Origin of the sequence: Streptomyces sp. NPDC007088, assembly GCF_042869355.1 — a bacterium.
Taxonomy (GTDB): Bacteria; Actinomycetota; Actinomycetes; order Streptomycetales; family Streptomycetaceae; genus Streptomyces.
Genome location: NZ_JBIAFO010000002.1, coordinates 1 through 57,352 on the forward strand (window position 1 = coordinate 1; position 57,352 = coordinate 57,352).

Genomic DNA, 57,352 nt, shown 5'->3' on the forward strand with positions numbered 1-57,352 from the left:
ACCCAGGAGTCGCCCTCGCGTACCGCCCTGGTCCTCATGCCCGCCGCGTCCGAGCCCGCGTCGGGCTCGGACAGGGCGTAGGAGAACATCGCGTCGCCCCGGGCCAGCGGCCGAAGGTACTTCGCCTTCAGCTCCTGGGACCCGGAGAGGATCACGGGCAGGGAGCCGAGTTTGTTGACGGCCGGGATCAGGGAGGAGGAGGCGCACACGCGCGCCACCTCCTCGATCACGATGACGGTGGCCAGGGCGTCGGCGCCCGCGCCGCCGTAGGTCTCGGGCACGTGCACGGCGTGCAGGTCGGCGGCGGTCAGCGCGTCCCGCGCCTCCTGCGGGAAGCGGCCCTGCTCGTCCACCTCGGCCGCGAACGGCGCGATCTTCGCCTCGGCCAGCGCGCGGACCGTCTCCCGGAGCATGTCGTGCTCCTCCGCCGGACGGTACAGATCGAAGTCGGAATCAGACATCAGCATCTCATCAAGGTCGGTGCGAAAAGGTATCGAGTTCCCTTCATGATGGCACCAAGTGCCACAGGGGGAAAGGCCGGTATGTTCGTGGCATGAGTGAGCAGCGCGACAGGCCCGCCGGGGACGCGGCGAAGGCGTCCGGGGAGGGGCCCGCGAAGCCCGGGGACGGGCCGGCGGCGGGGGAGCGGCAGGAGAAGGCGCCGATCCGGGAGCTGCTGGTCGCGGCGGCCTTCGACCTGTTCGCCGAGCACGGTTACGACGGGGCCACCGTGGACGACATCGTGCGCCGCGCCGGGGTCGGCCGGCGCTCCTTCTTCCGGTACTTCCCGACGAAGGAGGAGGTGGTCTTCCCCGACCACGAGCGCGTGCTCGCCGACATGAACGCCTACCTGGAGGAGGGGTTCGCGGCCCCCGACCCGGTCGGCCTGGTCTGCGGGGCGGCGCGACTGGTGACCCGCATGTACGCCCGGGACGCCGAGTTCTCCGTCCGGCGCTACGCCCTCACCCGCAAGGTGCCCGCGCTCAAGTCGTACGAGCTGTCCATGGTGTGGCGCTACGAGCGGGCCATCGCCCGTTACCTGGAGAGCCGGTTCGCGGGCGTGTCCGACGGCGGGGTGCGCGCCCACGTGATCGCCGCGAGTGTCGTCGCCGCGCACAACCACGGTCTGCGGGCCTGGCTGCGCTCGGGCGGCCGGGGGGACGCCGTCACCGGGGTCGACCAGGCCCTCGACCTCGTCCGCCGTACCTGGAGCGGCAGCGAGGAGAGCGTGGTCCTCGTCGCCCGCCGCGACGCCCCGATGTGGCAGGTCGTCCAGCGCCTGGAGCAGGCGTGGCGGGAGACCGGCCCGGGAGAGTGAGGCGGGCGCGCGAGGGGGAACCCGGTACCCCTGGGCGCGGGGGCAAGGGGTACCGGGTTCCCCGCCCGGCGGTACGGCCGGGCGGGCCGGGCCGGCCGGGATGCGGCTCAGCCGCGCACGCCGTCCGTGGCGGGGCCGCTCACTCCGTGCGCAGACCGTCCGCGCGCATCATCCGCCACAGCACCGGCAGGCTCAGCAGCGTCATGAGCAGGATCAGCGCCGCGCCCACGCCCACCATCGGCAGGAAGACGAACCAGCCGGTCACCTCCTTGCCGACCAGCCGGACCAGCACCGCGCCCAGCCCCAGGCCGCCGGCCGTGGCGAGCGCGAGCCCCAGCGTCATCGGGATCGCCGTCTGCCACAGCAGCGACCAGGCCAGCGAGGAGCGCCTGGTGCCGAAGGCCGTCAGGGCCGCCAGCAGCCGCCTGCGCTCCCGCAGTTGCTCGATCATCGTCACCAGCAGGGAGGCCGCGATCATGAGCATCGTGAGCACGGCGCCCACCTGGAGACCGTGCCGGACGCTCGTGTAGACGGAGTCCCGCTCGGTCGTGCCGTACGTCCAGATCCGCATCGTGGGATCGATCCGCAGGGCCGCGTTGCGCGCGAGATCCGCCGCGTCGGGCACCGAGTCGTCGAGCTTGACCGTGGTGGTCGTACCGGAGCCCGCGTCCAGCACCTTGGTGGCGATCGCCGAGGGCGTCAGGTACAGGCCGCCCGTCAGGTCGCCGCCCGGGTCCTCGCGGGCCACCACGTCGCGCAGGTGCCCCGGCACGGTCCACAGCCGCGGGTGGTCGCCGCTGGGGTCGAGGTCGATCCGCCGCCCGGGGCGCGCCAGGGCCCGGGTGTCCTTGTCGTACTCCTTGTCGTCCGGCATGAACACGCGGAAGGCGTCGCCCTCCGCGCAGTGCCCGATCCGTGCCATCTCCTGGAGCGTCGCGCAGTCGCCGATGGTCAGGAACACGGTCCGGACCCGGTCCGCGTTCATGTCGGCGCCCGGTTCGTGGGCGTAGCCGGTCACCGCGCTCATGACCTTCTCCACGGAGGGGACCCGGGACAGGTCCGCGCTGAGCCTGCGGGAGAGGTCCACGTCGGGGACCGGGGAGTACACCCCCATACCGGCCCGGTCCACGTCCTCGCCGGTCACCTTCCGGAAGTCCGCGCTCGTCGCGAGCAGCATCATCTGGAGCGCCACCGCCCCCGCCACCGCGACGGTGATCCCGCTCACCGCGCGGGCCGCCGTGCCGCTGCTCAACTGGAGCCTGCGGACAGCGAGCTGCCACGGCACCGGACCCCCGCGCGCCTCGCGCACCACGTACTCGACGAGCCACGGCAGCAGCAGGGTCAGCCCGAGCAGGGTGAGCGTCGCGCCGCCGCCCAGCCGGTACGGGTCGATCGCCTGCCCGGCCCGCTCGCCGGGCGTGGACCGCAGCCGCTGGTCGGACAGCAGGACGGCGATCCCGGCCAGGGCGACCACCAGCCGCCACCACAGCCGGCGCCCGCGCGGGGCCGCGTCCCGCACCACGCCCAGCGGCTCGATCGCCACCGCGCGCAGCGAGAACAGCGTCACGACGACCGCCGACACCGGCACCGCGAGGCACACCAGGACGGCGATCCAGGCCACCGGCGTCAGGTCCTCCGGATAGGCGCTCGCCCCGCTGACGGAGAAGTGCGGGGCCAGCCGGCGCGCCACCAGGAACAGCCCGCCGCCCAGGGCCAGGCCCAGCAGCGAACCGAACAGGGCCTCCCCGGCGGCCGTCCGCCGGGTCGTCGCGACGTCCGCGCCGATCAGCCGCAGCGCGGCGAGCCTGCGGTCGCGCCGCTCCCCGCCGAAGCGCACCGCCGTACCGATGAAGATCAGGACGGGCGTCAGCAGCACCACGCAGACCACGACGATCAGGGCCAGTAGCACCGGGTCGAGCCGGTCCGGCTCCTGGCCCTTGTTCTTCGCCCAGTCGTGCGCGTAAGCGAGCTCGGCGCGGTGCCGGGTGTCCACCCGCCCTCCGGGATCGAGGTACACGAACAGCTCACCCGGCTGCTCCAGCCCCGAACGGCCGATCGTCCCGGCCTCCTTGTACGGCGCGAACCGCTCCCGCAGCGTCCGGTTCGCGCCGTCCGCGAGCAGATCGTGCAGGGCCGGGGAGACGAACATCTCGCCGGGCGCGGGGAAGCGGTCCGTGCCCCGGGGCGCGGGCGCGTTGCGGCCCGTCTTCCGGACGACGTAGCCGCCGATCGTGCGGTCCCGGTACTCGCTGCTCGCGTCCCCGACCCGGAAGGCGCGGGGGTCGTGCGCGGCGGCGGCCGCCTCCGTGTACTGAGGGGTGCGGCTCTGCCAGCGCTCGCTCTGGCGCGCGTTCAGCGTCGGTACGCAGGACGCGGTGAGCAGCAGCAGGACACCGAGGCCCACGCCGAACGCCGTCAGCGCCGCCCTGATCCAGCCCTCTCGGCCACCCGCCACGGCCAGCCGTACGCCCCTCGCCAGGTCCCTGGCCCACGCGGCCGCCCCCCGCGCCGGGCGGCCCGGCGGCGGGGACGCGGGGGCGGTCGCCGGCCGCTCGTCGAGCGCGCTCATACGTACTGCTCCATGTCGCGGGACTTCCCGTCGCGTACGACGACCTCGCGGTCGGAGTACGCCGCGACCCGCGCCTCGTGGGTCACCAGGACCACGGCCGCCCCGGTCGAGCGCGCGGCCTCCGTCAGCAGCTCCATGACGCGCTCCCCGTTCAGGGAGTCGAGGGCGCCGGTCGGCTCGTCGGCGAACAGCACCCGGGGGCTGGTGACGAGGGCCCTGGCCACCGCGACCCGCTGTCCCTGACCGCCCGAGACCTCCCCGGGACGGCTGCCGCGCAGGTCCGCCACCTCCAGGCGCTCCATCCAGCCCAGCGCGTGCCGCTCGGCCTCCTTGCGCCGTACGCCGTTGAGCCGCAGCGGCAGCGCGACGTTCTCCACGCAGGTCAGCTCGGGCACCAGCCGGCCGAACTGGAAGACGAAGCCGAAGTCGCTGCGGCGCAGCGCGCTGCGCCGGCTCTCCGGCATCGCGCTCAGCTCGGCGCCGTCGTACACGATCAGGCCCTCGTCGGGCTCCACGATCCCGGCGAGGCAGTGCAGCAGCGTGGACTTGCCGGAGCCCGAGGGGCCCATCACGGCGACGACCTCGCCGGGGTGGATCGAGAAGTCCGCGCCGTCCAGCGCCGGGGTGCGGCCAAAGGTCTTGCGAAGGCCCTGCGCGCGGAGCAGCGAGCCGGCGGGGATCATCCGATCACGTCCCGGGTGAGTCTGCCCAGACGGGCGGTGGCCAGCTCCAGCCAGCGCAGATCCGCTTCGAGGTGGAACAGCGCGTGGTCGCAGATCAGCTGGTCCGCGAGATCGCCGGAGCGCTTGCGCTCGGTCAGCGAACGCATCAGCCGCAGATGCTCGGCGCGCTGGACGTCCATGACGTCGCGCGCGTCGCGGCCGGTCAGCAGGGCGAGGACGACCTTGGTGTACAGGGTCGACTGGAGATACGGCTCCGGCTTCTCCGGAGTGGCCAGCCACTGCCGGACATCGGTGACCCCGGCGTCGGTGATCGCGTACCGCTTGCGTTCGGGGCCCTCCCCCGGCTCGATGCCGTCGACCTCGACGAGGCCGTTCCGCAGCAGGCGGGACATCGTCGAATAGACCTGGCCGTAGTGCAGCGGCTTGTCGTGCCCGAATTTTTCGTCGAAGGCGCGCTTCAGGTCGTAACCGTGGCGGGGCCCCGACTCCAGGAGACCGAGAAGTGTGTGACCGATGGACATGGCGAGCACTCTACACACGAGGTATACGCCGTGTGTATACCCCCCGTGTACAGCTGGATGAAGCGACGGCCGGTGACCCGCGTCGCAGCAGGTCACCGGCCGTCGGGTGCGGGGCCGGACGGTCGCCGGCCCGGTCCGTGACCGGGCCTCTGGCCGGCCCGCCCCTCGTCGCCCACCCCTCGCTCAGGGGGCGCCGTCCTCGCCGTCCTCGCCGTCGGCCGCCGCCGGGCGCTCCGGCTCGCCGCCGGCCGCCGCCGAGGGCTCCCGCCGGGGGCGGCCCCGGCGGGCGATCGGGGCCGCGGAACCGGGCAGCCGGCCCGCCTCGGCGAGCGCGCGGCGCAGCAGGAACTCGATCTGCGCGTTGGTGCTGCGCAGTTCACCGGCGGCCCAGCGGGCGAGCGCGTCGTGGACGAGCGGGTCGAGGCGCAGCAGCACCTGCTTGCGCTCCGGCCGGGCCCGCCGGGAGGGCCGCGCCTGTGCGGCCTCCGGCGCGCCCCGCGGCTCCCGCTCCGGCGGGTCCGGCTGTCCGCTCACGGGTCCGGTCACTGGTAGAGCGTGCCCGTGTTCACGACGGGCTGGGCCGCGCGGTCCCCGCACAGCACCACCAGGAGGTTGCTGACCATGGCCGCCTTGCGCTCCTCGTCCAGCTCCACGATGTCCTGCGCGGTGATCCGGGCCAGCGCCTGCTCGACCATGCCGACCGCGCCCTCCACGATGAGCCGGCGGGCCGCGACGACCGCCCCGGCCTGCTGGCGCTGGAGCATCGCGGAGGCGATCTCCGGGGCGTACGCGAGGTGGGTGAAGCGGGACTCGATGATCTCGACGCCCGCCGCCTCGACCCGCGCGTGCAGCTCCACCGCGAGCTTCTCGGTGATCTCCTCGGCGTTCCCGCGCAGCGAGAGCCCGCCCTCCTCGTGCGCGTCGTACGGGTACTCGATCGCGATGTGCCGTACGGCGGCCTCGGTCTGGGTGGAGACGAACTCCAGGAAGTCGTCCACCTCGAAGCTCGCCTGAGCGGTGTCCTGGACCCGCCACACCACGACGGCGGCCAGCTCGATCGGGTTGCCGTACGCGTCGTTGACCTTCAGGACGGCCGTCTCGTGGTTGCGCACCCGGGTCGAGATCTTCTCCCGCGAGGTCAGCGGGTTGACCCAGCGCAGCCCGTCCACCCGGATCGTGCCCCGGTAGCGGCCGAAGAGCTGGACCACCCGGGCCTCGCCGGGGGCGACCATGTTGAGCCCGGACATCGCGAAGCACGAGCCGATCGCGAGCAGGACGCCGACCACGATGAGGACGGCCTTGACCGCTGTCGCGTCGAAGGCGGTGGCGGAGACCGCCAGGCCGAGGCCCACGACGAGGCCGATCAGCCCCAGCAGCAGGGCGAGCCCGCCGCCGATGCTCTGCGCGGTGAACTCGCGCACCCGCGGCTTCGGCATCTCGGGCAGGTCCCCCGGGACGGCGTCCCGCGCGGCGGGGGAGGGGTGAGGGGCGGGCGTGGTGGGCGGAGTCTCGTGCGGCTCGGTCATGGCGTCCCCGTTCTGTGTGTGGCGCGGTGTGCCGGTGTGCGCCGGTATGTGCCTGTGTGTGCCGGGCTCCCGGCGCACGGAGCGGGCCGGGAGCCGCGGCGTCGCGACGGCACCCGGCCGTCCGGAGGACCGGCTCCCGGCTATCTAAGTGATATCACTTTACCCTTCCCGGCAACCGTTCACGCCCTGAGGGAGTCGGAATCAGTGGGAGGTGAGATTGCGGGGCGGACCGGTGAACCGGCGTGACGCGAGGGGCGGGTGCTCATTGTCACGTCCGGAAAAGACCGGATCGACGGGCGTTTGTCCCAGGGTGCGGTGTTAGTTTTCAGAGCTGACTTTTCAGCGCTGACCGAGAGCTGACCAGAGGCAACGGCCGCCACGGCGGCCATGAGGAGCGGGGCCGTCGAGCATGGGGCGAGCAGAGGAGAGGCGAGCGCGACAGCGCTCCGGCCGGGGGGCCGGTGGCGCCCGGCGCGGCGGCATACGCCGCCTGTTCACCTGGAAGAAGATCCTCGGCACCCTCTTCGGGCTGTGCCTGCTCGGGATAGCCGGGCTGGTCGGCGTCTACTTCTACGTGGACGTCCCCGAGGGCAACGCGGACGCCAGCATCCAGAGCAACGTCTACAAGTACAGCGACGGCACGGTCATGGCCAGGACCGGTGAGCGCAACCGGGAGATCGTCGGGCTGGACCGGGTCCCCAAGAAGGTGCAGCACACCTTCGTCGCCGCCGAGAACAAGTCCTTCTACACGGACAAGGGCGTCGACCTGAAGGGCACCGCGCGCGGCGTGCTCAACACCCTCGCCGGCAAGGGCAAGCAGGGCGGGTCGACGATCACCCAGCAGTACGTGAAGAACTACTACCTCACGCAGGACCAGACGGTCAGCCGCAAGCTCAAGGAACTGGTCATCTCCCTGAAGGTGGACCAGCGGTACTCGAAGGACGACATCCTCGCCGGGTACATCAACACGAGCTACTACGGCCGCGGCGCCTACGGCATCCAGGCCGCCGCCCAGGCGTACTACGGGGTCGACGCGGAGGACCTCAAGGTCGGGCAGGGCGCCTACCTCGCGGCGCTGCTCCAGGCCCCGAGTCAGTACGACTGGTCCTCGGCCACCCCGCTGGGCAAGGAACTCGTCACCAAGCGCTGGAACTACGTCCTCGACAACATGGTCGAAAAGCACTGGCTGGACGCGGGCGAGCGCTCCTCGCTGAAGTTCCCGGTGCCGCGCGGCCCGAAGCCCGACCCGGGGCTCAAGGGCCAGGCCGGCTACCTCAAGGAAGCCGCGCAGAACGAGCTGATCCGCCGGCTGGAGACCCAGGGACTCTCCTACGAAGAGGCCAAGGCCAAGGTCGACGCGGGCGGTTACACGATCACGCTCAACATCGACCGCGGGAAGCAGCGGCAGCTGGAGAGATCCGTCAAGCGGCAGCTGACCTCCAAGCTCGACCCGAAGACCCGGAAGGTGGACGCCGACGTGCAGGCGGGCGCCGTCTCGGTGAACCCGAAGAACGGCAAGGTGCTCGCCCTGTACGGAGGCGCGGGCTACCCCGAGCACTACACCTCCAACGCGACCCGCGCCGACTACCAGGCCGCCTCGACCTTCAAGCCCCTCATCCTCGCGGCCGCCCTCCAGAACCAGGCGACCACCCAGGACGGCAAGCCGATCACCGCGTCCACGATCTACGACGGCACGAGCAGGCGGCCGGTCAAGGGCAGCGGCATAGGGTTCGCCCCGCCCAACGAGGACGACGTCGACTACGGTCCCGTCACCGTCCAGAAGGCCATGAACAAGTCCATCAACTCGGTGTTCGCGCAGATGGGCGTGGACGTCGGCATGGACAAGGTGCTCCAGACCGCCGACGCCCTCGGCATGGACGCCAAGGACCTCCAGGCGGTGCCCGCGCAGACCCTCGGCTCGATGGGCGCCAGCCCCCTGCAGATGGCCGGCGTGTACGCGACGCTCGACAACCACGGCCGCAAGGTCAGCCCGCAGATCCTGAAGTCCGTGCAGCACGAGGGCGCCGAGATGGACCTGCCCAGCGCCCTGGGCGAGCAGGTGATAAGCCGCGAGGCCGCCGACTCGGTGACCTCGGTGCTCACCGGGGTGGTGGACGACGGCACGGGCGCCGCCGTGCGCAACTCCCGCCAGGCCGTCGCGGGCAAGACCGGCACCTCCGACGACAACAAGTCGGCCTGGTTCACCGGCTACACCCCCGGCCTCGTGACCTCCGTCGGCATCTTCGGGGAGGCCGACGGGCCCCGCGAGGTCAAGGGCAGGACGCTCAAGAAGGGCAGCCAGGTCTCGGTGAGCGGCGCCGGTGGTGGCGGCCGGGTCAACGGTGGCGGGTTCCCCGCGCAGATCTGGGCCGACTACACCTTCGACGTCCTGGGCGCGCCCAGCAAATTCGACCTCGACACCGACATGGGCGCGGCCGTGGCCCCGCCGCCGGAGCCGAGCCCCTCGGACTCGCCCTCGCCCTCGGACTCGCCCACGCCGAGCCCGACGCCCTCGCCCACGCGGTCCTCGCCCTCCCCGACGCCCTCCTCCCAGACGCCCGAGCCGCCCTCGCCGTCCGTCCCGGACCCGTCCTCGCCGGCTCCGCCCTCGCAGCCGGAGCCGCCCGGCGGCCAGGAGAGCCCCGGCGGGCCCTCGCTGCCGCCCGAGCCCGACTCGCCCGGCCTGTTCGGCGGTGGCGAGGACCAGTAGCGCGACCCGCCTCGGGACGGGGCACGGACGAGGACACGTGAAGGGGCCCCGGCCCGCGCGCCAGGCGCGTGGACCGGGGCCCCTTCCCCACGGCCGGGTACCCGTCAGGGCTGTCCGACCTTCGCGGCGATGCGGTCGCCGATGTTCTTGTCGACGTTGCGCCAGTACTGCACGGCGCGCGCGAGCACCGGCGGGGTCACGCCTTGCAGCAGGTGCCCCGACACGTTGTCCACGAAGCGGTCGCGGGCCGCGTCGTCGAAGACCTTGCGGACCATCGTGCCCGCCTGCCCCCAGTCGTCGTCCTCCCGGCGCAGCGTGTACGCCTCCCGGACCATCTCCCCGGCCGCGTGCCAGCCCGCCGGGTCCCCGAACCGCTCCACGTCGGCCGCCGGGCCGCCGTACGAGTTCGGGGCGTACGGCATCGCCGTGTTCGACGGGACGTACCGCATCGGCCCGTCCTTCGCGTACGAGTTGACGGGGGAGTGCGGACGGTTCGGCGGGAGCTGCGCGTAGTTCGGGCCGATCCGGTACCGGTGCGTGTCCGGGTAGGAGAACAGCCGGCCCAGCAGCATCTTGTCGGGGGACGGGCCGATGCCGGGCACCATGCTGGAGGGCTCGAACGCGGCCTGCTCGATGTGGACGTGGAAGTCCTCGGGGTTGCGGTCGAGCACCATCCGGCCCACGTCGATGAGCGGGTAGTCGGAGTGCGGCCACACCTTCGTCAGGTCGAAGGGGTTGAAGCGGTAGTCCGCCGCGTCCTCGAACGGCATGACCTGGACCTTCAGCGACCAGCTCGGCGCGTTGCCCGACTCGATCGACTCGAACAGGTCCCTGCGGTGCTTGTCCGCGTCGTGGCCGGCCAGCTCGTCCGCCTCGGCCTGGGTCAGGAAGTCCAGGCCCTGGTCGGTGTGGAAGTGGTACTTGACCCAGAACCGCTCCCCGCCGCCGTTCACCCACATGAAGGTGTGCGAGCCGTAGCCGTTCATGTGGCGGTAGGTCTTCGGCACGCCCCGGTCACCCATCAGGTACGTCACCTGATGCGCCGACTCCGGGGACAGGGTCCAGAAGTCCCACTGCATGTCGTTGGAGCGCAGACCGGTGCGCGGGTGCCGCTTCTGCGAGCGGATGAAGTCCTGGAACTTGATCGTGTCCCGGACGAAGAAGACCGGGGTGTTGTTGCCGACCAGATCGTAATTGCCGTGCTCGGTGTAGAACTTCAGCGCGAAACCGCGCGGGTCACGCCACGTGTCGGGCGAGCCCTGCTCCCCGGCGACGGTCGAGAAACGCGCCAGCATCTCGGTGCGTTTGCCCGGCTGGAAGAGGTCGGCCTTCGTGTACTGGCTGACGTCGTTGGTCACCTCGAAGAACCCGTAGGCGCCCGAGCCCTTGGCGTGCACGACGCGCTCGGGGACCCGCTCCCGGTTGAACTGGGCCATCTTCTCGATGGCGTAGTGGTCCTGGAGCAGGATCGGTCCGTCCGGCCCGATGGTCAGCGAGTTCTCGTCGCTCTCCACGGGGATACCGGCGTTGTTCGTGGTGTACGGCGCCTTCGGGTTGCGCACATCCTCGGTCACGAGCGTCCTCCCGGTCAGTGGGGGTGGGGTCGGGTCGCTTCGTCCACCAGGCCAGTCAACTGGGCGGGTGGCCTGTCGGCAACACGGAGTGCCTGTTGGCTACGCGGGGTGGTGGGCGCGTGTACCGTGCCGGGTGCCCTCTGGGGGCGGGGGTAATCGGCCCTTCGGGCCTCGTCCTCAAGCGCCGGACGGGCTGGGTGGGGGCGGGGTGTGGCTGTGCGGCCCTCCGGCCTCGTCCTCAGGCGCCGGACGGGCCGGGTGGGGGCGGGGCGAGGTGCGGGGGCGCTCGTCGGTGGCGGGGTCAGAGGTTCAGTTCGAACCAGACGATCTTTCCGTTGCTCAGGCGGGTGGCGTCCCAGCGGCGGGCCAGGCGGTTGACCAGATAGAGGCCGCGGCCGCCCTCGTCCGTGGAGCGGGCGTTGCGCAGCCTCGGGAGCTGGGGGACGTCGTCGCCCACCTCCACGCGCAGCACGTCCGTACGCAGCAGGCGCAGGGTCACCGGCCGCGAGGCGTACCGCACCGCGTTGGTCACCACCTCACTGACCAGCAGCTCCACCGTGTCGATCTGCTCGGTGAGGTCCCAGCGCTCCAGGGCCTCCCGGGCCAGCCGGCGGGCCCGGCCGACCGCCGCCGGCTCGGCCTCCAGGAACCAGAACGCGACGTCGCTCGGCGCGATCCCGTCGAAGCGGGCGGCGAGCAGCGCGATGTCGTCGTCCCGGTCGCCCGGCCCCAGCATGTCGAGGACCTCGTCGCACAGGGCCTCCAGCGGCGGCGCGTGGTCCACGCCCGTCAGCTGGGCCGTGACCACCAGCTTCTCGCGCAACTGCTCGATCCCGGTCCACACGTCCCGCAGCCGCGACTCGACCAGGCCGTCCGTGTACAGCAGCAGCGTCGCGCCCGCCGGGGCGTCCAGCTCGACCGCCTCGAAGTCGACGCCGCCGACCCCGATCGGCGCGCCCGAGGGCACGTCCAGGACCTCCGCGTGGCCGCCCAGGTGCAGCAGCACGGGCGGCGGATGCCCCGCGTTCGCGATGGTGATGCGGTGCGCGACCGGGTCGTACACGGCGTACACGCAGGTCGCCATGCGGTCCGTGCCCAGCCGCTGCGCCTGCTCGTCCAGATGGTGCAGGACCTCCTGCGGGGGCAGGTCCAGGCCCGCGAGGGTCTGCGCCGTCGTACGCAACTGGCCCATGATCGCCGCCGAGGTCATCGAGTGGCCCATGACGTCGCCCACGACGAGCGCCACCCGGGAGCCGGGCAACGGGATCGCGTCGTACCAGTCGCCGCCCACCCGCGCCGTCTCCGCCGCCGGCAGATAGCGGCTCGCGAGGCGTACGCCGGTCGGGTTGGGCAGTGTTTCCGGCAGCATCATCCGCTGCAACTCGTCCGCGATGTACGCCTCGCGGCCGTACAGCACCGCCTTGTCGATGCCGAGCGCGCTGTGCGTGGCCAGCTGCGCCGTCACCAGCAGGTCGTCCGGCGCGAACGGCACCCGGTCCGGGCCGCGCAGGAACACGGCCGCGCCGATCACCCGGCGCCGGCCGCGCAACGGGGCGAGGATCGCCCGCTGCCCGTCCTCACCGAGCAGCGGCGGCACCGCGTCCTCGCCCAGCAGCTCCGGCAGCGCGGCGAGCGCCGCGGGCGAGCCGCCGAAGACCGGGCGCACCCCGCGCAGCACCTCGGCCAGCGCCCCGCCGCCCCGCACCCGGCACAGCTCCGCGCCGCGCACCCCGCCCTCGGCGGTCGGCGCCGCCGGGAGCAGCGAACCGGACACCGCGCCGGTCTCGCTGTCGGTCTGCCCCTCCGGGATGCGGTCGGTACGCCGCAGCCGCAGCACGAGCGGGCCGCTCGGCCGCTCCTCGCCCACCGGCAGCGGATCGCGCAGGTACACGAGGATCGCGTCGGCGAAGGTCGGCACCGTGGCCCGGCACAGGCCCATCACGATCTCGTCGAGGTCGATGCCGCGGGCGATCCGCCGGGTCGCCGAGCCCACGAAACGCAGCCGCTCGCCCTCGCGGCGCTCCCGCGCCTGCGGGGAGGACAGCGCTTTCTCGTCCTCCGTGAACGCCCGCATGCCCGTCGAGGCGACCCCGAGGCCCAGCCCGGGGACGAGACCCGGGTCGCTCCCCCGCGGCTGCTCCCCGCGTGGGCGCGCTCCCTCCACGGCGGCCACGCCGGGCTCCCCGTCCCTCGTGTGGCCCAGCGGTTCGCCCGGCCCGGTGTCACGCTCCCCGCCCGCGCCGGAGGCGGGGCCGTTGTCCTGGCCGGGCAGCGCGACCGGTCCGGCGGCCTCGGGGGCCTCGGCGCGCAGCAGCGCCCCGCGCGGGTCGGCGGGGGCTTCGGGGCGGCGGCCACTGTGCTGCCGGCCCTCGGGGGAGGTGGGATGCTCGGTCACGCGTTTCGAATCCGTCCGTCCGGGCTGCGCGCCCCGCGCTCAGGCGCGTCGGCAGTTCAGGAAGAGCTGGTACTCGGGTGGGGCGTCGGTGGTGGCGGGGGCGTAGGCGTACGAGTCCTCGCCGAGGATCTCGAAACCGGCCCCGCCCACGACTTCGCGCAGCTCCTCGCGCAGATATCCGGATACCCGGATCTCGTGCCCGAGGAACGGGATGCCCGCGTCGTCCAGGTCGGCCTCGACCATGGACAGCGCCAGCAGCCCGCCGGGCCGCAGCAAGGACCGCAGGGAGGACAGAGCGTAGGGGATCTCGGTACGCGGAAGCATCAGCAGGGTGAAGAAACACGTGATGCCGTCGAAGTGGCCGAGCCCCTCGGGGCCGTCCGCGCGCAGCGCCGCCACGTCCCGCCGCAGGAAGGTCGCGCCCGGCACGTTGGCGCGGGCCAGCTCCACCATCCCCGGCGACAGGTCGACCCCGGTCACCTCGTGCCCGGCCGCCACCAGGGCGCCCGCGGTGGGCAGCCCCGTACCGCAGCCGACGTCGAGTATCCGGGAGCCGGCCGGCAGTTCGCCGGACAGCCAGGCACCCGCCGCGAGCTGCCCCTCCTTGTGCGGGAAGGCCTCGTCGTAGTGCCGTCCGATGGCGTCGAACGCCTCGGCCTGGCCCGTACGGTCCGGTGCCCCGGCCCCGTATCCCTCGTACCCCACGCTCACGTACCGTCCGCCCCTCATTGACATTCTGTCAACCACCGTGCACGTACCGGGTGTTGCCCCAGACCGCGACCGCCGAACCGGGCGGCCTCGCAAGGGACGATCCTACGTTTCGACCTCCGGGGCGGGGCAAGGGTCTCATGCCCTCAGTCGTTCGGGCAGGCGGTCCCAGTCGGCCGGAAGAGCGGGAACCGGCCAGCGCGGATCGGGCCGCCAGTCCTGCCAGGCGTCCTTGAACGGGGAGCCCCACTCCTCGATCACGGCAACCGCCGCCCGCCCCGCCTCCCGCACCCGGGCGGCCTGCCCGGCGTCCATCAGCCCGTCCTCCAGGGCCTGCGCGAACTCGTCCTCGTCGCGCCAGCGCCACGTACGGTCCCGGTAGACATCGATGTCCAGGAAGTGATCCCGCGAATCCACCCCGCCCGACCAGCGCACCCGCGGTTCCTCCAGGTTCACGTACCAGTGCGCGAAGCGCCAGTCCTCCTCCCACCACAGCCACACCGACCAGGGTTGACCCCAACGGGCCACCTTCAGCACACCCATTCCGTACCACTCGTCGCGCGCCAGCGCGCGTGGCCTCGTGTACCGGGTGGCGAGCGGCTCGTGGTGGACGGGGGTGCCGTCCGCCAGCACCGGCTTGACGCACCGCGTGCCGGGCGCGAGCCAGGCCGCGAGCAACTCCTCGGTGTCCTGAACCACCGTCATGGGGCGGCAGATGTGGAAGCGCTCGCCGCCGTTCTCGCGGTAGCGCCACAGGATCTGGGTGCCGGGCGGCCAGGGGCCGGTGGCGTGTGGGCTCATGCGCGGATTTTACGCGGGCACGGGGCCGGCCCGGTCGCGAGGCGGGCCCCGGGCGGGCGGCCCCTCACGGGGCCCCGCCCGGGGGACGGCCGGCTCACGGGTGCGTCATGCCCAGGACGTCCAGGGCCTCGTCCAGCTGCTCGACGGTGAGGTCGCCGCGCTCCACGTAGCCCGAGTCCAGGACGACCTCGCGGATCGTCCGGCGTTCGGCCAGGGACCTCTTCGCGACCTTCGCCGCCTCCTCGTAGCCGATGTACTTGTTGAGCGGGGTCACCACGGAGGGGGAGGACTCGGCGTACTCGCGGGCCCGCTCCACGTTCGCGGTGATGCCGTCGACCGTGCGGTCGGCCAGCAGCCGCGACACGTTCGCGAGCAGCCGCACCGACTCCAGGACGTTCTTCGCGATGACCGGCAGCATCACGTTCAGCTCGAAGTTGCCGGCCGCGCCCGCCGCCCCGACCGTCGCGTCGTTGCCCACGACCTGCACCGCGACCTGGAGCACCGCCTCGGGGATCACCGGGTTGACCTTGCCCGGCATGATCGAGGAGCCCGGCTGGAGGTCCGGCAGCGTGATCTCGGCCAGCCCCGTGCGCGGGCCGGAGGCCATCCAGCGCAGATCGTTGGCGATCTTCGTGAGCCCCCCGGCGATGGTCCGCAACTGCCCGCTGGTCTCGACGATCCCGTCCCGCGCGCCCTGCGCCTCGAAGTGGTCGCGGGCCTCCGTCAGCGGCAGGCCCGTGACCCGCGCGACCTCCGCGATCACCGCGGGCGAGAACCCGGCCGGCGTGTTGATCCCGGTGCCCACCGCCGTACCGCCCAGCGGCAGTTCGGCCAGCCGGGGCAGCGAGGAGCGCAGCCGCTCCACGCCGTGGCGCACCTGCGCCGCGTACCCGCCGAACTCCTGGCCGAGGGTCACCGGCGTCGCGTCCATGAGGTGGGTGCGGCCCGACTTCACGACCTGGGCGAACTCCTCGCGCTTGCGCTCCAGCGCCGCCGCGAGGTGCTCCAGCGCCGGGATCAGGTCCTCGGTCACGGCCGCCGTCGCCGCGATGTGGATCGAGGAGGGGAAGACGTCGTTGGAGGACTGCGAGGCGTTGACGTGGTCGTTGGGGTGGACCGGGGAGCCCAGCCGCTCCGTCGCCAGGGTCGCCAGTACCTCGTTCGTGTTCATGTTGGACGAGGTTCCCGAGCCGGTCTGGAAGACGTCCACCGGGAAGTGCTCGTCCCAGCGGCCCTCCGCGACCTCCTCGGCCGCCTCCTGGACGGCCCGCGCGATGCCGGGGTCCAGTACGCCCAGCTCCGCGTTGACCTTGGCGGCGGCGCCCTTCACCAGGGCCAGCGCCCGGATGTGGGCCCGCTCCAGGTGCTGGCCGGAGACCGGGAAGTTCTCCACCGCCCGCTGCGTCTGCGCCCGCCACTTCGCGTGCGCGGGCACCCGCACCTCTCCCATGGAGTCGTGCTCGACGCGGTACTCGCCCGCCGGTGTGCTCGTCATCTCGTCTGCCTCCTGAAGGCCGTCCCGCCGCTGTCCGTATCGATCAAGGTGTACCCCGTCTGTCACCAGGGTCCCTCTGGACGCAGCGAACCGCCCCGGGACGCTATTCCTCGGCGTCCCGGGGCGGCCGGGGACCACGGGCGGCAAGACGCGCCCGCGGCCCCGGGATCACAGGCCGCGAGGCGGGCGCTCGGCGGTCAGACGAGGCCGGGGCCGCGTACCGGGATGGACGTGAAGGTGGGCGCCGGGGCCGGCTCGGTGAAGAAGTCGTTGCCCTTGTCGTCGACCACGATGAAGGCCGGGAAGTCCTCGACCTCGATCTTCCACACCGCCTCCATGCCCAGCTCCTCGTACTCGACGACCTCGACCTTCTTGATGCAGTCCTGCGCCAGGCGCGCCGCCGGGCCGCCGATCGAGCCGAGGTAGAAACCGCCGTGCGTCGCGCACGCGTCCGTGACCTGCTTCGAGCGGTTGCCCTTGGCGAGCATGACCTTGGAGCCGCCCGCCGCCTGGAACTGCTCGACGTAGGAGTCCATGCGGCCGGCCGTCGTCGGCCCGAAGGAACCGGAGGCGTATCCCTCGGGGGTCTTCGCGGGGCCCGCGTAGTACACCGGGTGGTCCTTCAGGTACTGCGGGATCTCCTCGCCCGCGTCGAGGCGCTCCTTGAGCTTCGCGTGCGCGATGTCGCGGGCCACGACGAGCGGGCCGTTGAGCGAGAGACGCGTCTTGACCGGGTGCTTCGACAGCTCGGCGAGGATGTCGTCCATCGGCTGGTTCAGGTCGATCCGCACGACCTCGCCGTCCTCGGCCAGGTGCTCCTCGGTCGTCTCCGGCAGGAAGCGCGCCGGGTCCGTCTCCAGCTGCTCCAGGAACACGCCCTCGGCGGTGATCTTCGCTACGGCCTGCCGGTCGGCGGAGCAGGACACCGCGATCGCGACCGGGCAGGAGGCGCCGTGCCGGGGCAGCCGCACGACGCGCACGTCGTGGCAGAAGTACTTGCCGCCGAACTGGGCGCCGATCCCGATCTTCTGGGTCAGCTCGAAGACCTTGTCCTCCAGCTCCTTGTCCCGGAAGCCGTGTCCCAGCGGGGAGCCCTCCCCGGGCAGCTCGTCCAGGTAGTGCGCCGAGGCGTACTTCGCGGTCTTCAGCGCGAACTCGGCGCTCGTGCCGCCCACCACGATCGCCAGGTGGTAGGGCGGGCAGGCCGCCGTACCCAGCGAACGGATCTTCTCCTCCAGGAACTTCATCATCGAGCCCTCGTTGAGGACCGCCTTCGTCTCCTGGTAGAGGAAGGACTTGTTGGCCGAGCCGCCGCCCTTGGCCATGAACAGGAACTTGTAGGCCCCGCCGTCCGTCGCGTACAGCTCGATCTGCGCCGGGAGGTTGGAGCCGGTGTTCTTCTCCTCCCACATGGTCAGCGGCGCCATCTGCGAGTAGCGCAGGTTCAGCTTCGTGTAGGCGTCGTAGATGCCGTGCGCGAGGGCCTTCTCGTCCTCGCCGCCGGTCAGCACGTTCTGGCCGCGCTTGCCCATGACGATCGCCGTACCGGTGTCCTGGCACATCGGGAGCACCCCGGCCGCCGCGATGTTGGCGTTCTTCAGCAGGTCGAGCGCCACGAACTTGTCGTTCGAGGAGGCCTCGGGGTCGTCGATGATGCGGCGCAGCTGCGCGAGGTGCGCGGGACGCAGATAGTGCTGGATGTCGTGGACGGCCTCGGCCGCCAGCGTCCGCAGCGCCTCCGGAGCCACCTTGAGGAAGGTCCGCCCGTCCGCCTCGAAGGTCGTCACGCCCTCGGAGGTCACCAGCCGGTACGGCGTCGTGTCCTCTCCCGTGGGCAGCAGATCGGTGTACGCGAACTCCGGCATCGTGGCCATTCCTCGTGTGGTCTGCGGGCCACTCCTCCGGCCCGGCGTGCCTGCCTTGGCAGCGCCTTTCAGCGTAGAACGTACGGCGCGGGGCGCCGCTGTGAGGTAAGGCTCAGTGCGCGGGCCGGCGAGAGGGCGGGGGCCCCTCGTCCGCGAAGAGCCCGGCCACCGCCTCTGGTCGCGATCTATCGCGTTTGGGTACGCTGGGCCGGTGGACCTCGAAAAGCGCCCTCAGCCGCCCGCCACCGCCGCGCCTCCCGCCCAGGCGCCGCCCGCCCTGCGGGCCTCGGACGCCGACCGGGACCGGTTCTCCGACATCCTGCGCGAGGCGCTCGCCGAGGGCCGCCTCACCGCCGAGGAACACGGCGAGCGCGTCGACGCGGTCTACCGCGCCAAGACCCTCGCCGAGCTGGAGCCGCTCGTCCACGACCTCCCGCGCGCCGGGCACCCCGCGGCGGGCCCCGGGGCCGGGCCGGCCCCTGCCGGGTACCCGGGGACCGAGGAGAAGCTCGTCGCCGTCCTCTCCAGCTCCACCCGCAAGGGCCGCTGGCGGGTGCCGGCCCGCGTCAGCGCGTACTCCGTGTTCGGCAACATCGAGATCGACCTGAGCGAGGCCCTGTTCGAGCACCAGCAGGTCGTCGTGTACGCCGTCTCGGTCTTCGGCAACGTCGAGGTCCGCGTCCCGGAGAACGTGACCCTGCGCGGCAGCGGCAGCGGCGTCCTCGGCAACTTCGAGGTGGACACGCTGGAGTCCCGCGACCAGGGAGCGCCCGTCGTCCACGTCCAGGGCTTCGCCGTCCTCGGCAACATCGAGGCGAAGCCGAAGCGCGGCCGCATCGTCCGCGACCTCAGCCGGCAGCTGCGCAAGCACCTGGGGCATTAGGCGAGGGCCGGGGGCGGCGGCCTCCGTACGGGCGGGCCGCGCGGCGGCCGGGACGGGTGCCGCGCGGCGGGGAGCGGGTGCACTCAGTGCATAGGCGTGCGTACAGCGGGTAGAGCTTGCTGCATCGTCTCTCGCTCGCGAAGCCGTCGTCAGGAGTAGACCGTGCTGGATTCGCCGCGTCAGTCCCTGCAGGTAGCCGCAGTTCCCGCACAGCGGGTACCGGTGCCGGAGCGAGATCAGGACTCGCCCTGGCATACGGAGGCCGTCTGCCGGCGCGACGAGGCAGGGCTCTTCTTCGCCCCCTCCAAGGAGCCCACGGCCGCCCGCCTGTCCCGGGAGGACGCCGCGAAGCGGGTCTGCGCGGGCTGTCCGGTCCGCGTCGAGTGCCGCGAACACGCGCTGCTCCAGCCCGAACCGTACGGCGTGTGGGGCGGGCTGACCGCGGCCGAGCGCCGCGTCCTGCTGGCCCGCCGCAGGCGCCGGGACCTGGAGATCGGCAAATCCCCGCGGCATGTCGCGGCGGCGGGCTGAGCCCTGCCCGCTCCCCGCGCGGACGGAGGGGCGTCCCTCCCGGCGCCCCCGCACGAGGTCCGAGGGCGCCGGAGGGGGCCGGTTCAGCTGGCCCGGTCGAAGTCCACGGAGCTGTAGGCGCGCAGCTTGGACAGGCGGTGGGTCGAGTCGATCTGGCGGATCGTGCCCGACTTCGAGCGCATCACCAGGGACTGCGTCGTGGCCGTCTCCGAGCGGTAGCGCACGCCGCGCAGGAGTTCGCCGTCGGTGATGCCCGTCGCCACGAAGAACACGTTGTCGCCGGAGACCAGATCGTCGGTGGACAGGACCCGGTCCAGGTCGTGACCCGCGTCCAGCGCCCGCGCGCGCTCCGCGTCGTCCTTGGGCCAGAGCTTGCCCTGGATGACCCCGCCCAGGCACTTGATCGCGCACGCGCTGATGATGCCCTCGGGGGTGCCGCCGATCCCCATGAGCAGGTCGACGCCGGTGCCCTCGCGCACCGCCATCACCGAGCCGGCCACGTCACCGTCCGAGATGAACCTGATCCTCGCCCCGGTCTCCCTGATCTCCTTGACGATGCCGGCGTGCCGGGGGCGGTCCAGGACCATCACGGTCACGTCGTCGGGCGCGGAGTGCTTCGCCTTCGCCACGCGGCGGATGTTGACCGCGACGGGCGCGTTGATGTCCACGTAGTCGGCGGCCTCGGGACCCGTGACGAGCTTGTCCATGTAGAAGACGGCCGAGGGGTCGAACATCGTCCCCCGGTCGGCCGCGGCCAGGACGGCGATCGCGTTCGGCATGCCCTTCGCGCACAGCGTCGTCCCGTCGATCGGGTCCACCGCGATATCGCACTCGGGGCCGCCGCCGTCGCCGACGTTCTCGCCGTTGAAGAGCATCGGCGCCTCGTCCTTCTCGCCCTCCCCGATGACGACGACGCCGTTCATCGTGACGGTGGAGGTCAGGGCGCGCATCGCCTTGACGGCCGCCCCGTCCGCGCCGTTCTTCTCCCCGCGCCCCACCCAGCGGCCGGCCGCCATCGCGGCGGCCTCCGTGACCCGGACGAGTTCGAGGGCGAGGTTGCGGTCCGGGGCCTCCGGCGAGACCTCCAGCGGGGCCGGGAGATGGTGATCGTGCTGGTGATCGGACATCGGGACGCACCTTCCTGATGCGGGGCGGCCGCGGCCGCCACGTCCTGCCGGGACGGAGCACCCGCCGGAGGCGTTGAACGTGGACGGACGGCCGGACGAGGGTTGCCTCCGACTTTATCCGTAGTACGACAATATGAGCACGGGGGCCCACGGATGAGCGCGGCCTCCGCCTGAGACCATGGGACCGTGGCAGGGAAAAAGGGCAGACAGACGGTACGGGACATGATCCTGTCGCTGGGCGTGATCGTCGCCATCGCGGCCGGTATCTACATCTTCGTCCCCCATGACGAGCACCACGACCCGGTCAAGCGGGTGGACTACCGGGTCGAGCTGCTGACGGCGCAGCGGGCCGCGGCCTACCCGGTGGCGGCGCCCCGGGGCCTCTCGAAGGACTGGAAGCCGACCTCGGTGCGCTACCGGGGAGCGGACGGCGACGCCTGGCACCTCGGCTACCTCGACCCCGAGGGCAAGTACGTGGCCGTCGAGCAGTCGACGCGGGACCCGGCGAAGTTCGTCGACGACGTCACCCAGGGCGCGCGCGAGGCCCCGGGCGCCGCCGAGGTCGGCGGGAAGTCCTGGGCCCGGTACGAGGGCGACACGTACGACGCCCTCGTGCTGCGCGAGGGCGGGTCCACCACGGTCGTCACCGGGTCGGCCTCCTTCCCGCAACTGGAGGAGTTCGCCGCCGCGCTGAGCACGGACAAGGCCCCGGAGCCGAAGGCGGCGTGACGCGGGGAGCCGTGGCGCCCTGACGCCGGGGTGCGCGGCCGGGGACGGCACGGGCCGCGCGCCCCGGCACCCGCGCGGTCACCCCGTCTCCCCCAGGCGGGGGTAGTCGGTGTAGCCGCGGTGGTCGCCGCCGTAGTAGCTGCGCCGGTCGGGCGTGTTGAAGGGGCCGCCGGCCGCGAGGCGCTCGGGCAGGTCGGGGTTGGCCAGGAACAGGGCGCCGAACGCGAGGACGTCCGCGAGGCCCTCCTCGACCAGGGCCAGCGCCTCCGGGCCGGTGTGCGCGGGATGGGTGAACGGGTTGAGGACCAGGACGCCCGGCCAGTCCTTGCGCAGCCGGTGGGTCAGCTCGCGGTCGGCGCTCTCCACCAGATGCAGGTAGGCCAGGTCCAGCCGGGCCAGACCGGCGACCAGGGCCGCGTACGTCGCGTCGAGGTCCGCCGGGTCGGTCTCGGCCACGTCGTTGTACGGGTTGCCGGGCGAGACGCGGAAGCCCGTACGGTCCGCGCCGATCACCGCCGCGACGCGTTCGGCGACCGCGACGCCGAAGCGGGCGCGGGCGGCGGGCGAACCGCCCCACTCGTCGGTGCGCAGGTTCGCGTTGGGCGCGAGGAACTGGTGGACGAGGTAACCGTTGCCCCCGTGGATCTCCACCCCGTCGAAGCCCGCGTCGATCGCGTTGCGGGCCGCCCCGGCGAAGTCCTCGATCGTCGCCTCGACGCCCGGACCGTCGAGTTCCCGGGGCGGGCCGAACTCCTGCGGCCCGTCCTGCGTGTAGACGCTGCCCTTCGCGGCGACCGCCGAGGGGCCCACGGGGACCAGTCCGTCCGGCAGCAGGCTGGGGTGGCCGATCCGGCCGGCGTGCATGAGCTGGGCGTAGATCCGCCCGCCCGCCGCGTGGACCGCCTCGGTGACCTGCCGCCACGCCGCGACCTGGGCCGGCGAGTGCAGGCCCGGGGTGTCCGGGTAGCCCTGGCCGACCGCCGAGGGCTGGATTCCCTCGGTGACGATGAGTCCGGCGCCGGCCCGCTGCGCGTAGTACGTGGCCGTCAGCCCGGTCACCGTGCCCCCCGGCCCGTACGCCCGGCTGCGGGTCATCGGGGCCATGGCGAGGCGGTTGGCCAGCCGGACGCCGCCCAGCTCGATCGGGTCGAAAGCAGTGCTCATGATCAGCTCCCTGGCACGTGGTGCTCCTGGCGCCAGTGTTCCGCCGGGGGGCCCGGCCCGGAAGGGCGTGTCCGTATACAGGGACGGGGTTCGTCGTGCGGGGGGGCGGGGCCCGTCCCGGACGCCGCGGGGGCTGAGGCGCGGGCCGCGGCGTCCGGGTACGACGAGTGGCCCCCGGGGGTCCCGGGGGCCACTCGTGGGGCGTGGTGCCGCGGATCACCCCCCGGCCGGGGGGCGCGGGCGACCGGCTCAGACGGTCTTGACGACGTCCTCGTACGTCAGACGCGGCAGGCGCGGGAACGGCGCGGCGTCCTCGGCGGGCTTGCCGATGTTGATGATCATCAGCGGGGAGTGGTCCTCGTCGAGGAACTCCTTCTGGACGCCCGGGAAGTCGAAGCCCGTCATCGGGCCGGCGGCGAGACCGGCGGCGCGCACGCCGATGATGAAGTAACCGGCCTGGAGGGTCGCGTTGATCGGGGCGACCTGCTCACGCACGGGGCGCTCGGAGAAGAACATGTCCGCGATGCCCGGGGCGTGCGGGACCAGGCGGGGCAGCTCGGCGTGGAACTCGTTGTCCGTCGACAGGATCGCGACGAGCGGGGCCGAGGCGGTCTTCGGCCGGTTGCCCTCGGCCATCAGCGGGACGAGCCGCTCGCGGGCCTCGGCCGAGCGGACCAGGGTGATGCGCAGCGGCGACTGGTTGAACGCGGTCGGGCCGAACTTGACCAGGTCGTATACCGCCTGGATCTGCTCGTCGCTCACCGGCTCGTCGGTGAAGGAGTTGGCCGTCCGGGCTTCACGGAACAGCAGGTCCTGGGCGGCGGGGTCAAGAACGAGAGACATGTGGAGTCGTACCCTTTTTCGTGCGGGGGTGGATCGGGGTCCGCGGGTCTTCCGATCCGCCGACCAAACCGACGGTACGACGATTACGTTTAAACTTCAACAAAGGGCGGGTGTGGAAAGATCCACACCCGGAGTCGCAGGTCCGGGCCCCGCCGGGTCCCGGGAAGCGGGTCCGCGGGGGCTCATGGGGCCCGTCCGACCGGTACCCGCCGGGTCGTCGGGGGCGTTCGTTGCCGGCCGGGTCCGCCGGGCTCTCCGTCCCGGCGGGAGGGGCTGAGGCCGGTTCGCGCCCGCCCGGGTCCGCGCCGGGTCCGCTGGGGCCGGTTCGCGCCCGCCCGCCCGCCCGCGTCTGCGGGGGCGCAGGGGCCTCCGTCCCGGCCGGGCCCCATGGGGCCCTCCTCGCCCGCCCAGGTCCGTGTGGGGGCGTGCCGGGGTCCTCCTCCCGCCCAGGTCCGTGCGGGGGTTCGCCGGGCCCGTCCTCCCGCGGCCAGGTCCGCCGGGGCCGCCCCGGCCCGCCCGAGTCCGCGGCGCTCCGCCGCGCCCCGCGCGGCTGAGGCCCCATTCGTGCGGGGCGCGCCTCAGCCCTCCCCGTCGTCCTCGGCCTCCTCGCCCGCCTCCGCGTCCCGCTCGCCGTTCCCGGACGCGGACGTCCGCTCGCCCTCGGGGGACGCGAGGGCCGCGTCCAGGCGGGCTCGGGCGCCCTCCAGCCAGGTGCGGCACACCCGGGCCAGCTCCTCGCCGCGCTCCCACAGCGCGAGGGACTCCTCCAGCGTCGCGCCGCCGGCCTCCAGGCGGCGGACCACCGCCACCAGCTCGTCCCTGGCCTCCTCGTACCCCAGGGCGGCCCGTCCCTCCCGGCCGGTGTCCTCGCTCATGCCGTCCCTCTCCTCGACCTTCGTCACGCTGTCCATGCCGTCCCCGCTGTCCGTCGCCATCCGCTCCCCGCCTGCTCCACCGCTCCACCGGTCCGTGGCTCAGGCCACCGCCGGGAGCGCGCCCGTGTCGTGCGCCGCCGGACCACTCACCCCTCCGGTACGTGGCGGACGGTGAACTCGCCCTCGGACACCCGGGCCCGCAGCTCCTCGCCGTCGAGCACCTCACCCGGCGAGCGGACCACCGCCCCGTCCGGGCGCTGGAGCACCGCGTACCCCCGGCGCAGGGTCGCGGCGGGGGAGAGGGCGACGACCCGGGCCAGGGTGTGGGCCAGCTCCGACTCCGCGCGGTCCAGGAGGTGGCCCACGGTGCGCCTGGCGCGGCCGATCTCCGCCTCGATCTCCTGGTCCCGGCCGGCGATCATGGTGTGCGGATCGCGGAAGGCGGCGTGCGTGAGCGCCCCGCGCAGCCCGTGCTCCTCGCGTTCCAGCAGCGCCGTGACCGTACGCCTCGCGCGGTCCCGCAACTGCCGCACCCGCTCCAGCTCCTCGCCCACGTCCGGCACCACCCGCTTGGCCGCGTCGGTGGGCGTGGAGGCCCGGACGTCGGCGACCAGATCGAGCAGCGGGGAGTCCGGCTCGTGGCCGATCGCCGAGACCACCGGCGTACGGCAGTCGGCCACCGCCCGCACCAGCCCGGCGTCCGAGAAGGGCAGCAGGTCCTCGACGCTGCCGCCGCCGCGCGCCACGACGACGACGTCGACCTCCGGGTGCGCGTCCAAATCCCGTACCGCGCCCACGACCTGCGGGACGGCGTGCACGCCCTGCACCGCGACGTTGCGGATTTCGAAGCGCACCGCGGGCCAGCGGCGCCGCGCGTTCTCCAGCACGTCCCGCTCGGCCGCCGAGGCCCGCCCCGTGACGAGCCCCACGAGCTGCGGCAGGAACGGCAGCGGCCGCTTGCGGTCGAGCGCGAACAGGCCCTCGGCGGCCAGCTCCCTCTTCAGCCGCTCCAGCCGCACCAGCAGCTCCCCGACCCCCACCGGCCGTATCTCCACGGCCCGCAGCGAGAGCTGACCGCGCGGCCGGTACCACTCCGGTTTCGCGCGGACCACGATCCTGGCGCCCTCGGACACGACGTCGGCGACCGCGTCGAACACCTGCCGGTAGCAGGTCACGCCCAGCGAGATGTCCTGCGCGGGATCGCGCAGCGTCAGGAAGACGACGCCCGCGCCGGGGCGCCGCGAGAGCTGGGTGATCTGCCCCTCGACCCAGATGTCACCGAGCCTCCCGATCCAGTCGCCGATCAGCCGCGAGACCTGACCGACCGGGGCCGGGGTCTCTGCGGACGTGTGGAGAGCCATGCGAGTGAGCGTAACGGGGCGCACCGACAAACCGGGACGGGACGGGGACGGGGCAGGGCGGCGCCCGGCCCGCGGCACGCCGTTCTCCCTCCGCCCCAGCCGCCTTCCCCCTCTCTCTCAGCCTCTCTCAGCCCGCGTCCGCCCCGCCGTCCGTACCGCCGAGCGCCGAGGTGCCCCGGCCCCGCTGGAAGAAGAGGACCAGCAGCCCCACCACCAGCCAGCAGGCGCCCACGATCTGGGCCGTGCCGGTGGCCTCCACGATCACCGCGATCGTGACGGCCGCGCCCAGCAGCGGCAGCAGCCCGTGCCGCCACCAGCTCGGCCGCCCCGAGCGGCGCCGTACCGCGAACCAGCCGACGACGCTCGCGTGCAGCAGGACGAAGGCGGTGAGCGCCCCGATGTTCACGACCGACACCAGATGGTCCATGCCGTCGTCGCGGTCCGCCGCCCACAGCGCCGCCGCGCAGGTCACGACCGCAGAGAGCAGCAGCGCGAACCTCGGTACCCCGCTGAACGTCCGCGCCAGGACCTTCGGCAGCCGCCGGTCCCGGGCCATCGCGAACACCAGGCGGCCGGCCGCGGCCTGACCGGCGAGCGCCGCGAAAGCCGCGCCGATCGCCTTGCTCGCGGCCACGAGGTCGTGCAGCCACTCCCCGACCGAGGCGTCCACCGCGTCGTAGAAGGCCGAACCCTGCTCCTCGGGGTGCGCGGCCAGGTGCGCCGAGGAGGCAGGCTCCAGAAGCGCGACCAGATACGTCTGGAGCACGAACAGCACCCCGACGAGCGCGAGGCAGAACAGCACCGCGCGCGCCACCCGCTCCGAGGCCCCCGTGGTCTCCTCCGCGAAGGAGACGATCGCGTCGAAGCCGAGGTAGGAGAGGACCGCGACCGAGACCGCGCCGAGCACCGCCGACACCTGGAAGCTCCCGTCCCCGGCGAGCGGCGACCACCAGTCCCGGGTGGCCCCGTCCCGTGCGAGCACGACGATCGCCGTGACCGCGAAGACCAGCAGGACCACGACCTCCATGGCCAGCACCGCGAAACCGACCCGCGCCGCCGTCCGCACCCCCCACAGGTTGAGCGCCGTCGTGATGACCACCGCGAGCGCCGTCCACACCCAGCGCGACACGTCGGGCAGCAGCGAGTTCATCGCGATACCGGAGAACAGGTACGCGACCGCCGGGATCAGCAGGTAGTCCAGCATCGCCATCCAGCCCGCGATGAACCCCGGCGCCTGCCCCAGACCCGCTCGGGCGTACGCGAACACCGAACCCGCGTGCGGGACGACCCGCACCATCTGCGCGTAACTGAAGGCCGTGAAGCCCATCGCGACCGTCGCCACGAGGTAGACGAGGGCCACCGCGCCGTGCGACTTCGCGTCCAGCGTGCCGAAGATCCCGACCGGGGCCATCGGGGCGATGAACAGCAGTCCGTACACGACGAGATCGCGGAAGCCCAGCGTGCGCCGCAGCCGGCCCGCCTCCGGCGCGGCACCGGGGCCTCCCACGGGCGGCGGCGCGGGCGACGCCCCACCGCCGTTCCCACCCCCACCACCGGGCCCGCTTCCGCCCCCGGCCCCGCCTCCGTGGTCCGCGCCGTGTCCCTTCCCGTACCGGTCCGCGCCGGACCCGCTCCCGCTCGCGGTCATCACGCCTCCGTCGGTCCTCGCTCGCGTCCTTCGGTCCCGCCGCTCGTACCCGGCGGGACCGTCCTCCACTGCCGCCGTCCCGTCCGCGCGGACGGCTGTTCCCCAGTCTCGGCGAGGACGCGATCTTCGACCTGTCAAGCGCGGCCTTACGATGGGCTGCATGACTGCTACGTCCAGCCCGACGCCCGACCGGTCCCCCGCGGGGGACACCACGGGTCGCGCGGCCAAGCGCGTCCTGCTCGCCGCGCCCCGCGGCTACTGCGCGGGTGTGGACCGCGCCGTGATCGCCGTGGAGAAGGCCCTGGAGCAGTACGGGTCTCCCGTCTACGTCCGGCACGAGATCGTCCACAACAAGTACGTCGTCCAGACCCTGGAGCGGAAGGGGGCGATCTTCGTCGACCGGACCGACGAGGTCCCCGAGGGCTCCATCGTCATGTTCTCCGCCCACGGCGTCGCGCCCACCGTCCACGAGGAGGCGGCGCAGCGCCGGCTCGCCACGATCGACGCGACCTGCCCGCTGGTCACCAAGGTGCACCGCGAGGCCGTCCGCTACGCCAGTGAGGACTACGACATCCTCCTCATCGGCCACGACGGCCACGAGGAGGTCATCGGCACCTCCGGAGAGGCCCCCGACCACATCACGCTGGTCGACGGCCCCGAGGACGTCGAGAACGTCACCGTGCGCGACGAGTCGAAGGTCGTGTGGCTGTCCCAGACCACCCTGTCCGTCGACGAGACGATGGAGACCGTCGACAAGCTCAAGGACAAGTTCCCGCAGCTCCTGTCGCCGCCCAGCGACGACATCTGCTACGCCACGCAGAACCGGCAGACCGCCGTCAAGCAGATGGGCGCCGAGGCCGACCTCGTCATCGTCGTCGGCTCCAAGAACTCCTCCAACTCGGTGCGCCTGGTCGAGGTCGCCAAGGGCGCCGGGGCGGGCGACGCCCACCTCGTCGACTTCGCCGAGGAGATCGACGACAGCTGGTTCGAGGGCGTCGCCACGATCGGCGTGACCTCCGGGGCCTCGGTGCCCGAGGTCCTCGTCGAGGGCGTACTCGAACACGTCGCCCGGCTCGGCTACGAGGACGTCGAGATCGTCAAGGCCGCCGAGGAGTCCATCACCTTCTCGCTGCCGAAGGAACTCCGCCGCGACCTGCGCGCCGAGGCGTCGGCCCTCGCCGGGGGCGCCCCGGCCACCGGGAACTGACCGGCCCGCGCACCCCCCACCCGCCGCGCGCCACCGGGCTCCGGTGACGCGCGGCGCGTGTGCGTCCACGGGGCCCGGTGAGCGCGGCGCGCGTCCGTCCCCGGGCCCCAGTCGTGCCCGGCGCACGTCCGTCTCCGGGCCCCGGTCGTGCCCGGCGCACGCGGGCGGGGGCGCGGCGGGCACGATCAGACGGGCCGTTCCGGAAGTGACGGCCCGCCACGCGTCGTACCGTGAGTCCATGCAGATCTTCGGCGTGGACATCGGCGGCTCCGGAATCAAGGGCGCGCCCGTGGACCTGGACCGCGGCGACCTGGCGCAGGACCGGCACAAAGTGCTCACCCCGCACCCGGCCACCCCGGACGGGGTCGCGGACAAGGTCAAAGAGGTCATCGACCACTTCGGGTGGAGTGGGCCGGTGGGCGTCACCTTCCCCGGGGTGATCACCGACGGGACGGTGCGTACGGCGGCCAACGTCGACAAGAGCTGGGTCGGCGTCCACATCGAGGACCTGTTGCGCGAACGCCTGGGCGCGGACTGCCCGGTCACCGCGCTCAACGACGCGGACGCGGCGGGCGTCGCCGAGATGAGCTTCGGCGCGGGCAAGGGCCGCACCGGCACCGTCATCCTGCTGACCTTCGGCACCGGCGTCGGCAGCGGCCTGTTCACCGACGGGCGTCTCGTCGCCAACACCGAACTCGGCCACCTGGAGCTGGACGGGCACGACGCGGAGAAGCGCGCCTCCTCCAAGGCCAAGGAGGACCACGACCTGAGCTGGTCGCACTGGGCGCGCCGCGTGCAGAAGTACCTCGCCCACGTCGAGATGCTGTTCTCGCCCGAGCTGTTCGTCATCGGCGGCGGCGTGAGCCGCAAGTCCGAGAAGTTCCTGCCGCTGATCGAGGGCATCCGGGCCGAGATCGTCCCCGCCCAGCTCCAGAACAACGCCGGAATCGTCGGCGCCGCGATGCGCGCGGGGGAGCGGGACGGGCAGGTCTGACCGCGACGCGGGACCCCATGACCCGGACGCGGGCGCGCGGGCCGGGGGGCCTCCGGGGACTCTCAGCCCCGCCCGCGCCCGCCCCGGGCGGAACGGGAGGAGACGGACCCCGCCGCGCGTCCGTACCCGGCCCCGCGTCCGGCGGCCGTGGGGGACGCCGCGCGCCCCGGCCGCCGGCCCGCCGGCCGGGGGGCCGCCCGGCCGGTACGCCGGCGCCGCATGAGCCGCACCTTGCGTACCGCGACGATCAGCGCCGCGAGCAGCGTCCCGGCGTACAGCCACCCGGCGTGCAGGGCGAGGGCGGTCAGCAGCCCCATGAGATGACCGCCGATCCCGCCGGTGCCGCCCGACAGCGGCACCATGCCGAGCGCGAAGGCGATGGGCGCCGCGACGGGCGGGGTGACGAGGTCGGCGGGCCGCACCCACACCCCGGCGAGGCCGCTCACGACCACGAAGAGCAGGCCATAACACAGGGGAGAGCCGTCGAACAGCAGCCAGGAGATCCCGGCGACGAGGAACATCGCCGCGATCGCGAAGAGCCCGGCCCCCAGCCCCGTCAGCCGCGGCCCCGGCAGCCGGACCGCCGGCCGCGCGGACCCGGACGCGCGGTACGCCGCGTCCGACGGGCCCTCATCGGGCCGCCGGGCCCGCCCGCCCCGCTCCCGCACACCGCGCGAGCCGCGCGCCGCCTGGCCCGCCGACGGGGACGAGGCCCGGGACGAGCGACCGCCCTGCGGGGGCAGTGGCGCCGAAGAGGACGAGGACAGGGGGGACAGGGGGGATCGGGGGCGCGGCTCGGGACGCGTACTGGGTTGCTCCACCGCACCAACGTAGGCGCCGGGCCCGTACGATCCCTGGCCGGGACACGCACTTTGCCCGAGGTGTGCCCGGGGTGTGGTAATGGCGACCGCGCCAGAACGGTGCCGGGGACGGGTTCGGTCCGGTGCCGGGACGGGTTCGGAACGGTGTGCCGGGACGCGTCCGGAACGGTGCCGGAGAGCCGTACCCCCGTCGTCCCGCGCCGCCCGACCGCGCCGGCCCGGTCCCCGGCCCCCGCTCGGGTGGCTACCACCCCGTCCGCTCCCTGTACCGTGATACGCGCACCGGCACGGAGACGAGGGCGCACTTGGGCCACCGGGGAGTGGACGAGCCGGAGAGCCCCGCAGTCACGGCCGTACCCAGCCTTTGCCCACCCTTTGGATTCGCGAGCGGACGTTTGTGTCATGAGTACAAGTATCGGAATTGTCGGACTGCCCAATGTCGGTAAGTCGACCCTGTTCAACGCCCTGACGAAGAACGACGTGCTGGCGGCCAACTACCCGTTCGCCACCATCGAGCCGAACGTGGGCGTGGTGGGCGTACCGGACCCCCGGCTGGCGAAGCTCGCGGAGGTGTTCGGCTCGGCGAAGATCCTCCCGGCGACCGTCGACTTCGTCGACATCGCGGGCATCGTCCGGGGCGCGAGCGAGGGCGAGGGCCTGGGCAACAAGTTCCTGGCCAACATCCGCGAGACCGACGCGATCTGCCAGGTCATCCGCGCCTTCAAGGACGACAACGTCGTGCACGTCGACGGCAAGGTCTCCCCGAAGTCCGACATCGAGACGATCAACACCGAGCTGATCCTCGCCGACCTCCAGACCATCGAGAAGGTCCTGCCGCGCCTGGCCAAGGAGGCGCGCATCAAGAAGGACGTGCAGCCGAAGGTCGCGCTCCTCGAAGAGGCCAAGGCCGTCCTGGACGCGGGCGACACCCTCTTCGCGAAGGGCTTCGCCCAGGGCACCGAGAAGGCCGCCCCCCTGCACGACCTGCACCTGCTCACGACGAAGCCCTTCCTCTACGTCTTCAACGTGGACGAGGACGAGCTGACCGACGACACCTTCAAGGCCGAGCAGCGCGCCCTCGTCGCTCCCGCCGAGGCGATCTTCCTGAACGCGAAGCTGGAGGCGGACCTCGCCGAGCTGGACGACGAGGAGGCCCTCGAACTCCTTCAGTCCGTCGGCCAGGACGAGCCGGGCCTCGCCACCCTCGCCCGCGTGGGCTTCGAGACCCTGGGCCTCCAGACCTACCTGACGGCCGGCCCCAAGGAAACCCGCGCCTGGACCATCAAGAAGGGCGCCACCGCCCCCGAGGCCGCCGGAGTCATCCACACCGACTTCGAGCGCGGCTTCATCAAGGCCGAGATCATCTCCTACGAGGACCTCCTCACCGCCGGCTCCGTCGCCGACGCCCGCGCCGCCGGCAAGGCCCGCATGGAGGGCAAGGACTACGTGATGCGGGACGGGGACGTGGTGGAGTTCCGCTTCAACGTGTGAGCGGATGAAATAACACCACGTCGTTGACGTGGCAAACAGGCAGGTCAGATGGGGTCCACTTCTCCGGAGGTGGGCCCCTGGCCTTTCCCCGTGCTGGATGGGTGCTGGATCAGCTGAGGCGCCATCAGTCGGTTCCTCTCTCAGATGACACCAACAGTGGTACGTTATTGAGTACCACTTGATGGGAGGGTTGAAGTCATGTCCATCACTGCGAGTGAAGCGCGCAAGGAACTGTTTCCGTTGATCAAAAAGGTCAACGAGAATCATGAGGCCATCGAGATCGTCTCCAAGCACGGTAACGCGGTGCTTGTCTCGGCCGAGGACTACATGGCGCTGCGCGAGGGCTCCTACCTGCTGCGCTCGCCAGCGAACGCCCGGCGGTTGCTCAAGGCGTACGAGAACGCCCTGTCGCACATCAAGGTGTCGGAGCGTGAGCTGATCGATCCCGAGTCACCGGACGCAGGTGCGGGTGCCGCGTGAGGCTCGTCTTCGAGGATCAGGGCTGGGAGGACTACACGTCCTGGCTCAAGAACGACCGTAAGATGCTCGCCCGGATCAACAAGCTCATCGAAGATGTCAGGCGTGACCCCTTCGTGGGCATCGGTAAGCCGGAGCCGCTGAAGTATCACCTGCCTGGGGCCTGGTCGCGACGGATCGACGAAGAGCACCGACTCGTCTATCTGGTGACGGACAATGAGATCGTCATCCTCGCTGCCCGGTATCACTACTGATCGGTGAGTGTCCTGTGTGTGCTGGGACGATGACCTACTTCAAACCTCGGTTTTCGCAGGTGGGATCTCTGTGTTCGGCGTTCAGCTCCGCCGTAGCTGATTTCCGGTTCAACCTTTCGTGTGGCGAAATGGGGAGTCGCTGAATGGCTGATGTTACCTTCCTTAGTCAGGCCGAACCAGTTGATGAGTACGGTCGTGCTCTTTATGCGGTATCGCGATCAATTCTGAGGGCCCATTTTGATGAATTGTCGCAAGCGGACCTTGAAGACCTCAATTGCGATCGAGTTGAGGTCACATTTCGACAGCTCGCTAAACTCGCTCGCCTGCACCGCGACAAGGGATCGCGTGGGGATGGGTTTGAGTGGGCCGTTCACGAGGCGATTGTCGGCGGCGAACCACGCGTTACCGATCTGGTCAGCGAAGCGCTCAAGAAGGTGAGCCCTAGGTCCTTCGCCGACTTGGACAGGCCTACGTCTCTGATGTTCGGGCACGAGCGTGCGCGCCATCTCGGATTCACTGAGGCCGTCGTCAACAACGCGAGTGGTGATGCGGTGTTGTTGCCTGACGGGTCAGGTCGGCCGTTCGCATTTGGATCCTGGGTGCCGATCGCTGCTCGCGGTGTCGCCGCCGAACCTGATCTGCGGGAACGGATCAAGAAGGTATGGAAGACCGACCTGTTCCTGAGTAGTACGGAGAAGGCGCGGTTTGCCGCCGCGACTATCAAAAGTAATTGGCATCAACTCGAAGATGGCAATGGACTCCGAGTGGCCATTGTTCCACAGGCCCTAGACCTTCCGGCGGGATATCAGAGGTGGAACAGTCTGCATCTAATTGCCCTGCCAGACCCCGACGGCTTCATGGGCTTGTTTAACGATGCGTATGAAGCAGTTGCTGAAGCGATTCTGACGGTTGGCAGGCATGATCGCGCACCCTATTATTACAAGCCGAGCGCGAAGGCCCAGAAAATCCAGGCGCAACTGGAGAAGTATGGGAAGGTGAAGGTGGTTGATATACTTGATGCCCTAAACGAAGCGGCGCAGCAGAATCTGATTACTGTCGACCGCAAGCTCATGTCGGTGGAAGCTCCGACATGGCTCAATATCAATGAAAAGCGCACGCTCGTCATCGCTCCAAGGCCGGCGTTCGAGAAGCTCGACTGACCTCGGAGGCGGCAAGGGTATTTCCGGTCGATGGTCTCGAAGTTGATTCTGACCCCATCCAGTGGCGCGCCGGGCGGGCCTTTGTTCGCAGCAAAGCTGAACCTCCCGCGTCGCGAGGGATCTCCGCCAGCCGGGGGTGTACTTACGCTCGGAAGACGGTCCGGGGGACTCACTCACCGGCTACCAGCGTCTCCCTCAGGGTGCCCTCGATCGGGTGGCGGCGGGCAGATTCCGTGTCGCGGTCGCGGGTGCTGGATGTGCTGGTTGACGTTGCACCGTGCTGGATCGGTGCTGGATGAGCCCTGCGGGAACCGTGTTTCCGCAGGTCGAAGCTCTGTATTGGAGGTTCCGGTTCAACGTGTAGCCGTGTCATTACCGCACGTTAGGAATTGAGTCAAGCGTACACGTCAGAAGGGGTCGGGCTCCGTCGAGCTCGACCCCTTCGTCTTCCCCGTGCTAGATGGGTGCTGGATATTCTGACGTGTGGTCAGCGGTGGTCAGGTGTCGTAAACGGTGGACCGGTGCCCCACGTGAACGACCCAGCCACCAGCTCCCCGTTGTCGATCGTGTAGACGACGCGGTAGTCGCCAACCCGTAGGCGCCGGCGATCTGGCTGGGACACGAATGCGGTGGTGTTGAAGCCGAGCGGATCGCTTTCCAGCTCGGTCAGCTTGGCCAGGATGAGCAGCGCCATCTCGCGCGGGATCTTCCGAAGCTCGGCCTGCGCCTCGGGGCGGAAGACGGTCCGGTACTCACTCACCGCGCGCCAGCGTCTCCCTCATGATGTCCTCGATCGGGATGCCGGGTGCGGGGTTGGCCATGCGCTCGTCGATGATCCGATTGATCTCGCGCTCTTCCCACTCCTGGTACTTGCGCAGTACCTCAATGGAAACGACGGCGGCGACTTCCTTGCCGCGGCGCGTGATCACGGTGGGTACGTCATCGCGGTCGGCGCGTTCCACGACCTCCGCCAGATGTTTCAGCTCCACGTGCTGGATGAGTTCCTACGGTGCTGGATTGGTGCTGGATGCGACCCCGCGGAACCCTGTTTCCGCAGGTCGCAGCCCTGTACTACATGTTCCGCTTCAACGTCTGACCGGTGGCCCGACGCCGTTTCGCCCGGCCGGCGCGCGCAGCGCGGTGCTGGACGGACCGGCGTCGCGCAGTAGTCGCGCATCCCTCCGGCAGTCCTCCTCCTCACGCCCCGCCGGAGGGTCCCGGCACGCAGCTCACCCCCTCGCCGCCAAGGCCCGTGCGAGGTGTACCGCGCCCGCGACCGGTTCTCCCGTGTAGACGGTGAGGGGCAGGTTCAGGCGGGTGCGCAGGCCCGAGGCCAGCCGGTGGGCGAGGTGGGGGCGGGAGGCCAGTACGCTGCCGCCGCCGATGACGCGGTGGAAGGCGGCTCCGCGTGCGCGCAGGTCCGACACGAGGCTCACGAGGTCGTCGGCGCCACGGGTGATCGCGGCGCGGGCGGCGGGGGAGCCGGCGTCGGCCGCGTCGAAGACGGCGGGGGCCCAGGCGGCCCACTCGCGCGGGGGGAGGCGTTGCAGGGCGTCCACGACGTCGCGCAGTCCTCCGCCGCCCGCCAGTCGTACGAGCGGGGGGAGCAGCGGGTCCTCGGTCCGGCCCGTCCGGTCGTGTGCGTGGGTGAGCAGGCGGACGGCCTCTCTCACGGTGCCCCAGCCCGAGCCGGGGTCGCCCAGGAGCCAGCCCCAGCCCCCCGCGTACAGCGAGGTGCCGTCGGCGTGCCGGCCGACCGCGATGGAGCCGGTGCCGACGACGAGGCCGGCGGCGGGGCCCTCGTCCGGTACGGCCGCTTCCAGCAGGAAGGCGTCGTTGACGACGGCCACCGCCACGCCGGTGCGGTCCGCGACCGCCTCGCGCAGCGCGTCGCACTCCTCCTCCGAGTCGCAGCCGTGCGCGCCCACGGCCACCGCGAGCGGCGGACGTTCCGTCACCGCGCGCAGCGCTGCGGCCAGCCGCCCCGCTTTCCCGGCGGCGTCCAGCGCCGTCCAGTCGCCCGCGGGGTGCCGGTGGTCGGCGAGCGTACGGCCCTGTGGCGTGGCCAGGCGCAGGCGGGTCCTCGTGCCGCCCGCGTCCACGCCCACGATGTAGTCAGTGTTCACGTCTCCCCGGTGCCTGTTGGCGCTGTGGTGGTCCTGGGCTCCGTCCGCCGGACGCCCGGCGGGCACCCCTCAGCCCCGGGCGTCGGCGTAGAAGGCGAGGCACGTGGCGAGGGTCTGCCGGGCGGTGCGGACGCCGGAGCGGGGCGGTACCCCGTCGTTGACGGCGGCGAGGAGGACGTCGAGCGTGTCGAAGGTGTCCTCCGGCAGCCGGGAGAAGGACCACTCGCCGCCCTCCTCCGCGAGGCCGAACGTGCCGGTCGCGGTGGAGTGGTGCACCGCTCCCTTCGAACCCACCAGATGCGCCCGGGTCGAGGAGGTGCCCGGCGGGGCGATCCACGTGTCCTCGACCGTGACGACGGCGCCGCTCTCCAGCGTCAGCACGGCGTGCCCGTAGTCCTCGACCGGGAGCCCGGGGTGCGCGATGTTCGCGACGGTTCCCGTGATGTGCGCGACGGGGGAGCCGAACAGCGCCTGGACACGGTCGATCTGGTAGACGGCGTGATCGATCCAGGCCCCGCCCGCGGTGCGCTCCGGGTCCGCCCACCAGCCGGGGCCGTCCGTCGCGCCCGGCCAGGAGAGGGGCAGACCGCTGTCCATCGCGAAGGTGCCGGAGCGCAGTTCGCCGAGCCGTCCGGAGTCGACCAGGCCGGTGAGCCGCCGGGCGAGCGGAGAGGTGTGCCGCGACTCGCTGGGCACGAAGACGACTTGGGCCCGCTCGACCTCGGTGACGACCCGGTCCGCGTCGGCGAGCGTCAGGGCCAGGGGCTTGACCGAGACGATGTGCTTTCCCGCGCGGGCCGCCGCGACGCACAACGCGGGGCTCCGGTCGACGCTCGTGAAGCAGGCGACCGCGTCCACCTCCGGGTCCTCCAGGACCGAGGCGGGGTCCGTGGACGTGCGCGCGCACCCCGTCAGCTCGGCGACGTGCGCGGTGCGCGCGGGGTCGCGGTCCACGAGGGCGACGAGGCGTACGGCGGGGTCGGCGGCCGCGCGCCGGGCGAAGGGGATCGCCGCGTACCAGTGGTCGAAGCCGATGACGGCGACGCGCAGGGGGGCGGGGGGCGTGGGCATACGTGCTGCTCCTCGGTTCGGTGAGGGCGGGGGAGACGGAGGGCGAGGGGAGGGCCGAGACCGGTCAAGGGTGCCGGCGCGGCGGTACGGCGCGGACGGGCCGCGGAGGGGCGGGGGCCCGCGCGGCGCCGGCGTACCCGTGCGGCGCGGACGGCCCCGGAGGGCAGGTCCCGCGCCGGTCGCGCGAGGCGTGCGGCCGGGGTCAGAGGCCGGGGTCAGAAGGTGGTCGTCAGGTCGACGAAGCGCTGTTCCCGCGCCGAGGTCGTCACGGCGATCATGATCTCCAGCGCGTGCCGGGCGTGCTCGGCCGTCAGTACGGGGGGCGCTCCGTCGAGGACGATGTCGGCGAGGTGGCCGACGAGGAGCGCGCGCCCGTAGCGGGCCCGGCGGGTGTTGGTGGCGAGCGGCTGGGGCGGCTCGACCCAGCCGTCGACGCCCTCCGCGATGTCGGTGCGGTACAGCTCCAGGTCCGGGCCGTCCGGGCGGAAGAGGCTCACCACTCCGCGACGGCCGAAGACCTCCACCTTCGGCGCGCGGGAGGCGTGGACGTTGAAGGTGCCGTCCACTACGGCGTACGTGGAGTCGCCGAAGTCGAGCATGAACAGGCAGTTGTCGGGGGCGGTGACCGGCATCTCCAGGCCCCGGAAGGGGCCCCCGCGCACGGTCCTGACCGGCTCGGTGATCCCGGCGAAGGCGACCACCCGGCGCGCGGGGCCCAGGAGCCCGGTGATCTCGTGGATGCCGTACACCCCCATGTCGAGCAGCGGGCCCGAGCCCTCGCGGTAGAACCAGCTCGGGTCGGAGGTCCAGCCGAGCGGGCCTCCGCCCGGACCCGCGTGCGAGCTGCGTACCCGGGCGAAGGCCACCTTGCCGATCGTGCCCGCGCGCAGCAGTTCGCCGGCCCGTTCGTAGGGCTCGTACAGGAGGTCCGGCGGGGCGCAGACGATGCTGAGGCCGCGTGCGGCGGCCAGGGCGATGAGGGCGTCCGCCTCCTCGACCGTGGCCGCGAGGGGCTTCTCGACGGCGAGGTGCTTGCCGTGTTCGAGGATCGTGCGCGAGGTCGCCGCGTGCAGCGGGATCGGCGTGAGGTTGACGACCGCGTCGAACTCCGCGCCCTCCAGCATCGCCTCCAGGGAGCCGAAGGCGGCCGGTATCCCGAACCGGTCCGCGGTCACGCGCGCCCGTTCGGCGTCCACGTCCGCGAGGGCGGTCACCCGTATCCGGTCCCCGTACTCGCGCAGGTTGGGCAGGACGCCGTAGGGCGCGGTCGCGATGCCGCCGCTGCCCAGGACGCCCACGCGCAGCACGTCGGTCATGAGGCCACCTCCATTACTCGAAACTTTCTTGCGAGATGTTAGGGCGCTCGGGGCGGGAAGCGCCAGGGGTGAGGGTCAGTCAGGTAGATACCTGGCGAATAAAGGCTTCTGTCCGTCCGTTGGTAACGGAAGGAGTACGTCCTGCCGAGGGGGTTTCTCTTAAGAAAGTTTCTGGTACGTTCCTCGCACCGGAACCCCCTGGGAAGGAAACTGGCCATGGCCGTCAGAGGAACACCGTCGTGGCTGGGCGACCAGAACGCCGTCACCGCCCTTCGGCTGCTGCTCGACCACGGCCCCCTCAGCCGCAACGGGGTCGGCGAGCGCAGCGGCCTGTCCAGGCCGACCGCGACGCAGATGATCGCGCGGCTGGAGGACAAGGGGCTCATCGAGGTCGTCGGCGAGGAGTCGGTCGGCCGCGGGCCGCGCGCCGCGCTGTACGGCGTCCGCAACGACCTCGCCTACGGCGTCGCGATCAACGTCGACCAGGAAGGCGTACGGTCCACCGTCGTCGACCTCGCCGGCACGCCCCACCCCGTCGCCCACAAGGCGGCGTCCGGGATGCCGGCCCGCCGCAGCGCGGCCCGGGACGTGGCGCAGGCCGTGCTAGACGCCTGCGAGGCCGCGGGCGTCGAACTCACCGCGATCCGGCACATCCGGGTCGGCGTGCCCAGCAGCGTCGACCCCCGCCACGACGAACTCAGTTCGGTGGCGGCGCTGCCCGGCTGGTCCCGCAAGAGCATCCGCAGGCAACTGGAGGGCGCGCTCGGCTGCGAGGTGGGCGTCGACAACGACGTGAACCTCGCCGCGGTCGCCGAGCGCGCGAGCGGCCCGTACTCACCGGCGGGCACCTTCGCCCTCCTGTGGGCCGGTTACGGTATCGGGCTCGCCGTGGACGTCGCGGGCACCGCGCTGCGCGGTGCCTCGGGCGGCGCGGGCGAGATCGGCAACCTTCCAGTGCCGGGCGCGCTCGCGGGCGTGGACACCGAGGCCGAGGACCTCGAAGGCTTCCTCGGCGCGCGCGCCCTCGACCGCATCGGACGGGAGACGGGCTGGGCCGAGGACGGCTTCGCCCGCGTGCTCGCGGGGGAGCGGCTGCCCGAACGGGTCTCGCGGGTCTACGCGCCCCGGCTCGCGCAGAGCGTGATCCCCGTCCTCGGCGTCATCGACCCGGACGTCGTCGTCCTCGGCGGCCCCGTGGGCCGCGCCGGGGGCGGGACGCTCGTCGACCTCACCACGCGGTACCTGCGCGAGCACACCCGCTGGGACCCCGACCTCAGGCTCAGCGCCGTCGAGGGAGACGCCGTCCTCGACGGCGCGCGCATCGCTCTCGGCGCCCGCCTGCGGGAGGCGCTCCTCGCCCGCGCGGCGGGCTCGCCCTCCGGCGAGGACAGCGCCCGGGTCCTCGCCGAACGTCTCCGCGACATCGACTGACCCCTTTCCGGCTGACCCACCCCCGACGCACCCACCTACCGCCCGGCTGACCCACGTTCGACGCACGCAGCACCACCGTGCGGCTGACCCACCCCCGACGTACGCACCACCACCACCGTCCGGCTGACCCCTCGCCGGTTCACGCACCACCCGGCCGCCCCCCTCCGGTGCACGCCCCCCGACGCACACACCACCACCACCACCCCCACCCCCACCGCCTCCCCTCCCAGGAGTACGCCCGGCGACACCTCGTACACGCTCAGCAGGAAGGCACCGCTATGTACCCAGCCTTTCGTTTTCCGCGCCCACGGCGCCGCCGGACAAGTGCCGGCCTGCTCGCCGCGGCGCTGCTGCTCACCGGCTGCGCGGCGGGCACCGACGGTCCCGTGCCCGCGCGGGCCCCCTCCCGCCCCTCCGGGTCCGTCCAGCTCTGGCACCACTACTCGGGCCGTGAGGCGGCCGTCATCCAGTCGGTCGTGGACGACTTCGAGAAGCGCCACCCGGAGATCCACGTCACCGTCCACAGCGCCCAGCAGGACACGAAGATCACCCAGGTCGTCTCCTCCGGCGGCGACGTGGACGCCATGATCACCAACGTCAACACCACGCTCGGCACCGCCTGCAAGACCATGGAGGACCTGGCGCCGTGGATGCGCAGGGACGGGATCTCCACCCACGACTTCCAGGGCATCTTCGCCGAGGCCACCGCCTTCGGCGGACGCCGCTGCTCCCTGCCCACCACCTCCGACGTCTACGGCCTCTACTACAACAAGACGCTGCTGTCCCGGGCCGGTTACCGCACCCCGCCCCGTACGCTCCGGCAACTGGAGAAGATGGCGCTCAAGCTGACCACGTACCACGCGGACGGCTCCCTCAAGACGCTCGGCTTCAACCCCCTCGTCGGCTTCCAGCAGAACACCGCCGGCACCCTCGGCCACGCCGCCGGGGTCCGCTGGATGCGCGACGGCGAGGCCTCCGTCGGCTCCACCCCGCAGTGGCGGGCGCTGATGTCCTGGCAGCAGAGGTTCGTCAAGAAGATCGGCTACGACAAGCTCAAGACCTTCACCGCCGGACTCGGGGACGAATGGTCGGCGGACAACGCCTTCCAGCGGGGCCGGATAGCCATGACCCTCGACGGCGAATGGCGCGTCGCCTTCATCGAGGAGCAGGCGAAGGAACTGCGGTACGGCACCGCTCCCTTCCCGGTCCTCCAGGGCAGCGGCCAGCGCTACGGCGGTGGTTTCGTCTCGGCGGCGGACATCGGCGTCAACAAGCGCTCCTCGCACAAGGAGGCCGCCTGGACGCTGGTCAAGTACCTGACCACGAACACCGCCGCCGCCGTGAGACTCGCCAACGGCATCAAGAACATCCCCACGCTCAAGAGCGCGGCCGCCTCCCCGGCCCTGGACGCGCCCGCCCCCTACCGCACCTTCATCGACGCCTCGGCGCATCCGGCGAGCGACACGAGCCCGGTCACGGAGATCGGCTCCACCCTCACCGCGACCGTCGACGACTTCTGGACCGCCTACCAGCAGAGTTCGGGGGCCGGGCTGGCCCCGGGCCTGCGGAAGGTCGACAAGGACATCGACAACGCACTCGGCCTGCGACGAGCGAAGTGACCTCATGAGTGATTCCCCGATACCCCTGCACCGGCCGCCCTCCCGTGCCGCCCGCCCCGGCGCGAGCGGAGTCCCCGCCGCGCCGGCCCACGACGCCCACCGCCGCTCCCGTGCCCGGCGCACCCTGCGCGCACGGCTCACCTTCTGGTCGATGACCGGCCCCGCCCTCATCGGGCTGGTGGTGTTCTTCGTCTACCCGCTGTGCGCCAACGTCTTCTACTCCTTCACCAACTACGACCTCGCGAGCACGCCGAAGTGGATCGGCCTGCGCAACTACACGTACCTGTTCACCCAGGACCCCCGCGTCGGCAAAGCGGCGCTCAACACCCTGTGGTTCGTGGTGATCCTCGTCCCCGTGCGGATGGCCTGCTCGCTCGGCATCGCGCTCCTGCTCACCCGGCGCAAGCGCGCCGCGGGCCTGTGGCGCACGCTGTTCTACATCCCGGCGCTGGTGCCGCCCGTCGCCTCCGTCGTCGGCTTCGTCTTCCTCTTCAACCCCGGCGCCGGGCCCGTGAACGCCCTGCTGCGCGCCTTCGGCGTCAAGGGGCCGCTCTGGTTCAACGACCCCTCGCTCTCCAAGCCCTCCCTGCTCCTGCTCGGCGTCTGGATGATGGGCGACATCATGGTGATCTTCCTCGCCGCGCTCCTGGACGTACCGAAGGACCAGTACGAGGCCGCCGAACTGGACGGCGCGGGGGCCGCGGGCAAGTTCCGCTACGTCACCCTGCCGAACATCTCGCCCGTCGTGCTCTTCTCGGCCGTCACCGGGGTCATCGCCGCCCTCCAGTACTTCACCGAGGCCGCCGTCGCCTCCAGCGTCGCCAACGGCAAGACCGGGATCGACGCCGGCGCCGACCAGCTGCTCGGCTATCCCAACGACTCGCTGCTGACCTTCACCCAGTGGATGTACGTCCAGGGCTTCAGCAGCTTCCAGCTCGGCTACGCCGCCGCCATGGCCGTCGTCCTGTTCGCCGTGGCCGCCGCCGTCATGGCGGTCCTGCTCCGCCGGGCCGGGCTCTTCCGGCAGAAGGGTGCCTGAGGACCACATGACCACCACCCAGCCCCTGACGACCCGGCCCGCGCCCGCCCCGCCCGCACCCGCCCCGCCCCGGCCGGGGAGCAGGCGGGCGCTCGCCTGGATCGCCGAGCACGCGCTGCTCCTCGCGCTCGCCCTCGTCTTCCTCGTCCCCGTCGTCTTCGTCGTCCTGACCTCCTTCATGGGCGGCCACCAGACCCTCACCGGCGCGCTGTGGCCCCACCCCTTCAAGTGGTCGAACTACCTCACCGCGTTCCGCAGCGCCCCGCTCGGCCGCTGGTTCGCCAACTCGCTGCTGTACGCGGGTGCTTCCACGATCCTCATGCTGCTGTCCTCGGTGCCCATGGCCTACGTCCTGGCCAAGGTGCGCTTCCGCGGCTCCAGCCTGCTGTTCTTCGCGATCATCGTCGCGATGCTGCTGCCGCCGCAGGTCACCCAGGTGCCGGTGTACGTCATGTGGGCCCAGTTGCGCGTGGTGGGCACCTTCTGGCCGCTCATCCTGCCGCACCTGTTCGGCAACGCCTTCTCGATCTTCCTGCTGCGGCAGTTCTTCCTCTCCATCCCCACCGAGTACCTCGACGCGGCCCGCATGGACGGCAACGGGGAATGGGGCGTCCTCACCCGCGTCCTGGTGCCGATGGCCAAACCGGGCATCGCCGCGGCCTCGATCTTCATGTTCTTCCAGTGCTGGAACGACTACTACGGCCCGCTCCTCTACACCTCCGAGAACCCGGCGCACTGGACCGTCGCCTACGGCCTGGCCTCCTTCCACGGGGCGCACAGCACCGACTGGGGCGTGATCATGGCCGTCACCACCCTCGCCACCCTCCCCGTGGTCCTCGTCTTCTTCTTCGCCCAGCGCACCTTCGTCGAGGGCATCACCCTCACCGGCGTCAAGGGCTGAACCCGCGCGCACGGCCCGAGCGAAGGGCGCGCGCACCCCGACCAGAACAAGGACACACCCCGTGAAAGCACGACAGGAACCCCCGCTCGGCATCGGCATCATCGGGAGCGGCTTCATCGCCCACTTCCACGTCCGCTCCTGGCAGTCCATCCGCGGCTCCGACATCGTCGCCACCCAGTCCCGCTCCCTCGACCGCGCCCAGGAACTCGCCTCGTACGCCGAGGAGTTGGGCGTGGGCGTCGAAGTCACCCCGTACGAGGACATCGCCGCCCTGGTACGCGACGAGCGGGTCGACGCCGTCTGGGTGCTCACCCCGAACCACACGCGTGTGGAAGTGGTCCGCGCGGTGTGCGAGGAGGTGCGCGCGGGCCGGGCCCGCCTGCGCGGCATCGCGGTCGAGAAGCCGCTCGGCCGCAACCTCGCCGAGGCCAGGGAGGTCGCCCAACTCGTCCGGGAGGCGGGTCTGCGCCACGCCTACCTGGAGAATCAGGTCTACGCGCCCCGCCTCACCCGTACCCGCGAACTCATGTGGGCGCGCGGAGCGAGCCGTTCGGGGACGCCCTACCTCGCCCGCTGCACCGAGGAGCACTCCGGTCCGCACTCGGCGTGGTTCTGGGACAGCGAGGCCCAGGGCGGCGGGGTCCTCAACGACCTCATGTGCCACTCCCTCGAAGCGGGACGCTTCCTGCTCACCCCGCCCGGCCGCGACCCCTCCGAGTGGCTGCGCCCCGTCTCGGTGACCGCCACCATCGCCTCGCTGCGCTGGGGCCGCGAACGGTACGCCCGCCGGCTGGAGGAGACCCACCCCGGAATCCAGGACTACCGCACCACCCCCTCCGAGGACTACGCGAACGCCACGTACACCTTCGTCAACGGGGACGGCGAACCGGTCATCGTCGAGGCGATGACCTCCTGGGGGTACGTCGGCGCCGGGATGCGGCTCTCCTTCGAACTGCTCGGCCCCGAGTACTCGATGAGCGCCAACTCGCTCTCGGGGGACGCGACGGTCTTCTTCTCCCGCGACCTGGAGCAGAACGAGGGGGAGGACCTGCTGGAGAAGCAGAACGCGGAGCAGGGCCTCATGCCCGTGATCGCGGACGAACCGGCCGCCTACGGGTACGTCGCCGAGAACACCCACATCACCCGGGTGTTCGCGCGGGGCGGCCAGCCCGCCGAATCCCTCGACAGCGGGGTCGCGGTCACCGAACTCCTCATGGCCGCCTACTACGCCGCCGAGACCGGTACGGTCGTCCACTTCCCCGTGGACCTCTCCGACTACGTACCGGCCGTCGCCCGGCGGGCCTGGCACCCGCGGGCCGGCGCCCCGGACAGCGAGGTGGGCGCGTGAGCGGCGCACCGGTCTACGCCTACAGCTTCGCCGAGGGGCGCGCGGCCCAACTGCCCGCCCTGCGCGAGGTCGTCGCACGAATGCCCGGAATCCTTGAGGAGTGGCGCCCCGCGGGGAGCCGCGTCCTGCTCGCCGGGATCGGCGCGAGTGGTGCCGCCCTCGCCTCCCCGCTGCACGCCCTGCGCGCGGCGGGCGTCGACGCGGAGCGCACCGACTGCTCCGACCAGCCCCGCCCGGCCGGCGGCCCCGACGTGGTGCTCGCGCTCTCGCAGAGCGGCCGGAGCAGGGAGACCACGGACGTCGTGACGCGCTTCCGTGCGGCGGGGGTCCCCACCGCGGCCCTCACCAACGCCGCCTCCAGCCCCCTGCGGGACGCGGCGGACACCACCGTCTCGGTCGGCGACTACCCGGACAGCCGGGTCTCGACGGTCGGCTTCGTCGTCACGTACGCCGCGCTCGGCATGCTCACCGACCTGATCACGACCGGTGACGTGCACGGCGGCTGGGCGCACGTCGCGGAGGCGGTCGAGGAGACCCTCGACGCGGAGGCGGAGCGGCTCGCGAGCTTCGCCGCCGGACCGCTCGCGCGGGGCGTGGTGGACGTCGTCGCCTCGGCACCCCAGCTCACCACCGCGGAGGCCGTCGCGCTGCTCTTCCGGGAGGGACCGCTCGTCCCGGCGTCGGCCTACGGGACGCGCACGTATCTGCACGGGCCGATGGACGTGGCCTCCCCGGGGACGAGCCACCTCGTGATCGGCGGCGCGCGCGAGGCGGCGCTCGCGGCCCAGCTCACCCAGAAACCGACCGCCGTGCTCACCGTCATGGAGCGCACCGTCACCCCGCCCCCCGGAGTGGTGGCCGTACGCGTGCCGGAGGGCCTCACCCCGCCGCAGCGCGCCCTCGTGGAGGTGTGCGTGCTCCAGGACCTCGTGGCGCGCGTCGCGGACGCCCGCCGGGAGCCGGTCGACGAGGTCGCCTTCGCCCGCGAGGACACGAAGATCGCGGCGCTCGCCGAACTGTGAGAACGGCGGCGCGCGGGGGAGGCGGAAGGACACATCCGCCTCCCCCACGCCCCCGCCCGGCCGTCAGCCGTGCGCCGCCGTCACCAGTCCCGCCCGATCGAGGACACCCGGATCTTCCGCAACTCCTCGACCAAGTGGTCCGGGGAGAAGGCGTGCTGGAGATCCTGCACGAGGTGCGCCAGGGTACGGAGCAGGTACTCCATGGTCACGAACCGGGCCTGGGTGCCCTGCTCCTCCAGCACCTTGCGCGCGCCGGTGTCCGCGCCGCGCACGATGACCCGGGCGGGCCGCCCCGCCACGGCCTTCGCCCCCTCGGCCGTGAGCGAGAACTGCTTGGGCACCATGACCTCGACGGTGGCCCCCGTGCCGGGAGCGGTCCACACCGACACCGCGAACGCGCCTTCCAGCACCGTGTCCGTGGCGAGGACCCCCATGTCCCGCACGGTCTCGCAGAGCCGGTCCAGGTACTCCTTGGCCGTCTCCGCGTTGTCGAGGTCCTCCGAGAGTTCCGTGAACGTCTCGCCCTCGGTGCCCGGAATGGTCTCCCCGGCCACCTCGACGCCGACCCGTTCGAGCTGTTTGCGCTCGTCCTCCATCCGGCTCTCGATGGTCTTCCGGACCAGCTCGCGCTCCTGCTCGTCCAGCGCCGCCTTGATGACGTCGTCGTTCACCAGATCGGACAACGGGCTCAGCTCCTCCTGGCCGGCCAGCTTGGCGAGACGTTCGCGGTGCAGCGAGGGGATGCGCATCTTCGAGACGCGCGCGAGCCAGGTCGGCAGCCCCGACTCGACGCGCTGCGCGAGCGCGTGCATGCGGAAGGAGTGGTCGGAACCGTCCTCGCCCACGCACAGTTCGGCCGCGGCCCGCAGGTACCCCGCGACCTGTTCGCACAACTGCTCGACGTCCGCGTAGTACAGCTTGACCGAGGGCGCCCTGCGCTTGCCGCGGTCGGGCTGCTCGGAGGACTGGACCACGCCCCCGATCCGCTTGGCCATCTCCTCGTACGGGACCCCGTTGAGCCACTCCCACGCGACGACCGCCCGCAGGAGCGCGTTGGCGTCCTCCGTCGTCAGCGCGTCCTCGTCGACGGTCAGAAGCCGGCGCAGCTCCTCGGAGATCCGCTGGTTGTTCTCACTGAGCAGCCGGTCCGGTACGGCCGGGCCCCGGGTGGCGATGTAGCGGAGGGAGTAGTGCCGCCTCGTCGGTTTCTCGGCCGTGTCGTCCGGCAGGCAGTGCGCGCACAGGAGGGTGAGCACGGCGCCCTTGAGCGAGGGCATGTGGTTGCTCTCGGGCTGCCCCGGCAGGGCGACCCAGGCGGTGACCCGCTCCACGGACCGCGCCTTGAACGCGTGCCACAGCAGGTCGAGGTGGCCCATGTTCTCGATCGCGAGCCGCGCGAGGTGCTGGAGCTCCGCCGCGTCGTCCAGTTCGAGCCCCGACTGGCCGAGGGCCTGCCCGAGGGGGGAGAGGGACAGCACCTCCTCGCCGCCCCGGTAGCCCTCGCCCTCGCTGAACACGAGCAGGTCGCGCATCTCCAGCTCCCGCAGCACGTCCTCGGCGCGGGGGATGTCCGGGGCGTCGGGTTCGTAGGAGATGAGCAGCCCGGCGATGATCTCCGACACCCGGTCGAGCCACTGCCGCCGGGTGAGCCCGCTGCGTCCCTGGCAGAGCACCTGGAGGACCAGGCCGCTGATCTGGAGCGTGTCGCGGAACTGCGAGCGGACCCGGAGCGAGCGTTCGGAGCTCGCGACGAAGGACCGGAACACGCCCTCCTCGGTCGACAGCGCCTTGACCTGCTCCGGGCTCAGGCCCTCGATCACCTGGAGGTCCTTGGGGGACGGGACGAGGATGTAGAACTTGCCGAGCTGGTCCGTCACCGTCCGGTCGAGCCGCCGCCCCGCCCGTCCGCCCTTGTTGTCCAGGTCGGCGGCCGGCAGGAGACGCCGCATCCGGTTGGCACCCTCACCGCCCCAGCCGGACACGCTCGTCGCGATGACGACGTCGGCGGGCAGGTTGAGGCCCACGGCCAGGGTGTCCGTGGCCACGATCACCCGCAGCAGCCCGTCGGGCTCCCGGAACTCGTCCTCCACCTGGCGTCGCAGGGTGGGCGCCAGGGCCGCCGTGTGGAAGGCGACACCGTGCCGCAGCCCCCGCATGACCAGATCGTACAGCGGCAGGTCCGAGTTCTTGAGCTTCTCGTACAGATGCCCGGCGTCGTCCCTGGCCCGCGACTGGGGCCCGTGGTACCGGCCGACGTGCCAGGGCGAGCCGCGCCTGCCCACCGGCTTCTGACCGCTCGTGGCCTGCAACAGGTCCTGGATGGCCAGCGCGAGGTTCTGCGCGATGGTGCGGCCGGGGACGAAGACGATGATCCGCTTGTCCGGGTCCTTGATCAGGGTCTGGACGACCAGGGCGGCCGCGAGCGGGGCGGTGGAGAGCCGGCTGCCGGGGAGCCCCTCGAAACGCAGGGACAGGGCCTTGGCGTGCTGGTCGCGGATGTCGTCGAGCCGGTGCGCCTGCTCGTAGGGAGGCGGCGGCGGCTGGTGTTCGCCGGGCATGCTCAGCAGGTGGGCCTTCTCCTGCACCAGCCAGCGCCGCGGGCCCACCACATAGGTGTCGAGCGGCACCGGCCGCACGTTGGTGAAGTGCTTCCGCAGCAGGCGGTCGTGCCCGAGCCAGCGCTCCAGCGTCTCCCCCGCCGCCGGCGAGAGCGCGGCCGACAGACCCAGGAGCGCGGGCTGCTGGTCCCGGGGGAGCATCTTCACCAGCGTGAGCAGGGCCTCCAGCTTGGCGGCCCGCTCGCTGCGCTCCGCCAGCATCTGGAGTTCGTCCACCACGAGCAGGGCGCTGCGGCGCAGCGGCGACAGCCGGTGCACCAGATAGACCCCGAGCTTCTCGTAGATGGCCAGCGCCACGTCGTACGAGCCCGCCCCGACCGGCCGGTCGTTCTCCGGGTAGTCCCGCGAGGCCGGGTAGACGCGCAGGCCCTCCATGTCCGGTCCACTGCCCTGGAGCAACTGCCACTCGGAACGCTCCTGGGTCACCAGGGCCTTGATCGGCAGCAGCATCATCGACGTCTTCCCCGAGTTCACCGCCATGGTCATGCCGAACCGGGCCAGGGTGGTCTTGCCGCTGTTGGTGACGGCGTAGATGAGCCCCACGCCTCGCTGGTCGACGATCTCCCGGCACAGGATGAGCAACTGCTTCTGGAAGTCCGACAGTTCCTCCCAGGAGCCGAGTCGCTCCTCCCAGCTCCCCAGCAGCGCGTTCCGCAGGTCCGGGCGGTTTCCGACGGGGAGCAGTTCGCCGTAGCCGCGGATGGTGGGCGCCATGGTGCCGATCACCGGAGCGGCCGGCTCCTGGGAGGGCTCCACGAGCGGCGGCGCGTCGGGGGCGGCGGGCGCGGCCCCGCCCAGCCGGGCGAAGACCGGCTGGTGGACGGCCGTCTGGTCGAGATGTGCCCGCGCGGCGAAGTCCTGCCAGCCCAGTGACACGGCCCCCGACTCGCACCGCTCCCGTACGTGTTCCCAGAAGTCGGCCTGGCTCGACACGGACGGAGGGAGTTCCTTGGCCGGGAAGCTGAGGTCGCGCAGGAACCTCGTCCTGGTCACGGAATCCTGATACGCGACGCTCAGCCCCGCGCGCAACGCCTCCCAGTCCTCCGGTGGCAGGTCCCAGAAGCGGGCCGGACCCGTCACCACCTCGTCGGGCAGGACCTCGGACGACGGCGGCTCGGGCGAGTCACTGATGGGCATGACGACTCCTGTGCGAGACGTGGATCAGTGGTGCGGGCGGGTCACGCCGTGCCGGGCAGAACGATGAGCTGGGTTTGGACACCGCGGCACGGGGCGGCCTGGTTGACGGTGTCCTGGGCCGCGAAGTGGGCGGCGGCCCCGATGGCCCGCGCGTCGGGCGCCTCGTCGGAGGCCGCGAGTTCGCGGTAGAAGGCGGCGGCGAAGAGGACGGAGCACTCGGCGTCCAGCCTGCCGCGGTGGGCGATGACGACGTCCGCGTACGGCAGGAAACGCTCCGCCACCTCCTGCCCCTCGCAGGAACGCAGGAGAAGCGCCCGCAGACGGTGACCGCGGTGCTCGGCGACGAGCCCGAGGGTGCTGACGAGATCGTCCGCCGCCAGGTGGTGCGCCTCGCCGGAGGCGTCCTCAAGGACCAGCTCCTCGCGCGTGCCGTGACAGGCGAGGTGCAGCACATGGGGCAGGAACGAGCGGATCTCCCCCAGATCGGCGCCGCCGGCGGCCGGGAAGAGCCGCACGTCCAGGCGCCCCCGCTCCTCCCTGACGGCCGCCCGCAGTTCGGCGCTCGCCCGGGTGGCGCCGTACCGGGCGGGCTCGGCGCCCAGCAGCATGACGCGCAGACGCTCGTCCGTCCCCGCCCCCGCCCCCGTCCTCCCCGTCCTCGCCCCCGTCGCCGGTGCGCCGCCCCCCGGCTGTGGCCGGCCCTGTACCGCGGCGGCGAACACGGGATGGAAGGGATGCTCGGCGTGCGCCCTGGCCAGGACGCTGATCCGTCCCGCCGGCATCACCCCGGCCTCCAGCTCCGAGGAGACCTGGCTCCAGAACTCGCCCATGGTGCCGGCTCCGGCCGGAACCGCCCAGGCCGGGAACCCGGCGGAGCGCAGCATCAGCCGGGCCCGGCCCGCCGAGTGGTAGACCTCCGCGAGCGCCCGCACCTCCTGCTGTTCCAGCGGGGCGCCGTCCGTCTCGGCGGGCCTCACAGGAACGCCTTCAGCCGCAGCGGATCGGGCAGTTCGCGGCTGAACCGGCGCAACAGCGGCTTCTCGACCCCGGCCGTCACCGTGACGGTCACCTCGGTGTCGGCGCCCGCCCCGCTGCGCACCACGAGACTGAGCGGATAGGTGCCGGTCAGCTCGGTCGCCGCGGTCGGCCTGAAGTCCCAGGACGGGGTCGAACCGCCCAGGTCGAGCGCCTGCACGACGGGCTGGTTGGTCGTGTAGCCGACCGTCCGCTCCAGCTCGCCGAGGGAGGCGTCCGCGCCGAGCAGCGAGAGCTGCGGCCCCAGCCGGCGTACCCGGGTGACCTGCACGGGATCCGTCAGCCGGATCGGGTCCATGGAGTGGGCGACGGGCTTCGGCCCCCAGCCGGAGGTGAGGTTGAGCGCCACATTGGCGAACTTGAGCCGAGGACCGCCCTCTTGCGGTACGAAGGTGAGCGAGAGCCGTACCAGATGGTGCTCGTACAGGGCGGACTGTTCCTCGGCGTACCGGGCGAGTTCCGGGTCGGCGGCGAGTTCCCCGGGGGTCAGCCGGACGGCGTGCGGCCCGCCGAGCCGCAGACGCCCCGCGAGCGCGACCGGCTCCTCCGCGGGCCCCTGCCCCGGCCCCCGCGTGGGGTCGTCGGCGCTCAGGACCAAGTCGTACGTCGTCAACCGAGGATCAGCGAACTCGATCATCAGCCACCCTTTCAGGGATGGAGGAGGGCCAGGACGGACCACGGAGCCGTGGCCCCGGCCGGTGCACTGACGTCGACGGCCTTTCCGAGTTGTCCCCGCGTGTCCCCCTGGTGCGCAAAAGGGTACCCACAATGGGGCGTTGGAGTAGGCCCTTGTCACGCATAGATCTCCGGGGGGCCGGGGAAAGGGGCGGTCGACCTTCAGCGGAGGCCTCCGGCCGGGCGGTCGCGTGCCCTTGAGGCCCCTTTTGCCTTGCGACCGGTGGAGGGAGCGTCATGCCCGCGCTCACCCCCGCCCGTAAGCCCGCCGTGACGCAACGGGTGAAACCCCACTGCCCTGGTCCGGCGCGTGTGCGTGACAGGGAGGCATGCTTCCTTCCGGAGCTCACGCGCCAGCAAGGCCGGGCCACGGTGCAGGGAAGGACGCTCCCGCCTCGGCGTGCGGTGAGGGGGACGCCGAGAACCGGTCGCCTACCGGATCGGCTCCTCGTCCTCGTCGTCCTCGTCGTCCTCGTCCCGTGCGTGGGATGAGGCGGGCCGGTGGGGGCTGTGCGAGGTGTCCCAGAAGTACGGAGGTGCCGTCTCGTCCCCGCTCGTCCTCCACCAGTCCTGGTCCCGCTCGCCTGTGTCACTCTCAGCGGTGCCCGGGGTGAACGTACCCTCGGACGTGCCGGCGAACGGTGGCTCCTCAGAGGACGGGAAGCCCGGAGACCGGGGCTCCGACGGGTCCCCCTCGTCCCGAGGCGAACCTTCCGACCCCTCGCCCCAGCCGTTGGCGGGCACCGGCAGAAGGGTCCGCCTGATCTCCTCGGCCGCCTCGTTCAGCCCGGCCGCTTCCAGGCTCCGTACCACGCGGTGCACGAATACCGTGTGCTCGTCCGTGTCCGGCTTCAGGCCCAGTGCCTCAAGCAGCAGAAGCAGCCGATCAGAAACCCCGACTTCCTCCTCTCGGTAGAACGTCCCTTCTCCCCGCCCGTCACCGTCCCACAGCGGACCTCCGACGCCCGCCTCGTTCCGGGCGCCCACGGGCGGCACGAGCAGGTGGCGGAAGAGCTCGGGCACCTCCTCGTCGTTGGCCGCCGCCGCCACTTGGGCGAGCGGGCCGATCATCTCGACCGCCTTCTCGATCTCGTCCTCGTGCCGGGCCAGCCACCACACCACCGCGCTGCCCGCGCTTTTGAGTACGTCGTCACCGAGATAGCGCCGCTTGTTGCGCTCGTGCTGACGCTCGTACTCCCAGATCTCCTCGTCCTTGCGAAGGTCGCTCAACTTCCGCAGGCGCTCGCGGTCAGCGGGGGCGAGAGCGAGCGTCACATCGGCCGCCAGGGCTTCCACTCGTCCGCTCCGGTCCGGAAGCGGGACGCCCAGATCCCCCTCCAAGAGGTATCGCGCGAAGTTCGCACGGCCGGGTTCCTCACAGCGGACGACATTCAGGGCCCGACTGACGATCGACGACGCGGCAAGGACCGGGGAAGCAGCGTCGGACCGGTCGGCATGGTGGGGAGCGGGTCTCCACCACACGGTGGCGGAGAAGAGGAAGTCGTAGCCGTCCGTAGCGCTCGGCAGTGCCGCGTCGATCACCCGCGTCTCCTGGTACGGCTGCTCCATCGGCGCCGCGGGCGGCTCTGGTTCCCTGGGCTCGTCCGGGGAAGCCGACTCGCGGCCACCACTGAGGAAGGTCATCACGAGTAGCAGGGAGCCCGAGGCTGTAAGCATGGACATGAAGCCCCACAGCCATACGGACCAGTGCAGGAGGCTTCCGAGCGCAACTGGTGCGAGGCCGCAGAGAGCGACGAACGGCAGGTTGGGAAAGCGGGGTCTCATCAGGCGTCCTCCGTGGTCCGTGGTCCGGCGCCCGCACGCTGCGTACTCTCCGCACGGCCGTACTGCGCGTTGTCGATGTGCTGCCAGAAGCGGGCGGCGACGGCTGACCGGGACGGGTGGCGCTCGGTTTCCGCCCAGTCGCAGGCGATGGTGTAGAGGCGATCGAGAGCGGCCCGGCGACCGCGCGTCGCCCTGACCATGAGACCCAGCGCCATCTCCCGCGTACTGTCCACCGCCACGGCGCTGAGCCAGCCACTCACCAGCGCATTCCAGAGCTCCACCGGCGGCTGGCAGAAAACCGTCTCCCAGCCCAAAAACAGCTCCGGCCACGGCGGCGGATCCGGCACCCGGTCTCTCCCCAACAGCTCGATGAGCAAGCGGAGATGAGGTTCCGCCCCGCGAGGCTCCCGTCGCGTGCGCTCGCGCAGTCGGCCGATCAGCAGCCGGTAGTGCGGACGGTCCCGTCCGGCCAGGCCGAGAAGTGCCTCCCGGGCCCCGCACGCAGCCTCCCCCTTCCGTACGGCGAGGTAATGGAGCCGCACCACCGCCTGGTCAGGGTGGGACGCGCCGAGGGAGTGAAGGCAGGTGTAGGTCAGGACACGGACGAGTCCGTCCGACAGGGCGCCGGACCTCACGCACTCGTACATCCGCCTGCGGAACCACCCCGCGAATCTCTGGTGACTGAGACCGAGTTCGAGGGCGGCCACGGCTCGCGGATCGCAGGACGTCCCGGTCGCGCTGTCCGCCCAGCGGACGACGAGGTCGAAGAGGTGATCGGGCCGCTCGACGGCCAGCGACCGTTCGCCGAAGCGGACGACCACATTCACCCGGTCGTCGGTGGTCAGACCGCGGAGCCCGGCGGCAGCGCCGATCCAGTCCCTGAGGTCGTCGCGCACTCCGGGGAAGTTCGCCCAGAAGTACGTCCTCACCGCGTCGGCGTAAGCCAGCTGATTGAAGCGGAGCCGCCCGTCCACATCCCGCTCGATCCCGAGCGCCGCCAGTCGCTCCCCGAAATCCGTCCGGGCGAGCTCGGTCGTCGCCTCCTCCTCGTGCCTCACCGTTCTCATCAGGCCGTGCCACGCCTCGTAGACGGTGTCGGCGCGAGCCTCCTCGAACACCGCCATCGCGAGGAGCAGGGCCCGGTCGGGCGCGGTGCGGACCGCGACGACCTGTCGGCCCACCTCACGGGCACGGTCAGCCACCGCGTGCATCGCCTGATCAAGCCATCCCGCGAAGTCGGCACCGAACCGGCCGCTGTCGCGAGCGGTCCTCACCAGCCCCGCGAGTCGTGCCAGTTCCCGCATCGGGGAGCGGTCACACAGGCGCTGGAGGTCTGTGCTCCCCAGGTCCGCGGAGCGAAAGACCATCCGGTTCATGCGGAGATGCCGGGTGACCACGGCGACTCCCCGAGGACGGCCCAGCCTCACCGTGTACGTCTCGAGATCCGGTGCGTGAGCGTGTTCCAGGCCCGACGGCAGGACGACGACCATGTGCGCCCCCGCCTCCTGGACCTGTGACCGGCGCAGGGCAAGGCGCTGCTGCGCCTTGCCGTACGCCTCCTCGTCAGTGATCTCGGAGAGGTCGAGGAGGAAACGGTCTCCCTTACGGGGGGTGAGAGAGATCTCGTCCTTGTCCGTGGTGGGGAGCCCCTCGAACCGGACGTCTTCCGCGTCGGCGTCCCCGTCCTCACCGATCCTGTGCAGCAGCATGATCGCCGCGGCTCGGCGGCCGCTGCCGGGCGAAGCCTCCAGCAACACCACGGATCCGGGCTCCTCCAGGCGGTCGGCGGCGACGCGGTAGCCCATGGGCGCAACGAACCGGTGGGCCAGACGCACCCTGTCCTCGCGGACGATGCGGAGGGACTCGACTCCTTTGCGGATCATCCAATCCGTGCCGACGCCGTAGAAGATGTACTGCGGTCCCACGCCGTTGTTCACCGGGCCACGCGGATCGTTGACGGTGACGCGGTCCTGGTCGGTCATCGTCCGTCGTCCGGGCGTCGGCGCTCGCGCTCGAAGCGCTGGTGGACCGTACCGCTGTTGTCACCCGCGGTGAACTGGACGCCGGTGTTGTCGCCCTCGAAGTGGGGAGCGTTGTACTGGTGGCCCCGCCCGGTGTTCACCGGCCCCTGCGGCTCGTTGACGAAGGTGCCGGACAGGTCTCCGTTGAGGTTTCCGATGCCGCCGCGCACGCGCTGCTCGACGTCGCGTGTCCGCATCCGGGTGTGTCCGGCATCCGGAACGGACTTCTTGCGGGCCTTCGCGTCCGCCCGTTCTCGCGCCGCGCGGGCGTCGCGGTCCGCCTCGCCCAGCTCGGGCAGCAGCCGGGCGAGGGAGTCACCGAGTCCTGCCAGGTCAGACCCGGCGTTGCGGTGGTCGAACCGCCTGTACTGGTAGTCCGCCAGCTCTCGCAGATCGTCCGGGAGGACGGTGTGGTCGATTCTTGTGGCTTTTCCGACGAGCACAGGGATCACCAGGATCCCGCGGTCGATCGCGGTCTGGATCTCACGGCGGGTCCAGTCCTGCTCGGCTTCGAGGGCGGGTCGGCCGTCGGCCCCCCGCACTTCCGCCCAGCGCGGGCCGATCACGGCGAGGAGTGCTTCGCACTCCTCCACCGCACTGACCAGTTTCTCCGGAAAGCGGTGTCCGAGCTTGATCGAGTCGCTGGCAAAGAAGATCCGCTCGCCTCCGAAGCGCCGGATGAGTTCCCGAGCGATCATGGTCGCTGCGGATTCCTCGTCGCCTGTGCGGTAGTTGACGAAGACGTCGGGCATGAGGGTTCCCTTCGTGGGAGATGGACGGAAGAAAGGGGCGAACGGGCGCGCCGGGTGAGGGGCTGTGGCCTGGGCCTCCGAATCCCCGTTCGGCACGACGCTTGAGGTCTGACCGGGGTGACGGCATGGCGCGCCCACGGGAGACCTTCAGATGGCGGTGTGCCGCACGGCGCGTCACTGGCCGGCGCAGCCGAAGAAGCCGGGCGGAGAGCCCCGCGTCGGGCGGGGTCCAGAGTCCCGCCGAGGGGCGTGGGATCCGGAGACCGCGGGGACCGGGAAGTCCGGTGAACCGGGCGGCGCGAGCCGGCGTCAGCCGTGGACGGGTATCAGTCCTGTGCGGGGGCGAGGACCCGTGCCAGCGCCGGCTGCAGATCGCGCACGGCCCGGCTGCTTCTGAACCGGGAGAGCTCCCGCGCGAGACGCCGGACGTCGCTGTTCACCGTCGCCGACGGTACCGCCGGCATCATCCCCAGCAGCTCCCCGGCGATCGTGCACGCGTGCTCGATCTCGCCGGAGGCGGCATGCGCCAACGACCTGCGGAAGCCGTACCGCGCGCGGGTGCGCAAGGCGTGCGACGGGAGGCGACGGCACTCCCGGTCGAGGACCTCGGCGGCGGCCTTGGGACGACCGAGGTCGTGCAGGCACCAGCCGGTCGTCATCGCCGCCGGATCGCTCACGTGGGTGGTGCCGATCACGGGTCCGGCGCCACTGCGGGCGTCGTCGGCGGCGAGCAGGTCCCGCGCCCTGTCGAGACTGCGGAGGCAGTCGCGTTCGTCACCGACCAGGGCGTGTCCCTGTGCCTCCCGCTGTGCGGCCAGGCCTCGGATCCGGGGCGGGAGTTCGTCGCTCTGGGCTCGGCGGGCAAGAGCGACGGTGCCTGCCGCGTCCCCGTCGTAGAGCGTAACCAGGGCGCGGCGCACGAGCGCGTAGGAACCGAGGTGCGCGTCGCCCCCGGCGCGCGCCAGTTCGGTGGCCTCACCGGTCCAGGCGAGCGCCGCGCGGCTGTCCCCGGCCCCCTGGGCCATCCAGCCCGTGAACTCCGCGAACCTTGAAGCGAGTAGGAGAGCGGGAGCCCGAGTGGCGGGCGGGGCGTCGGCCGCCAGTCCGGCGACCATGCGCGTCTGCGTCTCCAGCAGGGGGAGCAGCGCCCTGGGAGCGGTGGACTGGCCGAGCTTTCGTAGCTGGTCGAACTGCGCCAGGAAGGAAGGGAGCAGGGCGCCGGCGGCAGAAGACGTCTGACCGCCGAGAGTCAGGCTGACATCGATCAGTGCCCCTGTACCCGCGGCGAGGACCGCCCGGCGCCCGATGTGCCAGAGGCTTGGATTGTCGTTGCTGCCCGCGTCGGCCCCGGGGCGGACGATCAGGCGCTGCAGATCGCCGTCCGCGCCGAGGAAGGCGTCACAACGCCGGGCCAGTTCAGAGGAGGCGGCACGCTCCCCTCGCTCGACCTTGCTGAGGTGCCCCTTGTCATAGTTGAGCGCCACGGAGAACTCCGTCAGACTCAGCCCCGCTTCCTGTCGTAATCGGCGAAGTTCCGGGCCGAAAAGTGAACTTGTACTCACCATTGACCTCCCCCTGAACAGCGACCATGAGAGCCGTGCGCCCCCCGGGTACGTTCGTTCGGTGTTACCGGCCGATTCGAAGGCCGCCTGCACACACCCTTCGTGACGGAAGTGCTGCTTTCCGTACCCGAGAGTGAGTTTGGCACGAGCGCGGCCTCAAGAAT

The 57,352-nt window shown here is 71.9% G+C and carries 47 protein-coding genes and 1 pseudogene; 17 read left to right on the forward strand and 31 right to left on the reverse strand.

Annotated features, from left to right (window positions below):
• The coding region (locus tag ACFYMP_RS03135) for an acyl-CoA dehydrogenase family protein (protein WP_388849630.1) at window positions 1-461 on the reverse strand (461 nt) is incomplete at its 3' end.
• Between the two features lie 92 nt (window positions 462-553).
• On the opposite strand from ACFYMP_RS03135, the gene ACFYMP_RS03140 reads away from it, so the two are divergent.
• On the forward strand, window positions 554-1,318 hold the full coding sequence (locus ACFYMP_RS03140; protein ID WP_388849633.1) for a TetR family transcriptional regulator: 765 nt from the start codon (window positions 554-556) through the stop codon (window positions 1,316-1,318).
• Window positions 1,319-1,457: 139 nt separating this feature from the next.
• On the opposite strand, the gene ACFYMP_RS03145 is transcribed toward ACFYMP_RS03140, so the two are convergent.
• The 5 genes from ACFYMP_RS03145 to ACFYMP_RS03165 form a co-directional block, all read right to left on the reverse strand.
• Window positions 1,458-3,887, reverse strand: coding sequence for an FtsX-like permease family protein (locus tag ACFYMP_RS03145; protein ID WP_388849636.1), 2,430 nt, complete (start codon window positions 3,885-3,887; stop codon window positions 1,458-1,460).
• Entirely contained in the window at window positions 3,884-4,570 is a 687-nt protein-coding gene (locus ACFYMP_RS03150) for an ABC transporter ATP-binding protein (protein ID WP_388849639.1), read from the reverse strand. Before ACFYMP_RS03150 ends, ACFYMP_RS03145 begins: the two co-directional genes overlap by 4 nt.
• Window positions 4,567-5,091, reverse strand: a complete 525-nt coding sequence (locus ACFYMP_RS03155) for a PadR family transcriptional regulator (protein ID WP_388849642.1) — start codon at window positions 5,089-5,091, stop codon at window positions 4,567-4,569. The genes ACFYMP_RS03150 and ACFYMP_RS03155 overlap by 4 nt, the downstream gene beginning before the upstream one ends.
• Window positions 5,092-5,274: 183 nt before the next feature.
• Window positions 5,275-5,637, reverse strand: a complete 363-nt coding sequence (locus tag ACFYMP_RS03160) for a hypothetical protein (RefSeq protein ID WP_388849644.1) — start codon at window positions 5,635-5,637, stop codon at window positions 5,275-5,277.
• Window positions 5,634-6,617 carry an SPFH domain-containing protein gene (locus ACFYMP_RS03165; RefSeq protein ID WP_388849647.1) on the reverse strand — a complete coding sequence of 328 codons (984 nt, stop codon included), beginning with the start codon at window positions 6,615-6,617 and terminating at the stop codon, window positions 5,634-5,636. Before ACFYMP_RS03165 ends, ACFYMP_RS03160 begins: the two co-directional genes overlap by 4 nt.
• A 409-nt stretch (window positions 6,618-7,026) precedes the next feature.
• Between ACFYMP_RS03165 and ACFYMP_RS03170 the strand changes: the two genes are divergently transcribed.
• Entirely contained in the window at window positions 7,027-9,327 is a 2,301-nt protein-coding gene (locus tag ACFYMP_RS03170; RefSeq protein ID WP_388849650.1) for a transglycosylase domain-containing protein, read from the forward strand.
• A gap of 104 nt (window positions 9,328-9,431) precedes the next feature.
• Here ACFYMP_RS03170 and ACFYMP_RS03175 read toward each other — a convergent pair whose 3' ends face one another.
• The 6 genes from ACFYMP_RS03175 to ACFYMP_RS03200 all read right to left on the reverse strand — a co-directional run bounded on the left by ACFYMP_RS03175 (window position 9,432) and on the right by ACFYMP_RS03200 (window position 18,165).
• Window positions 9,432-10,901, reverse strand: a complete 1,470-nt coding sequence (locus tag ACFYMP_RS03175) for a catalase (RefSeq protein ID WP_388849653.1) — start codon at window positions 10,899-10,901, stop codon at window positions 9,432-9,434.
• 301 nt (window positions 10,902-11,202) lie between these two features.
• Entirely contained in the window at window positions 11,203-13,296 is a 2,094-nt protein-coding gene (locus ACFYMP_RS03180) for a SpoIIE family protein phosphatase (protein ID WP_388849656.1), read from the reverse strand.
• Window positions 13,297-13,335: 39 nt separating this feature from the next.
• Window positions 13,336-14,025, reverse strand: a complete 690-nt coding sequence (locus ACFYMP_RS03185; protein ID WP_388849660.1) for a class I SAM-dependent methyltransferase — start codon at window positions 14,023-14,025, stop codon at window positions 13,336-13,338.
• A gap of 117 nt (window positions 14,026-14,142) precedes the next feature.
• A complete protein-coding gene (locus tag ACFYMP_RS03190) occupies window positions 14,143-14,805 on the reverse strand; it encodes a DUF402 domain-containing protein (protein ID WP_388849664.1) in 663 nt (220 codons plus the stop codon).
• 94 nt (window positions 14,806-14,899) lie between these two features.
• Window positions 14,900-16,300: a class II fumarate hydratase gene (locus ACFYMP_RS03195; protein WP_388849667.1), complete on the reverse strand. Its 1,401-nt coding sequence runs from the start codon at window positions 16,298-16,300 to the stop codon at window positions 14,900-14,902.
• A gap of 197 nt (window positions 16,301-16,497) precedes the next feature.
• Window positions 16,498-18,165, reverse strand: a complete 1,668-nt coding sequence (locus tag ACFYMP_RS03200; RefSeq protein ID WP_388849670.1) for a fumarate hydratase — start codon at window positions 18,163-18,165, stop codon at window positions 16,498-16,500.
• A 211-nt stretch (window positions 18,166-18,376) separates the two neighbouring features.
• Between ACFYMP_RS03200 and ACFYMP_RS03205 the strand changes: the two genes are divergently transcribed.
• Both ACFYMP_RS03205 and ACFYMP_RS03210 read left to right on the forward strand, forming a co-directional pair.
• Entirely contained in the window at window positions 18,377-19,048 is a 672-nt protein-coding gene (locus ACFYMP_RS03205) for a DUF1707 domain-containing protein (protein ID WP_388849673.1), read from the forward strand.
• 162 nt (window positions 19,049-19,210) lie between these two features.
• The gene (locus ACFYMP_RS03210) at window positions 19,211-19,579 is read left to right on the forward strand and encodes a WhiB family transcriptional regulator (RefSeq protein WP_388849676.1); all 369 of its coding nucleotides are present in this window, start codon (window positions 19,211-19,213) and stop codon (window positions 19,577-19,579) included.
• An 83-nt stretch (window positions 19,580-19,662) separates the two neighbouring features.
• On the opposite strand, the gene glpX is transcribed toward ACFYMP_RS03210, so the two are convergent.
• Window positions 19,663-20,706: a class II fructose-bisphosphatase gene (gene glpX, locus ACFYMP_RS03215; RefSeq protein WP_388849679.1), complete on the reverse strand. Its 1,044-nt coding sequence runs from the start codon at window positions 20,704-20,706 to the stop codon at window positions 19,663-19,665.
• Window positions 20,707-20,892: 186 nt separating this feature from the next.
• Between glpX and ACFYMP_RS03220 the strand changes: the two genes are divergently transcribed.
• The gene (locus tag ACFYMP_RS03220; RefSeq protein ID WP_388849682.1) at window positions 20,893-21,435 is read left to right on the forward strand and encodes a DUF4245 domain-containing protein; all 543 of its coding nucleotides are present in this window, start codon (window positions 20,893-20,895) and stop codon (window positions 21,433-21,435) included.
• 78 nt (window positions 21,436-21,513) lie between these two features.
• Here the strand turns inward: ACFYMP_RS03220 and ACFYMP_RS03225 are convergent, their stop codons facing one another.
• The 5 genes from ACFYMP_RS03225 to ACFYMP_RS03245 form a co-directional block, all read right to left on the reverse strand.
• A complete protein-coding gene (locus ACFYMP_RS03225) occupies window positions 21,514-22,599 on the reverse strand; it encodes an alkene reductase (RefSeq protein WP_388849684.1) in 1,086 nt (361 codons plus the stop codon).
• Window positions 22,600-22,848: 249 nt separating this feature from the next.
• Window positions 22,849-23,442, reverse strand: coding sequence for a malonic semialdehyde reductase (locus ACFYMP_RS03230; RefSeq protein WP_388849687.1), 594 nt, complete (start codon window positions 23,440-23,442; stop codon window positions 22,849-22,851).
• 578 nt (window positions 23,443-24,020) lie between these two features.
• The gene (locus tag ACFYMP_RS03235) at window positions 24,021-24,317 is read right to left on the reverse strand and encodes an exodeoxyribonuclease VII small subunit (protein ID WP_388850956.1); all 297 of its coding nucleotides are present in this window, start codon (window positions 24,315-24,317) and stop codon (window positions 24,021-24,023) included.
• A gap of 146 nt (window positions 24,318-24,463) precedes the next feature.
• Window positions 24,464-25,678 carry an exodeoxyribonuclease VII large subunit gene (gene xseA / locus ACFYMP_RS03240; RefSeq protein ID WP_388849690.1) on the reverse strand — a complete coding sequence of 405 codons (1,215 nt, stop codon included), beginning with the start codon at window positions 25,676-25,678 and terminating at the stop codon, window positions 24,464-24,466.
• Between the two features lie 127 nt (window positions 25,679-25,805).
• A complete protein-coding gene (locus ACFYMP_RS03245; protein ID WP_388849693.1) occupies window positions 25,806-27,326 on the reverse strand; it encodes an APC family permease in 1,521 nt (506 codons plus the stop codon).
• Between the two features lie 160 nt (window positions 27,327-27,486).
• Between ACFYMP_RS03245 and ACFYMP_RS03250 the strand changes: the two genes are divergently transcribed.
• A complete protein-coding gene (locus ACFYMP_RS03250) occupies window positions 27,487-28,533 on the forward strand; it encodes a 4-hydroxy-3-methylbut-2-enyl diphosphate reductase (RefSeq protein WP_388849696.1) in 1,047 nt (348 codons plus the stop codon).
• Between the two features lie 238 nt (window positions 28,534-28,771).
• Window positions 28,772-29,527 carry a polyphosphate--glucose phosphotransferase gene (ppgK, locus tag ACFYMP_RS03255; RefSeq protein WP_388849699.1) on the forward strand — a complete coding sequence of 252 codons (756 nt, stop codon included), beginning with the start codon at window positions 28,772-28,774 and terminating at the stop codon, window positions 29,525-29,527.
• Between the two features lie 62 nt (window positions 29,528-29,589).
• Here the strand turns inward: ppgK and ACFYMP_RS03260 are convergent, their stop codons facing one another.
• A complete protein-coding gene (locus ACFYMP_RS03260) occupies window positions 29,590-30,348 on the reverse strand; it encodes a DUF6542 domain-containing protein (RefSeq protein WP_388849702.1) in 759 nt (252 codons plus the stop codon).
• A gap of 402 nt (window positions 30,349-30,750) precedes the next feature.
• On the opposite strand from ACFYMP_RS03260, the gene ychF reads away from it, so the two are divergent.
• The 4 genes from ychF to ACFYMP_RS03280 all read left to right on the forward strand — a co-directional run bounded on the left by ychF (window position 30,751) and on the right by ACFYMP_RS03280 (window position 33,730).
• Window positions 30,751-31,839, forward strand: coding sequence for a redox-regulated ATPase YchF (ychF, locus tag ACFYMP_RS03265; RefSeq protein ID WP_388849705.1), 1,089 nt, complete (start codon window positions 30,751-30,753; stop codon window positions 31,837-31,839).
• Between the two features lie 198 nt (window positions 31,840-32,037).
• A complete protein-coding gene (locus tag ACFYMP_RS03270) occupies window positions 32,038-32,319 on the forward strand; it encodes a type II toxin-antitoxin system Phd/YefM family antitoxin (protein ID WP_388849708.1) in 282 nt (93 codons plus the stop codon).
• Window positions 32,316-32,570: a Txe/YoeB family addiction module toxin gene (locus ACFYMP_RS03275; RefSeq protein WP_111380477.1), complete on the forward strand. Its 255-nt coding sequence runs from the start codon at window positions 32,316-32,318 to the stop codon at window positions 32,568-32,570. The genes ACFYMP_RS03270 and ACFYMP_RS03275 overlap by 4 nt, the downstream gene beginning before the upstream one ends.
• Before the next feature lie 143 nt (window positions 32,571-32,713).
• The gene (locus ACFYMP_RS03280) at window positions 32,714-33,730 is read left to right on the forward strand and encodes a hypothetical protein (protein WP_388849712.1); all 1,017 of its coding nucleotides are present in this window, start codon (window positions 32,714-32,716) and stop codon (window positions 33,728-33,730) included.
• A 497-nt stretch (window positions 33,731-34,227) separates the two neighbouring features.
• On the opposite strand, the pseudogene ACFYMP_RS03285 reads toward ACFYMP_RS03280, so the two are convergent.
• The 5 genes and pseudogenes from ACFYMP_RS03285 to ACFYMP_RS03305 form a co-directional block, all read right to left on the reverse strand.
• Window positions 34,228-34,490, reverse strand: a pseudogene (locus ACFYMP_RS03285) (type II toxin-antitoxin system RelE/ParE family toxin).
• Window positions 34,483-34,719: a type II toxin-antitoxin system prevent-host-death family antitoxin gene (locus tag ACFYMP_RS03290; RefSeq protein WP_388849715.1), complete on the reverse strand. Its 237-nt coding sequence runs from the start codon at window positions 34,717-34,719 to the stop codon at window positions 34,483-34,485. The pseudogene ACFYMP_RS03285 and the gene ACFYMP_RS03290 overlap by 8 nt, the downstream one beginning before the upstream one ends.
• Window positions 34,720-34,959: 240 nt before the next feature.
• Window positions 34,960-35,856 carry an N-acetylglucosamine kinase gene (locus tag ACFYMP_RS03295; RefSeq protein ID WP_388849718.1) on the reverse strand — a complete coding sequence of 299 codons (897 nt, stop codon included), beginning with the start codon at window positions 35,854-35,856 and terminating at the stop codon, window positions 34,960-34,962.
• A 69-nt stretch (window positions 35,857-35,925) separates the two neighbouring features.
• Window positions 35,926-36,927, reverse strand: coding sequence for a Gfo/Idh/MocA family protein (locus tag ACFYMP_RS03300; protein ID WP_388849721.1), 1,002 nt, complete (start codon window positions 36,925-36,927; stop codon window positions 35,926-35,928).
• Window positions 36,928-37,142: 215 nt separating this feature from the next.
• A complete protein-coding gene (locus tag ACFYMP_RS03305; RefSeq protein WP_388849724.1) occupies window positions 37,143-38,243 on the reverse strand; it encodes a Gfo/Idh/MocA family protein in 1,101 nt (366 codons plus the stop codon).
• 216 nt (window positions 38,244-38,459) lie between these two features.
• On the opposite strand from ACFYMP_RS03305, the gene ACFYMP_RS03310 reads away from it, so the two are divergent.
• From ACFYMP_RS03310 to ACFYMP_RS03335, 6 genes are all read left to right on the forward strand, one after another.
• The gene (locus tag ACFYMP_RS03310) at window positions 38,460-39,674 is read left to right on the forward strand and encodes an ROK family transcriptional regulator (protein ID WP_388849727.1); all 1,215 of its coding nucleotides are present in this window, start codon (window positions 38,460-38,462) and stop codon (window positions 39,672-39,674) included.
• Window positions 39,675-39,952: 278 nt separating this feature from the next.
• Window positions 39,953-41,293, forward strand: a complete 1,341-nt coding sequence (locus ACFYMP_RS03315) for an extracellular solute-binding protein (RefSeq protein ID WP_388849730.1) — start codon at window positions 39,953-39,955, stop codon at window positions 41,291-41,293.
• Window positions 41,294-41,444: 151 nt separating this feature from the next.
• Window positions 41,445-42,332 (forward strand): carbohydrate ABC transporter permease, encoded by an 888-nt coding sequence (locus tag ACFYMP_RS03320; protein ID WP_388850959.1) that lies wholly within the window; start codon window positions 41,445-41,447, stop codon window positions 42,330-42,332.
• A 7-nt stretch (window positions 42,333-42,339) separates the two neighbouring features.
• The gene (locus ACFYMP_RS03325) at window positions 42,340-43,233 is read left to right on the forward strand and encodes a carbohydrate ABC transporter permease (protein WP_388849732.1); all 894 of its coding nucleotides are present in this window, start codon (window positions 42,340-42,342) and stop codon (window positions 43,231-43,233) included.
• A 61-nt stretch (window positions 43,234-43,294) separates the two neighbouring features.
• Window positions 43,295-44,581: a Gfo/Idh/MocA family protein gene (locus ACFYMP_RS03330; protein WP_388849735.1), complete on the forward strand. Its 1,287-nt coding sequence runs from the start codon at window positions 43,295-43,297 to the stop codon at window positions 44,579-44,581.
• On the forward strand, window positions 44,578-45,603 hold the full coding sequence (locus ACFYMP_RS03335) for an SIS domain-containing protein (RefSeq protein WP_388849738.1): 1,026 nt from the start codon (window positions 44,578-44,580) through the stop codon (window positions 45,601-45,603). The genes ACFYMP_RS03330 and ACFYMP_RS03335 overlap by 4 nt, the downstream gene beginning before the upstream one ends.
• Before the next feature lie 80 nt (window positions 45,604-45,683).
• Here ACFYMP_RS03335 and ACFYMP_RS03340 read toward each other — a convergent pair whose 3' ends face one another.
• The 7 genes from ACFYMP_RS03340 to ACFYMP_RS03370 form a co-directional block, all read right to left on the reverse strand.
• A complete protein-coding gene (locus ACFYMP_RS03340; protein ID WP_388849741.1) occupies window positions 45,684-49,358 on the reverse strand; it encodes a DEAD/DEAH box helicase in 3,675 nt (1,224 codons plus the stop codon).
• Window positions 49,359-49,399: 41 nt separating this feature from the next.
• Window positions 49,400-50,335 carry an effector-associated domain EAD1-containing protein gene (locus ACFYMP_RS03345; protein WP_388849744.1) on the reverse strand — a complete coding sequence of 312 codons (936 nt, stop codon included), beginning with the start codon at window positions 50,333-50,335 and terminating at the stop codon, window positions 49,400-49,402.
• The gene (locus tag ACFYMP_RS03350) at window positions 50,332-51,030 is read right to left on the reverse strand and encodes a hypothetical protein (RefSeq protein ID WP_388849746.1); all 699 of its coding nucleotides are present in this window, start codon (window positions 51,028-51,030) and stop codon (window positions 50,332-50,334) included. Before ACFYMP_RS03350 ends, ACFYMP_RS03345 begins: the two co-directional genes overlap by 4 nt.
• 470 nt (window positions 51,031-51,500) lie before the next feature.
• Window positions 51,501-52,853 carry a hypothetical protein gene (locus ACFYMP_RS03355; protein ID WP_388849749.1) on the reverse strand — a complete coding sequence of 451 codons (1,353 nt, stop codon included), beginning with the start codon at window positions 52,851-52,853 and terminating at the stop codon, window positions 51,501-51,503.
• Window positions 52,853-54,835, reverse strand: a complete 1,983-nt coding sequence (locus tag ACFYMP_RS03360; protein WP_388849752.1) for a hypothetical protein — start codon at window positions 54,833-54,835, stop codon at window positions 52,853-52,855. Before ACFYMP_RS03360 ends, ACFYMP_RS03355 begins: the two co-directional genes overlap by 1 nt.
• Window positions 54,832-55,626, reverse strand: coding sequence for a toll/interleukin-1 receptor domain-containing protein (locus ACFYMP_RS03365; RefSeq protein WP_388849755.1), 795 nt, complete (start codon window positions 55,624-55,626; stop codon window positions 54,832-54,834). Before ACFYMP_RS03365 ends, ACFYMP_RS03360 begins: the two co-directional genes overlap by 4 nt.
• Before the next feature lie 326 nt (window positions 55,627-55,952).
• A complete protein-coding gene (locus tag ACFYMP_RS03370) occupies window positions 55,953-57,191 on the reverse strand; it encodes a helix-turn-helix domain-containing protein (protein ID WP_388849757.1) in 1,239 nt (412 codons plus the stop codon).
• Between the last annotated feature and the right edge of the window lie 161 nt (window positions 57,192-57,352).

Coding starts and splice junctions, on each gene's coding strand:
- ACFYMP_RS03310 (WP_388849727.1), top strand. CDS start 38,460: ATGGCCGTCAGAGGAACACCGTCGTGGCTGGGCGACCAGAACGCCGTC.
- ACFYMP_RS03320 (WP_388850959.1), top strand. CDS start 41,445: ATGACCGGCCCCGCCCTCATCGGGCTGGTGGTGTTCTTCGTCTACCCG.
- ACFYMP_RS03185 (WP_388849660.1), bottom strand. CDS start 14,025: ATGAGGGGCGGACGGTACGTGAGCGTGGGGTACGAGGGATACGGGGCC.
- ACFYMP_RS03315 (WP_388849730.1), top strand. CDS start 39,953: ATGTACCCAGCCTTTCGTTTTCCGCGCCCACGGCGCCGCCGGACAAGT.
- glpX (WP_388849679.1), bottom strand. CDS start 20,706: ATGTCCGATCACCAGCACGATCACCATCTCCCGGCCCCGCTGGAGGTC.
- ACFYMP_RS03360 (WP_388849752.1), bottom strand. CDS start 54,835: ATGACCGACCAGGACCGCGTCACCGTCAACGATCCGCGTGGCCCGGTG.
- ACFYMP_RS03300 (WP_388849721.1), bottom strand. CDS start 36,927: ATGCCCACGCCCCCCGCCCCCCTGCGCGTCGCCGTCATCGGCTTCGAC.
- ACFYMP_RS03155 (WP_388849642.1), bottom strand. CDS start 5,091: ATGTCCATCGGTCACACACTTCTCGGTCTCCTGGAGTCGGGGCCCCGC.
- ACFYMP_RS03140 (WP_388849633.1), top strand. CDS start 554: ATGAGTGAGCAGCGCGACAGGCCCGCCGGGGACGCGGCGAAGGCGTCC.
- ACFYMP_RS03370 (WP_388849757.1), bottom strand. CDS start 57,191: ATGGTGAGTACAAGTTCACTTTTCGGCCCGGAACTTCGCCGATTACGA.
- ACFYMP_RS03365 (WP_388849755.1), bottom strand. CDS start 55,626: ATGCCCGACGTCTTCGTCAACTACCGCACAGGCGACGAGGAATCCGCA.
- ACFYMP_RS03340 (WP_388849741.1), bottom strand. CDS start 49,358: ATGCCCATCAGTGACTCGCCCGAGCCGCCGTCGTCCGAGGTCCTGCCC.
- ACFYMP_RS03195 (WP_388849667.1), bottom strand. CDS start 16,300: ATGACGAGCACACCGGCGGGCGAGTACCGCGTCGAGCACGACTCCATG.
- ACFYMP_RS03355 (WP_388849749.1), bottom strand. CDS start 52,853: ATGAGACCCCGCTTTCCCAACCTGCCGTTCGTCGCTCTCTGCGGCCTC.
- ACFYMP_RS03270 (WP_388849708.1), top strand. CDS start 32,038: ATGTCCATCACTGCGAGTGAAGCGCGCAAGGAACTGTTTCCGTTGATC.
- ACFYMP_RS03165 (WP_388849647.1), bottom strand. CDS start 6,617: ATGACCGAGCCGCACGAGACTCCGCCCACCACGCCCGCCCCTCACCCC.
- ACFYMP_RS03230 (WP_388849687.1), bottom strand. CDS start 23,442: ATGTCTCTCGTTCTTGACCCCGCCGCCCAGGACCTGCTGTTCCGTGAA.
- ACFYMP_RS03280 (WP_388849712.1), top strand. CDS start 32,714: ATGGCTGATGTTACCTTCCTTAGTCAGGCCGAACCAGTTGATGAGTAC.
- ppgK (WP_388849699.1), top strand. CDS start 28,772: ATGCAGATCTTCGGCGTGGACATCGGCGGCTCCGGAATCAAGGGCGCG.
- ACFYMP_RS03190 (WP_388849664.1), bottom strand. CDS start 14,805: ATGAGCCCACACGCCACCGGCCCCTGGCCGCCCGGCACCCAGATCCTG.
- ACFYMP_RS03350 (WP_388849746.1), bottom strand. CDS start 51,030: ATGATCGAGTTCGCTGATCCTCGGTTGACGACGTACGACTTGGTCCTG.
- ACFYMP_RS03200 (WP_388849670.1), bottom strand. CDS start 18,165: ATGCCGGAGTTCGCGTACACCGATCTGCTGCCCACGGGAGAGGACACG.
- ACFYMP_RS03145 (WP_388849636.1), bottom strand. CDS start 3,887: ATGAGCGCGCTCGACGAGCGGCCGGCGACCGCCCCCGCGTCCCCGCCG.
- ACFYMP_RS03225 (WP_388849684.1), bottom strand. CDS start 22,599: ATGAGCACTGCTTTCGACCCGATCGAGCTGGGCGGCGTCCGGCTGGCC.
- ACFYMP_RS03305 (WP_388849724.1), bottom strand. CDS start 38,243: ATGACCGACGTGCTGCGCGTGGGCGTCCTGGGCAGCGGCGGCATCGCG.
- ACFYMP_RS03235 (WP_388850956.1), bottom strand. CDS start 24,317: ATGAGCGAGGACACCGGCCGGGAGGGACGGGCCGCCCTGGGGTACGAG.
- ACFYMP_RS03170 (WP_388849650.1), top strand. CDS start 7,027: ATGGGGCGAGCAGAGGAGAGGCGAGCGCGACAGCGCTCCGGCCGGGGG.
- ACFYMP_RS03325 (WP_388849732.1), top strand. CDS start 42,340: ATGACCACCACCCAGCCCCTGACGACCCGGCCCGCGCCCGCCCCGCCC.
- xseA (WP_388849690.1), bottom strand. CDS start 25,678: ATGGCTCTCCACACGTCCGCAGAGACCCCGGCCCCGGTCGGTCAGGTC.
- ychF (WP_388849705.1), top strand. CDS start 30,751: ATGAGTACAAGTATCGGAATTGTCGGACTGCCCAATGTCGGTAAGTCG.
- ACFYMP_RS03245 (WP_388849693.1), bottom strand. CDS start 27,326: ATGACCGCGAGCGGGAGCGGGTCCGGCGCGGACCGGTACGGGAAGGGA.
- ACFYMP_RS03150 (WP_388849639.1), bottom strand. CDS start 4,570: ATGATCCCCGCCGGCTCGCTGCTCCGCGCGCAGGGCCTTCGCAAGACC.
- ACFYMP_RS03250 (WP_388849696.1), top strand. CDS start 27,487: ATGACTGCTACGTCCAGCCCGACGCCCGACCGGTCCCCCGCGGGGGAC.